Origin of the sequence: Paenibacillus marchantiophytorum, from assembly GCF_014640555.1 — a bacterium.
In the GTDB taxonomy this organism is placed as follows: Bacteria; Bacillota; Bacilli; order Paenibacillales; family NBRC-103111; genus Paenibacillus_E; species Paenibacillus_E marchantiophytorum.
In genome coordinates this window covers 1-57,671 of record NZ_BMHE01000034.1, presented here as the reverse complement: position 1 = coordinate 57,671, position 57,671 = coordinate 1, and the positions used below count along the sequence as shown (strand labels likewise).

Annotated in this window: 45 protein-coding genes and 2 riboswitches (1 of these 47 running past the window's edge); of the genes, 15 read left to right on the top strand and 30 right to left on the bottom strand. The window is 48.2% G+C overall.

The window, feature by feature from the left end; genetic code table 11:
* The 9 genes from IEY34_RS25090 to IEY34_RS25050 all read right to left on the bottom strand — a co-directional run.
* A protein-coding gene (locus IEY34_RS25090; RefSeq protein ID WP_189016601.1) for an ABC transporter ATP-binding protein crosses the window boundary here: on the bottom strand, positions 1-561 show its 5' portion. The gene continues 405 nt to the left of window position 1, outside the view; 561 of the gene's 966 nt are visible here — the first part of the coding sequence; it begins with the start codon at positions 559-561; its stop codon lies beyond the left edge, outside the window.
* Entirely contained in the window at positions 536-1,528 is a 993-nt protein-coding gene (locus IEY34_RS25085; protein WP_229757834.1) for an ABC transporter ATP-binding protein, read from the bottom strand. The genes IEY34_RS25090 and IEY34_RS25085 overlap by 26 nt, the downstream gene beginning before the upstream one ends.
* Positions 1,529-1,545: 17 nt before the next feature.
* A complete protein-coding gene (locus IEY34_RS25080) occupies positions 1,546-2,475 on the bottom strand; it encodes an ABC transporter permease (protein WP_189016581.1) in 930 nt (309 codons plus the stop codon).
* Positions 2,476-2,487: 12 nt separating this feature from the next.
* Positions 2,488-3,444, bottom strand: coding sequence for an ABC transporter permease (locus IEY34_RS25075; RefSeq protein ID WP_189016580.1), 957 nt, complete (start codon positions 3,442-3,444; stop codon positions 2,488-2,490).
* 271 nt (positions 3,445-3,715) lie between these two features.
* On the bottom strand, positions 3,716-5,758 hold the full coding sequence (locus IEY34_RS25070; RefSeq protein WP_189016681.1) for a molybdopterin-containing oxidoreductase family protein: 2,043 nt from the start codon (positions 5,756-5,758) through the stop codon (positions 3,716-3,718).
* Between the two features lie 159 nt (positions 5,759-5,917).
* Positions 5,918-6,685: a C40 family peptidase gene (locus IEY34_RS25065; RefSeq protein ID WP_229757833.1), complete on the bottom strand. Its 768-nt coding sequence runs from the start codon at positions 6,683-6,685 to the stop codon at positions 5,918-5,920.
* Between the two features lie 350 nt (positions 6,686-7,035).
* On the bottom strand, positions 7,036-7,920 hold the full coding sequence (gene sdaAA / locus IEY34_RS25060) for an L-serine ammonia-lyase, iron-sulfur-dependent, subunit alpha (protein ID WP_189016577.1): 885 nt from the start codon (positions 7,918-7,920) through the stop codon (positions 7,036-7,038).
* Positions 7,921-8,598 carry an L-serine ammonia-lyase, iron-sulfur-dependent subunit beta gene (gene sdaAB / locus IEY34_RS25055; RefSeq protein ID WP_189016574.1) on the bottom strand — a complete coding sequence of 226 codons (678 nt, stop codon included), beginning with the start codon at positions 8,596-8,598 and terminating at the stop codon, positions 7,921-7,923.
* A gap of 210 nt (positions 8,599-8,808) precedes the next feature.
* Positions 8,809-10,143, bottom strand: a complete 1,335-nt coding sequence (locus IEY34_RS25050; protein ID WP_189016571.1) for a redoxin domain-containing protein — start codon at positions 10,141-10,143, stop codon at positions 8,809-8,811.
* Positions 10,144-10,430: 287 nt separating this feature from the next.
* On the opposite strand from IEY34_RS25050, the gene IEY34_RS25045 reads away from it, so the two are divergent.
* Entirely contained in the window at positions 10,431-11,168 is a 738-nt protein-coding gene (locus tag IEY34_RS25045) for a spermidine synthase (protein ID WP_189016568.1), read from the top strand.
* Here the strand turns inward: IEY34_RS25045 and IEY34_RS25040 are convergent.
* Positions 11,155-12,105 carry a peptidyl-prolyl cis-trans isomerase gene (locus IEY34_RS25040; protein ID WP_189016564.1) on the bottom strand — a complete coding sequence of 317 codons (951 nt, stop codon included), beginning with the start codon at positions 12,103-12,105 and terminating at the stop codon, positions 11,155-11,157. The genes IEY34_RS25045 and IEY34_RS25040 overlap by 14 nt on opposite strands.
* An 87-nt stretch (positions 12,106-12,192) precedes the next feature.
* A complete protein-coding gene (locus IEY34_RS25035) occupies positions 12,193-14,355 on the bottom strand; it encodes a CBM96 family carbohydrate-binding protein (protein ID WP_189016561.1) in 2,163 nt (720 codons plus the stop codon).
* A gap of 368 nt (positions 14,356-14,723) precedes the next feature.
* On the opposite strand from IEY34_RS25035, the gene IEY34_RS25030 reads away from it, so the two are divergent.
* Complete coding sequence (locus IEY34_RS25030; protein WP_189016558.1) at positions 14,724-15,857, top strand: PepSY-associated TM helix domain-containing protein; 1,134 nt, start codon at positions 14,724-14,726, stop codon at positions 15,855-15,857.
* Positions 15,858-15,865: 8 nt separating this feature from the next.
* Here the strand turns inward: IEY34_RS25030 and IEY34_RS25025 are convergent, their stop codons facing one another.
* The 7 genes from IEY34_RS25025 to gcvH form a co-directional block, all read right to left on the bottom strand.
* Complete coding sequence (locus IEY34_RS25025) at positions 15,866-16,477, bottom strand: DUF2238 domain-containing protein (RefSeq protein WP_189016555.1); 612 nt, start codon at positions 16,475-16,477, stop codon at positions 15,866-15,868.
* A gap of 1,490 nt (positions 16,478-17,967) precedes the next feature.
* Positions 17,968-19,158, bottom strand: coding sequence for a DUF418 domain-containing protein (locus IEY34_RS25020; protein WP_189016552.1), 1,191 nt, complete (start codon positions 19,156-19,158; stop codon positions 17,968-17,970).
* A 17-nt stretch (positions 19,159-19,175) separates the two neighbouring features.
* Positions 19,176-20,531, bottom strand: coding sequence for a sensor histidine kinase (locus IEY34_RS25015; protein WP_229757832.1), 1,356 nt, complete (start codon positions 20,529-20,531; stop codon positions 19,176-19,178).
* Complete coding sequence (locus IEY34_RS25010) at positions 20,528-21,202, bottom strand: response regulator transcription factor (RefSeq protein WP_189016549.1); 675 nt, start codon at positions 21,200-21,202, stop codon at positions 20,528-20,530. The genes IEY34_RS25015 and IEY34_RS25010 overlap by 4 nt, the downstream gene beginning before the upstream one ends.
* A 56-nt stretch (positions 21,203-21,258) precedes the next feature.
* On the bottom strand, positions 21,259-23,187 hold the full coding sequence (locus IEY34_RS25005; protein ID WP_229757831.1) for a serine hydrolase domain-containing protein: 1,929 nt from the start codon (positions 23,185-23,187) through the stop codon (positions 21,259-21,261).
* Between the two features lie 492 nt (positions 23,188-23,679).
* Positions 23,680-24,369 carry a hypothetical protein gene (locus IEY34_RS25000; protein ID WP_189016546.1) on the bottom strand — a complete coding sequence of 230 codons (690 nt, stop codon included), beginning with the start codon at positions 24,367-24,369 and terminating at the stop codon, positions 23,680-23,682.
* Positions 24,370-24,766: 397 nt separating this feature from the next.
* Positions 24,767-25,156, bottom strand: a complete 390-nt coding sequence (gene gcvH / locus IEY34_RS24995; RefSeq protein WP_189016543.1) for a glycine cleavage system protein GcvH — start codon at positions 25,154-25,156, stop codon at positions 24,767-24,769.
* Positions 25,157-25,309: 153 nt separating this feature from the next.
* Positions 25,310-25,406, top strand: a riboswitch (glycine riboswitch).
* Positions 25,407-25,409: 3 nt separating this feature from the next.
* Positions 25,410-25,515: riboswitch (glycine riboswitch) on the top strand.
* Between the two features lie 111 nt (positions 25,516-25,626).
* Between gcvH and gcvT the strand changes: the two genes are divergently transcribed.
* The 3 genes from gcvT to gcvPB are packed head-to-tail and all read left to right on the top strand — an operon-like array spanning position 25,627 to position 29,591.
* Positions 25,627-26,718: a glycine cleavage system aminomethyltransferase GcvT gene (gene gcvT, locus IEY34_RS24990; protein WP_189016540.1), complete on the top strand. Its 1,092-nt coding sequence runs from the start codon at positions 25,627-25,629 to the stop codon at positions 26,716-26,718.
* 36 nt (positions 26,719-26,754) lie between these two features.
* The gene (gcvPA, locus tag IEY34_RS24985; RefSeq protein ID WP_189016537.1) at positions 26,755-28,113 is read left to right on the top strand and encodes an aminomethyl-transferring glycine dehydrogenase subunit GcvPA; all 1,359 of its coding nucleotides are present in this window, start codon (positions 26,755-26,757) and stop codon (positions 28,111-28,113) included.
* On the top strand, positions 28,110-29,591 hold the full coding sequence (gcvPB, locus tag IEY34_RS24980) for an aminomethyl-transferring glycine dehydrogenase subunit GcvPB (protein WP_308423051.1): 1,482 nt from the start codon (positions 28,110-28,112) through the stop codon (positions 29,589-29,591). The genes gcvPA and gcvPB overlap by 4 nt, the downstream gene beginning before the upstream one ends.
* Positions 29,592-29,758: 167 nt before the next feature.
* On the opposite strand, the gene IEY34_RS24975 is transcribed toward gcvPB, so the two are convergent.
* The 6 genes from IEY34_RS24975 to IEY34_RS24950 form a co-directional block, all read right to left on the bottom strand.
* A complete protein-coding gene (locus IEY34_RS24975) occupies positions 29,759-29,917 on the bottom strand; it encodes a hypothetical protein (protein WP_189016534.1) in 159 nt (52 codons plus the stop codon).
* A gap of 32 nt (positions 29,918-29,949) precedes the next feature.
* Complete coding sequence (locus tag IEY34_RS24970; protein WP_189016531.1) at positions 29,950-30,459, bottom strand: DinB family protein; 510 nt, start codon at positions 30,457-30,459, stop codon at positions 29,950-29,952.
* Positions 30,452-30,859 (bottom strand): VOC family protein, encoded by a 408-nt coding sequence (locus IEY34_RS24965; RefSeq protein ID WP_189016528.1) that lies wholly within the window; start codon positions 30,857-30,859, stop codon positions 30,452-30,454. The genes IEY34_RS24970 and IEY34_RS24965 overlap by 8 nt, the downstream gene beginning before the upstream one ends.
* 61 nt (positions 30,860-30,920) lie before the next feature.
* Complete coding sequence (locus tag IEY34_RS24960; RefSeq protein ID WP_189016525.1) at positions 30,921-31,895, bottom strand: helix-turn-helix transcriptional regulator; 975 nt, start codon at positions 31,893-31,895, stop codon at positions 30,921-30,923.
* A gap of 1 nt (position 31,896) precedes the next feature.
* A complete protein-coding gene (locus tag IEY34_RS24955; RefSeq protein WP_189016522.1) occupies positions 31,897-32,820 on the bottom strand; it encodes a Gfo/Idh/MocA family protein in 924 nt (307 codons plus the stop codon).
* Positions 32,821-32,823: 3 nt separating this feature from the next.
* Positions 32,824-34,095 carry an MFS transporter gene (locus IEY34_RS24950; RefSeq protein WP_189016519.1) on the bottom strand — a complete coding sequence of 424 codons (1,272 nt, stop codon included), beginning with the start codon at positions 34,093-34,095 and terminating at the stop codon, positions 32,824-32,826.
* A gap of 130 nt (positions 34,096-34,225) precedes the next feature.
* Between IEY34_RS24950 and IEY34_RS24945 the strand changes: the two genes are divergently transcribed.
* Positions 34,226-34,783 carry a hypothetical protein gene (locus IEY34_RS24945; RefSeq protein WP_189016516.1) on the top strand — a complete coding sequence of 186 codons (558 nt, stop codon included), beginning with the start codon at positions 34,226-34,228 and terminating at the stop codon, positions 34,781-34,783.
* A gap of 875 nt (positions 34,784-35,658) precedes the next feature.
* Here IEY34_RS24945 and IEY34_RS24940 read toward each other — a convergent pair.
* From IEY34_RS24940 to sigI, 4 genes are all read right to left on the bottom strand, one after another.
* Positions 35,659-37,170 (bottom strand): leucyl aminopeptidase, encoded by a 1,512-nt coding sequence (locus IEY34_RS24940; RefSeq protein ID WP_189016513.1) that lies wholly within the window; start codon positions 37,168-37,170, stop codon positions 35,659-35,661.
* Positions 37,171-37,197: 27 nt separating this feature from the next.
* Entirely contained in the window at positions 37,198-38,211 is a 1,014-nt protein-coding gene (locus IEY34_RS24935) for an aldo/keto reductase (RefSeq protein WP_189016511.1), read from the bottom strand.
* Between the two features lie 145 nt (positions 38,212-38,356).
* Positions 38,357-39,817: an anti-sigma-I factor RsgI family protein gene (locus IEY34_RS24930; protein WP_189016508.1), complete on the bottom strand. Its 1,461-nt coding sequence runs from the start codon at positions 39,815-39,817 to the stop codon at positions 38,357-38,359.
* Between the two features lie 29 nt (positions 39,818-39,846).
* A complete protein-coding gene (gene sigI, locus IEY34_RS24925) occupies positions 39,847-40,626 on the bottom strand; it encodes an RNA polymerase sigma factor SigI (RefSeq protein ID WP_189016506.1) in 780 nt (259 codons plus the stop codon).
* Between the two features lie 198 nt (positions 40,627-40,824).
* On the opposite strand from sigI, the gene IEY34_RS24920 reads away from it, so the two are divergent.
* On the top strand, positions 40,825-41,475 hold the full coding sequence (locus tag IEY34_RS24920; protein WP_189016503.1) for a helix-turn-helix domain-containing protein: 651 nt from the start codon (positions 40,825-40,827) through the stop codon (positions 41,473-41,475).
* Here the strand turns inward: IEY34_RS24920 and IEY34_RS24915 are convergent.
* The gene (locus tag IEY34_RS24915; protein ID WP_189016500.1) at positions 41,446-42,075 is read right to left on the bottom strand and encodes a hypothetical protein; all 630 of its coding nucleotides are present in this window, start codon (positions 42,073-42,075) and stop codon (positions 41,446-41,448) included. The genes IEY34_RS24920 and IEY34_RS24915 overlap by 30 nt on opposite strands.
* Positions 42,076-42,254: 179 nt before the next feature.
* Between IEY34_RS24915 and IEY34_RS24910 the strand changes: the two genes are divergently transcribed.
* Entirely contained in the window at positions 42,255-43,028 is a 774-nt protein-coding gene (locus IEY34_RS24910) for a LytR/AlgR family response regulator transcription factor (protein WP_189016497.1), read from the top strand.
* Between the two features lie 981 nt (positions 43,029-44,009).
* Here the strand turns inward: IEY34_RS24910 and IEY34_RS24905 are convergent.
* Positions 44,010-44,432, bottom strand: a complete 423-nt coding sequence (locus IEY34_RS24905; RefSeq protein WP_189016494.1) for a hypothetical protein — start codon at positions 44,430-44,432, stop codon at positions 44,010-44,012.
* 221 nt (positions 44,433-44,653) lie between these two features.
* Between IEY34_RS24905 and IEY34_RS24900 the strand changes: the two genes are divergently transcribed.
* From IEY34_RS24900 to IEY34_RS24870, 7 genes are all read left to right on the top strand, one after another.
* On the top strand, positions 44,654-45,160 hold the full coding sequence (locus IEY34_RS24900) for a DUF4912 domain-containing protein (RefSeq protein ID WP_189016491.1): 507 nt from the start codon (positions 44,654-44,656) through the stop codon (positions 45,158-45,160).
* Positions 45,161-45,169: 9 nt separating this feature from the next.
* Complete coding sequence (locus tag IEY34_RS24895) at positions 45,170-47,857, top strand: 1,4-alpha-glucan branching protein domain-containing protein (protein ID WP_189016488.1); 2,688 nt, start codon at positions 45,170-45,172, stop codon at positions 47,855-47,857.
* A 38-nt stretch (positions 47,858-47,895) separates the two neighbouring features.
* Positions 47,896-50,304: a sugar phosphate nucleotidyltransferase gene (locus tag IEY34_RS24890; protein WP_189016485.1), complete on the top strand. Its 2,409-nt coding sequence runs from the start codon at positions 47,896-47,898 to the stop codon at positions 50,302-50,304.
* 73 nt (positions 50,305-50,377) lie between these two features.
* Positions 50,378-50,590 (top strand): KTSC domain-containing protein, encoded by a 213-nt coding sequence (locus IEY34_RS24885; protein WP_229757836.1) that lies wholly within the window; start codon positions 50,378-50,380, stop codon positions 50,588-50,590.
* Between the two features lie 119 nt (positions 50,591-50,709).
* Positions 50,710-51,270, top strand: a complete 561-nt coding sequence (locus IEY34_RS24880) for a DUF4912 domain-containing protein (protein WP_268240175.1) — start codon at positions 50,710-50,712, stop codon at positions 51,268-51,270.
* Positions 51,267-54,254: a 1,4-alpha-glucan branching protein domain-containing protein gene (locus tag IEY34_RS24875; RefSeq protein ID WP_189016476.1), complete on the top strand. Its 2,988-nt coding sequence runs from the start codon at positions 51,267-51,269 to the stop codon at positions 54,252-54,254. The genes IEY34_RS24880 and IEY34_RS24875 overlap by 4 nt, the downstream gene beginning before the upstream one ends.
* A 219-nt stretch (positions 54,255-54,473) precedes the next feature.
* Positions 54,474-56,435: a glycoside hydrolase family 15 protein gene (locus IEY34_RS24870; protein WP_189016473.1), complete on the top strand. Its 1,962-nt coding sequence runs from the start codon at positions 54,474-54,476 to the stop codon at positions 56,433-56,435.
* Positions 56,436-57,671: the final 1,236 nt, after the last annotated feature.

The window sequence follows — 57,671 nt, the reverse complement described above, 5'->3', positions numbered from 1 at the left end:
GTCCAGCGCCGATACCGGCTCGTCAGCCACAATAAAATCGGGATCGAGCGCAATCGCCCGGGCGATGCCGATACGCTGGCGCTGGCCACCGGAGAATTCATGCGGGAAGCGATCGATATGATGGGCGGCAAGCCCGCATAGATGAAGCACTTCAAGCACACGCTCCCGGACCTCCCCCTTGCCGACGAAGCCGTGTTCGATCAGGGCTTCCCCAATCGCTTCCCCGATGCGAATTCGGGGATTGAGCGAGGAATACGGGTCCTGGAACACCATTTGCATCTGCGGCCGCATCTTTCGCAGTTCTTCTCGCGTCAGGGCATACAAATCAATGCCTTTGTAAAGAATTTCGCCTTCGCTCTTCTCGCCCAGTCTGAGCAGCATGCGGCCGATCGTGCTTTTACCACTGCCGGATTCTCCCACCAGTCCGAACGTTTCGCCTCTGCGGATGGTGAAATCGACGCCGTCGACAGCCTTCACATCGCCGGTCTTTTTGCCGAACAGGTTGCTCCTGACGGGAAAATATTTCTTAAGCTGGCTAACCTGAACGAGCGGTTCTGACATCAGTTTTTTCCTCCTCGTACAGCCAGCATGCGGCCAAATGATCGGGCCCGATCTCTTGGAGCTCCGGCTGGCCTTCCCGGCAAATGTCCTTCCTGTATGCGCAGCGGTCCATGAAATGGCAGGCTTTGCCCAGATGAAGCGGATTCGGCACTTGGCCCGGAATGGCATACAGCCTTTTTTTGCGCTGGCCGAGATCAGGCTTGGCTTTTAATAAACTTATCGTATAGGGATGCTGGGGATTTGCAAATAAAGAAAGCACCGAAGCTTGCTCGATTACTTTGCCTCCATACATGACGACAACATAATCAGCGACTTCCGCAACAACGCCCAAATCATGCGTAATGAGCAGAATGGACATGTCAAGCTGCCTCTTCATCTCCATCAGCAGATCAAGAATTTGCGCCTGAATCGTCACATCCAGCGCCGTTGTAGGTTCATCCGCAATCAGCAGCCGAGGGTTGCAGCTAACCGCAATCGCGATAACCACGCGCTGCAGCATGCCTCCGCTCAGTTCATGCGGGTAAGCTTTGAGAATCTCCTTCGCTCTTGGGATGCCTACGAGCGCAATTAATTCCTCCGCTTTCTGCCATGCTGCTTTCTTCGAAAGATGCAGATGCTCAATCAGCGCTTCGGAGACTTGATCTCCAATCGACAGCACCGGATTAAGTGCCGACATCGGCTCTTGAAAAATCATCGCAATCTCTTTGCCGCGAATCCGCTCCAGCTCTTTGCGTCCTGCTTTGACCAGATTACGGCCGCCGAACAAGATCTCGCCGCTGACAATTTGGCCTGCCGGCTCATCTATCAACCCCATGATCGATAGCGCCGTAACGCTCTTACCGCACCCTGACTCGCCCACAATGGCCACCGTCTGCCCTTCATGAATAAGTAAGCTGACACCGTTCACTGATTTGACTACGCCTTCCTCCGTATGAAAATATGTATGCAGATCTTTCAGTTCCGCCACAACATTGGCCACCTGGCTCACCTTCCCTTCAACTTGGGGTCCAATATATCTCGCAAGCCTTCGCCCAAGAAATTAATCGACAGTACGGTTATGAAAATAGCCGCTCCGGGCGGAATCCACAACCAGGGTCGCAAACGGAAATCAATCAGCGAGTTGGCTGATGTCAGCATATTTCCCCAGGATGGCGTAGGTGGGATGACACCTAGTCCAAGGAAGCTGAGCACCGTTTCGCTCAGAATCGCTTTGGCGACCGTCAATGTCGCAATAACAACGATGGTCGGAGTCACATTCAGCACCAAATGATACAGTTTCCTGCGGTTCCGCAAGCCAAGGGTCTCTGTTGCAAGCATGAAGGCCCGCTCCTTGAAGGAGAGGATCTGCCCCCTGATCAGCAGCGCCAGCGTCGGCCAAGCCATCAGACTGATCAGCAGGATGATGAAATAAATGCGCAAACCGGCCGGGACCTTCAAATCCGAGAAAATCGCCCCAAAAATAATCAGGATGGGAATCCCAGGAAGTGCAAGGAACACGTCTGCCAACCGGGTAATCAGTTGATCGACCCAACCGCCGTAGAAACCGGCTAGAAGGCCAATGACGGTGCCGACCAGAATCGTTGACAGCATGGAAAGAACACCGACCATGATCGAGATGCGTCCGCCCTGGAGCAGCCTCACGAACACATCGCGGCCGACGTTGTCCGTACCCAGCCAATGGGCTAGAGAAGGCGGCTTATTGATCAGCGAAGCCGTTACCCGATTGGCTGTGCTGCTAGCGAACAACGGTCCAGCCAAACAAAGCAAGATGGTAACTAGTAGAATGAAAAGCCCCGAGACAGCAAGCTTATTTTTTCTTAAACGCTTTATCGACTGCCGCCATGGTGAGGAACGGACAATCGCTTTCTTAGGCAGCAGAGGTGAAATTGTGAGGTGATTCCTGTCGATTGACATTGGAGCGCTCCTTTACTTTAATCGAATTCGGGGATCAGCAACCGCATACAGCCATTCAGCCATTAGATTGCCAGCGACGGTCACCACCGTCACAAACAAGGTAAAACCCATCAACAGCGGGTAGTCCCGGACAGAGATCGCCTGCATATGGACGAATCCGATGCCTGGCCACGTAAAAATTTGCTCCGTAATAATCGCTCCTGAGAATAAAAAGGGAATTTCCAAACCCAGCAAGGTGATTGCCGGCAAAATGGCGTTGCGCAATGCATGCTTGTAGACAACCGTCTTCTCTTTAAGCCCCTTGGCACGAGCCATGCGGATGAAATCCTGCTTAATCACGTTGATCACATCTGCCCGCACAATGCGTGTTACCGAGCCGATGCTGGCAATGGTCAACACGGCAACGGGGAGAAACGCATGTTTCGATACATCCCACAAGCGCGCCCAGCCGATGGCATTGGAGTTCGTTGTCTGCATGCCGCTGACAGGAAGCCAGCCCAGATCTACCGCAAAATATTTGATCAGCAGCAAACCGAGAAAAAACGTAGGAAATGACATAGTGGCAAACACGAGCAATGTCAGCACGCCGTCATACCAAGAATAGCGCCGAACCGCAGACAGGACACCCAGCCCGATGGACAGCACCCACGTCAGCAGGAGCGAAGCGCCGGAAATGACGAGGGAATTCAGCATATAAGTCTTCAAAAGCGAAACAACAGGCATTTGATATTTAAGCGAGTAACCCAAATTCCCTTGCAGCGCATTCACCATCCAATGCCAGTATCTTTGGATAATAGGCTGATCCAACCCATAAATCGCCTTTAACTCCGCTGCGCGATCAACCGGCAAGGAAACATCGCTGTCCACGAAATCACCCGGTGTCAAAGCAAAAATAAAAAAAATAAGCACCGTAGCCCCCAGCAAAGTGGGAATGGCAAACAGCATACGTTTAGTCATATAAGCGCGCATTTTAATTCACCTCCCCTTTTGCACACTGATAATAAAAAAAGACATAGATCTCCTTAGCGGATTTCTATATCTCTGAGTATTCAGTCGACGTTATTTGACAGTATTTAAATTAAATTCTGACAATACATATCGGATTTATTGGTTAATTTTGTTTTTACTAATCTATCATGTTCAGGACATGACGTCTAATTAATCTTTTCTATTCTAGCATTCAATAATTCTATTCGCCCTCAAGTTCTGAAAGACCGAGTGCGGCAGCCAGCCCAAAGGTTTAATTCAGTTTGCTTTTCTCGATACGGACACGTCCGGAGAAAAAGGTTGCACCGCCGCCCATATCCGCCACACGATCCGGTGTAAGCGCGTTAACCAGCGCTTTGTTCCCTGGCACATCCGCCCAGAGTCCTTGGCTGACAACGACGCCCGGCAGGACATCCGTACCCGCGGCTACCAGCAATTCGCACTCGCCGCGGTGATTCCAGACACGCGCATAATCACCGCTCACCAGTCCCAGGGAGGCCGCATCGGCTTCATTCATATGCAGCTTTGGCGCTTTTTCCATGCGCTTATGCTTCTCATTGTGGGCAAATGTGGAGTTTAGGAAGTTATGATTCGGCGCTGGAATGAACAGAAACGGCAGATCCTCGCCTTCATCCACAAGTGGCGTATACGTCGGCAGCGGCGGGAAGCCCTTGGCTGCCATTTCCTGCGAATACAGCTCGATTTTCCCGCTTGGTGTCTTGAGTTCACCGGGAAAAAGTGGCTTGACCTCTGCTTTCAGAAACCTTTGGTCCAGCAAGGACTCGTAGGTGATTTTCGCCAGAGCAGGATTGCCCGGATGATCCAACGCTTGTCGCACAAGCTCTTCATCTGTGTCCTGCAGCGCTTCTTCTTCGTAGCCCATGCCCGCGGCCAACAAGCGAAACACATCAACATTCGCTTTGCTTTCGCCATAAGGCGCGATTACAGGGAGCTGCAAGTGCACATATCGATGCCAATAAGAACGATAAAAATCCGTATTCTCGAAGGATGATGTCGCTGGAAGGACAATATCTGCATACTTCGCCGTTTCGGTTAGAAAGAGGTCGTGTACAACCGTGAACAAATCTTCCCGCTTCAGACCTTCCCTCACTTTGTTGGCATGGGGTGCCACCAACGCCGGATTGGAATTGTACACATAGAGCGAATAGATCGGCGTATCCAGTTCCAATAGGGCGCTTCCGAGCAGATTCATATTAATTTGCCGCGCGGGTTCTTTACGCAGATCAGGTCGCTGCAAGGCAGGAATATTGTGTTCCAAATATCCCCCGTTTCCTTTGATTGCCCCGCCGCCTTGATGCAGCCACTCGCCTGTTAACGCCGGCAAACAAGCGATCGTGCGCACACACATACCGCCATTGTCATGGTGCTGAATCCCATTGCCGATTCGAATAAAAGAAGGCGATGTGTCCCCGTACATGCGGGCCAACTGATAAAGATCGGGGACAGGTACACCTGTCTCCGCTGAAACCATGGAAGGATTATAGGACTTCACATGCTCCCTGAGCTCTTCATGCCCAATCGTATACTGCTGCAGAAACGCTTCATCGACTTTATTTTCAGCGAATAAAATATGCATAATCCCTAGCGCGAGCAAGGCATCAGTCCCAGGCAAGACGGGAATAAACCAGTCCGCCCAGCGGCCTGTTTGGTTTTTGTGAGCGTCGATCACGATGATTTTGGCGCCATTTTTGCGTGCTTGCTCAGCCAGCATGACCTGATGCATGTTCGTGCTGACCGCATTGATGCCCCACATGATGATCAGTTTAGCGTGAACCGTCTCCTGCGGATCTGTTCCGAAGCTGCCGCCCATCGTATACTTGTAGCCTTCCGATCCGGCAGATTCACAAATGGCATACAGCAGCCGACTCGCCCCCATTCGGTTGAAGAAACGGCGATCCATCCCTTCGGTCCCGATACGGCCCATATTGCCATAAAAGCTGTAAGGCATTATGGACTCAGGCCCTTTGTCCGCAATTAAGCCCTTCCAGCGGCTCGTAATCGTCTCCAGCGCCTCTTCCCACGTAATTCGCTCAAATTGACTGCCTTCCCCTTTGGGACCTATCCGTTTCATCGGATATTGCAGTCTCTTATCATCATAAATTCTTGCTGCCATATGACGAACTTTGTTGCAAATAGCCCCTTTGGTAACCGGGTGATCGGGATCACCCTCTATTTTAACGATCTTCCCTGCTTCTTTGTGAAGCAGCAAGCCGCATTGATCCGGACAATCCAGCGAGCATACAGCTGGAAAAACACCATTTGGTTCATCGCGCATTGTCGTTATTGTCACTTCAGCCACTCCTTTTCACACGCCTAAATCTTCTGCTATGTACCGATTATAACCCGAATTAAGCTTGATGTAATAATAAACAAGCAAATAAAAAAGGCTGCTCGCTAGGTATACAACCCTGTGAGTCAGCCTCCATTTGTTCGGCTATTCCAGTACGCTTCCACCGACAACAAAGCGGTATTGCAGATGATTGTCAAAAATCTGATCAATCCGTACCCCGCCTGTTTTCTGCGAAGCCGTATGAATGATTTTACCATCCCCCAAATAAATACCTGTATGGGTAATGACTTTCTGCGAGGCATCTAAGCCTGCATAATCAGCGGCAGTATTACCTCTGTAGCTTATAAAAAACAATAAATCCCCCCGCTGTGCAAGTTGAACATCCGTATACTTTCGCCCGGAAAAGGTTTCTACATAAGCCGCTTGGCCTCTTGAATCTGTCGGTAAATCCATGCCAAGCGCATATAGATATGCCCAGTGCGTGAAGTCCGAACAATCAAACGTGCTTGGATCAGCCCGATTCGAACCATACTCATACGCTGTTCCCAAATAAGTCATCGCCGTATCGATCACGTTCTCCACTATGCCTCCGGATTTGGGGACAACGGAAGTATCCGGAAACACCTGCATCATTGTCGCACTATTGGATGTAATTGATGAAGGCTGGCCTCCGACCTCCTGGCTTTTAGTCTGAGGGGCCTTAGCCGGCAGGCCGATCCCCAAATCGCCCGTATAAAGTTCAGCATCCTTAATTGTTAGATTCCAATTGGACATTCTATTGTCGGTTTGACGTTCTGTTGTAAGTTTGGCTGGCTCTTGCACGCTTTGCTGATGAACTCTTGACGGATGTGAGCATCCGGCAACAATCGCGAGTAGGCAGGATAACCCTAAACAAATCATTATTTTTGGCATCTAAACGCTCCTTCACATGTGATACGTTTAGGATGCCAATTTTTCGGAAAACTAACACGAAAAACGGCTTTGCCGCCCTGAGAGATGAGCCTCTTCTTAGCGACAAAACCGATTAAGGGAACTTGAGGACGCTATTTAGACAAATAGTTGGGATACGAGGGTCATAGCGGAACTACAGGGTCTTATTTCCACGAAAAGAGCTGAATTTCCCATGAAACAGCAAAATAGCGAACTGTAGTTCCCTCAACCTCGCGATAAGGACACTTCTTGCTAGAATAGCGCCCTGTAGTTCCCTCCCTCCGCGCGAGGCAGTCCGGGTAACTCAGCGATCACCCCGAATGGCAGACTCTTTATCGCTTCTTCCCCAGATTAAGCTCCTTCATAATCTGTTGACCGGTTGGCGTCTGCGCAAGGCCGCCCTTCGCGGTCTCCCGGTGCTTCTCCGGCATCGCCGTGCCCACTTCGTACATCACTTGGACGACTTCGTCCGATGGGATGACCGATCTAACGCCGGCCAAAGCCATATCGGCCGCAGCCATCGCATTCACCGCCCCGAATCCGTTGCGCACGATGCAAGGAATCTCAACCAACCCGCCGACCGGGTCGCAGATGAGGCCCAGTGTGTTCTTGAGCGCCAGTCCAACCGCATGCATCGCTTGCTCCGGCGTGCCGCCGCGCAGCTCCACGAGTGCTCCCGCTGCCATGCCAATGGCAGAACCGACCTCAGCTTGGCAGCCGCCTTCGGCCCCTGATACAAAGGAATTATTGGCAATGACGTAGCCGATAGCGCCCGCGCTTAACAAGCCGTTCACCATATGATCGTCATCCCAACCGAATCGCTGCTGACTGCTGATGAATACGCCCGGAATAATCCCGCATGAACCGGCCGTTGGCGTAGCAATAATGCGCCCCATCGAAGCGTTCACTTCGGATACGGCCAGCGCATATGCCATGGCTTTGCAAGCTTCTTCTCCCAACGATGCTTCCGTGGTGGTTAAATAGCTGGCCACACGCTGCGCATCCTTCCCCGTTAGTCCGCTTCGGGATGTCGTATCTTCCGTGAGCCCTTTGGTCACAGCGTCTTTCATAATCTGATAGTAAGCCCGCATTTTCTCAAATACATAGTCCGCCGATTTGCCTGATTCCTGGCTTTGATCGGCCAGCATGATTTCGGCAATCGTTTTTCCTTCTGCGTTACATAGCTCAGCTAGCTGCTTCAAGGTACGGAACCTCATTTAATCGCCTCTTTCTGCGAGATCCACTTTGCGAATAGTAGTGATCATGCTTAATTGCAGCAGCTCTTGAACTAGCGTATCTGACAGGGCTGCATCCGTTTCTATGACAGTCATGGCCTCACGATCGCGGCCTTTGCGGTCTAAATCCATGAATCCGATATTAATCTGGTTACGCCCCAGCAAGGTGGTGATGTCTGCAATCATCCCAGGCCGATCATGATGGGAAATGACGAGTGTCGGGTAAACCGCAGTAAACTTCACATCAAAATCATTGACGTTCACAATCTCCACATTGCCGCCTCCGATCGACGCGCCCGTCATCACCACTTCTGCGCCTGCCGAGGATATCCGGAATCGAACGGTATTAGGGTGGTCTGCTTTATCCTTGCTCGTACGGAAGGCAATCTCGACACCCAGCGACTCCGCCTCTTCCGCAGCCGTTGGAATGCGCGGATCATCGGTTTCGAAATCCAGCAGTCCCCCAATGAGCGCCAAGTCGGTACCATGCCCTTTATATGTATCAGCGAAAGAACCATATAACGTAATTTCAGCTTTGGACGGCAGCTCGCCTAACAGCTGACGAGCAACGCGTCCCAAGCGAACTGCACCTGCCGTATGAGAACTGGAAGGACCTATCATGGAAGGTCCGATTATTGAAAATACATCTTTAAAACGCATCAAGCAGCGCTCCATTCCTATGATGTTTGACGCTTCTCCAGCATATCCTTATTTTCCTTCGTTGTGCTATGACTTTATTCTCAAAGGCAAGCCTCTTCATATTACCATATTCCCTGCCAGTTAGCCTTTACATTCCTGCGAGAAGCACAAGAGACTGCCCCCAAGGTTCGCAACCTTAAGGACAGCCTCATTTAACTGAGTGTGCTATGTTTATTTCTTCTTTCTAGCTCTCTCATCCAAAGCATTCAACTGATCCACATGATAGTGCATATCATGCAGAATATCATTCACTTCGGAATTAATCGCCGTTTCCACTTCTTGAATTTTACTCAAATCAATCTGCGCGTCATGCTGGCTCTCCTTGATCTGGTTCAGCGCATCGCCTAACAGCAGAGAGTCATCTGCGATGCTCTTAATGCCCTCAGAAATGGCCAGAATCTGCGACGAATTATCGGAAATCCGTTCTCTTACCGTATTCATGGTATCCTCAAATGTGGCAAACGATGAGAAGCTTTGATTGATTTTCTCATCAATCGCTTGCAGCTGCGCCGTAATGTTACCCGCTGACTCTTCCGTGCCATGCGCCAGCTTGCTCACTTCTTGCGCAACTACGGCGAAGCCTTTGCCATGCTCACCTGCGCGGGCTGCTTCAATCGACGCATTCAAGGCAAGAATTTTCGTTTGCCGGGAAATTTGGGAAATCACCGAGCTCATCTCGTTGACGACATTCGTCATGCTGATGAGTTCATCCATCAATCCGCGAGTCGTTTGAATATTAAGACTCAACTGCTCATTCATTTGCTGAATATCAGTGAATTCATGAGACGTCGTGTTCAACTGCTGGCTGAATTCCGTTAACTCGCCAGATTTCTTTTGATAATTATCGACTGCGCCTTCCAAGTGTTCGAAATTTCGCTGAGAAGCTCCCTTTAATCCCTCAATATTATGAAGATTGCCTTCGATGCTTTTCGTTACATAGCCTGCAGACGTATTCACGTGCTCAAGCGTGGACTTCATATTCGCTAGAAAAACTGGAAGCTCCTCTTGAATCGATGCATCTTCCTGAGAGACGATCGCAAGGGTGTCGATCACTTCCAATATTTCCTTTGCCGATGGACGGTCAGCTTGATTCTCACCAATATAGGAATAGCGGATCATTTGGTTTTCATCAATAATATACGTACTTGGAATGGCAATACGGAAGGAATCCCATTTGATCGGCGTGAACACTTCATAGGATTTAATGACTTCTCTGGTTTCATCAGACAGGATCGGAAATTTGATGCGATTGGCATCCACGTAAGGTTTAATATTGATTAGCTTTTGCCCTGCAATCGCAATGAGATTAACGCCTTTATCCAAAAAGCGTTGATAATAGTCATTTAACTCCGGCATCTGTTTCTGACAGTTGTGACACCAGGTTCCGCGCAAGAAAATGATCACCAGCGGTTTGCCCTTGAAATCTTCCAGGCCTTTCATGCCTTGTGTAGAATCTAGTCGAAACGGTGCTGCTTTCTTGCCGATCGATAAACCTTTCTTAGCCATATTGCCACCCCAATTTTGCTTGATATTCGGTCATTTTCATTCTTCAGTGTAGCTGAAAATGGGACTTATATCCACTTAATTCTGTATAAATTAATTGCAAATCCGACAAAAAATGACCCAAACTTAGGCCAATAGCCTTAGCGGGTCATTTCTTATGTTTGCGGACTAATAAATCTCTATCTGCCCTTGCTCCAAGACTGCACGCCTCATTACATCCGTTCTCATAGAAATTACGAGCCTAATTGACTATACTTGAGAAACAACATTCACAACGGGAGATCATCAACTTGCAACTATTGGCTAGAGAAATCAGTAACAACCATGTCATTTCTGTGTATGAGACCTCCGAGCTTTATGGGGACAAAGGGCACTTTCGCGTCCTGCAATTTTCCAATGAGGCCATTCAAGGGGCAATCGATGTAACGAATCCAGCGCGCATTCTATTTGAATATCCAAGGGCTATTATTCACCTGATGGAAGTCAATCATCCCTCTTTCGAGGATGTTTTTGTCATTGGACATGGCATTGGGACCATCGCAAGCCATTTCTCGGACAAGCGATTTGTGATCGCGGAGCTTGATGAGAAAGTCGTGGAATTAAGCAGGCGTTTCTTCGGCTATAGCCGGGACAACGTGCGGGTTGGCGATGGTCGCGACTTGCTTGCCAGTGAACATCCAGGCACGTATGATTGCATCATTGTGGATGCCTTCACTTCCAGTGGCACGCCGCGTCATCTGACCTCATTAGAGTTCTTCCAGGTTGCCCTTGACAAGCTTCACCCCGGTGGAGCCCTCATCATGAACTTGTTCGGCATAGGGATTCAAGACCGGTACATACAAGCCATTCATACGACGCTTCGCGAAGCTTTTGCCTATACCAAAGTGTTCTTGCTGCGCGCCGATGGAGGCAGAGACGTAACTAATATGATCTTCATAGGTCAAGACAACCCCATCGACTATTCAGCTCGCCATCTGGCTGGTTTCACAGAGACGACGCTTGAGCAAGGCTATGTTATTCGGGAATGAGCGCCTTCACCACTTCCGTTGCTGCCGATTGCAGTTTTCGTTCCATCTCTTGCCTATACGACTCTTCTACATAAAAGGACTGGACCAGTCGCTTCACTTGATCAAACGGCTCGAATCCGTTGTCGGTGCGCTGCACGCATTTTATCACAAAGGTTGCGCCATTTTCTTCGAAAACCGGACTTTGTTGTCCCTGCGAGAGCTTCAGTGCATGTTCCAACAAAATAGGCGCTGCCTCTGATGCCTGTTTTTGATTGCTCGCATCAAGGGTTAGTTCCCAGCCGCCTCCTTCCCCCGCCAAGTTTCTGGCCAGCTCAGCGAAACTTTCCCCCTTCGCCAGTTTGTCCATTACCGGGGCCATTTGGGACTTTCCTTGCCCCCCCTGATCTGATATCGCAATCTTCTGGATACGGATAGCGTCAGGCTTCTTAAACTGCTGCTCCTTGATCTCCTCATATTTCTGTTTCAACGCTTCCTCAGATAGCTTAAACTCATCCTTGGACAAAGCCTCCTTCAAGCGAATTCGCAGATTAGACAGTTCATATTCATAAAAACCGCGTTCATCGTATTGCATCGGTCCATAAATCGGTTTCTTTTCCTGAACCGCTTGTTTTCTGCGCGCATTCTCTGCGTTCCAGCGCTTCAACACCTGCCGATAGCTCAAATCATCTACCAGCCCTTTCTCTTTGGCCCAGCTTTGTTCCACTTTGATCGCAGCCAGCATTTGAAGTGTCTGTTCCTGCAGTTTCTCTGGAGGCGTTGTACTTCTCAGCTCTTGCCTAACAAGCTTAAACTCGCGGGCTTCAAGGGGAATGCCATTGATTTGGGCAACTACGGTTTCGTCCTGCATGCTATTGCTCGTATAGCCTAAGGCAGCACCCCCAACCCCAATAATCAGAACGATACTTGTCACCAGCACGATTAGCTTCTTCACTTTCACACAATCACCAGCTTTCTATGGACAAACAAGGGCATGCCGGTCAAGAGCACACCCTTGTTCGAATGATCTGAACTTCGACCCTGTAATTTAAGGCGTGATGTTCAGAGTCGGACGCAAGGCCGCATTGCTGTTCTCACTTGAAGCGTAAGAGACCAAATTCGTGCTTGCCGCAGCGTTCGTGTTATACACGCGAATGGAGATTTTTTTCCCGCTTGCCATTGCAGCTTGCACTTGTGAGGTAACATTGATTTGGATCGGCGTTCCTGCCGTAATCGTATAATTGCCTAGTACCGTCGTTGATGTTGGTTTGTTATTCCAAGTAAGAGCACCCTCGGTCCACGTGTTGTTAGCGACCAACTCCACTCTATTCTGAATGCCTGCAGCGCCGGCAGCTGTCGGCGTCAGGGTAATGACCGCATTGCCAATCGTACCTGAATACGCGCTAAAATTAAATTTAAAATAACCTTCCCGCGCATAGGAAGAAGCATCGGCCTTCACCTCAACCGTGGCCGCTGACGTACCCGCTTGGTTCGTGCCCGCATAGCTGCCGTCCCTGGCGAATGAGTCGTCCACTGCTGTGAATGCAGTTGGATTAACTCCTGCAACGCCCGTTCCTTCATAGATGCCCATACTTGGTGCAAGCGTGCTTGAAACTGGATTGCCAAAGTAATCCTTGCCGCCGTTATTCGCTACAAGCTTGCCTGCCGCAATAGCCGGAGATCCGGTCTGCAATTGGTAAGCTGCAGCCGTTGCCAAACCAATACCGGCACCGCCTGGATTCTGGAATTTAGGATCAACCGTCAGTTTATAGGCATCCGCAGGCTCGCTCGCCGAATGCGTCCCGCTCGCTTCGTAGAACAGATTGTTGCTGAACGTATTCACGCCAAGATTGCTGTTCCAGTTCGTCGTATTCGTTTCACTTGCATTATAGAAAATATTATTATAAAAGGTATATCCTGTTTTCACCGTCGTATCCGCGCTAATTTTATTGGATTGCCCATCGTAGTAAAAGACATTGTTATACATATAGGCGGGATTCGTTTCATTTGAAGCAAAATGTCTGAAAATAAGTCCGTCATTTTGGCTGACGTTATACCTCATCACATCGTTTTTGTTGCCGCCCATTAAAAGCATGAAGCCCATCGGATTATCATGGCTGTAATTGTATTGGTACGTCGTATTTTCCAAATAGTAATCAAAATCGTAAGCGCATCCATCTTGATTCGAGATAGGTCCGCCGTAGGCTTCGTTATACTGTAAAACGGAATTTTTGGCCACCGCCAGCCAAATAGCGGCGATTGCATTGGAGGAGGCAATTCTCGTTCCGAAGCTCGTTGCCACGTTGTACTCTACAACCGCAGCGTCGGTATCCCGCAAAATAATGCCGTCTCCGCCAATGTCCGTCATCGTGTTATTGGCAATGTAAAAATTCGTATTCCAAGCGCCATACGTAGACGTTGCCGTAGTTCCGAACGAATTATCGTTCGTGTACGTTTTGTGCGCGGCTGCGCGAATGGCTACACGATCTACTTTGCGTATCGTATTGCCTACAATATGTACGTCGTTGAACCGGGAAATCGTAGCTTGTGATGTCGTATATGTACCCACGATCGTACCGATGATGCCTCCATTTTCCTTTGCTCCAGCATTTTTGTAGCCATTGACATCGTGAATGTAACAATTTTGGATATAAATATGATTGTAAACCTGATCGCTTTCATTCGCGTCAATGACGAAGAAGATCCCTGCATAAAGCGCATTCGCATTCGAACTATTATCCACGGATGGATTGTAGTTGGTCACTTCCAAATTGTTAATTTCCCAATATTGCTGGTTGCGCAAAAAAACAGTGCCTGTATTATAAGCCGTCGTGGAGTTTGCAATGGTTTGCGCGAAGGTCGAACCGCCCCCATTGATAATCGGCTTGCTGCCTGTGCCATATTGATTAATGACAATAGGCTGCCCTGCTGAACCGGAACCTTTTGGCCACAATTGGCCGTTCCAGATCCCCCCCGCCTTAAATAATACTTGATCGCCCGGTTGAAACGTCGTGCTGTTAATTTTTGCTAAGCTTTGCCAAGCCGCACTCGTGCTTGTTCCGCTGTTGCTGTCGCTTCCGTTGATAGAATCAACATAGTAGCTCGTGCCCGCAGCACTGGCGCGACTTGGCAGCCAAGCGATCATCAGACTTAGCAGCAGCATAATTAGTACAACGGATAGTGGGCGTTTCACATCTGACCGTAAAACCATAACTAAATTCCTCCTTTTGTGTACATCCATGATTCAAGAAATGATTCAAAAAAGTTCTTATAGACTCCTTTCCTGCTCCGAATAAAACGCTTACATTTATGTTCGGTCTAGTTGATACATTCAATTTTGCTGGAAAAAGAAGCAGATAGCTAGGCAGTTTTTTGACCTCTTCGGTGAATTTTTTAACCTTTTATTCCCTTTCATCCTTCTCAAATTCCACCCTGCTGCAAATTCTTATGTAAACTTCCTTGACATCAATACTCATAATGATTATCATTATCATTGCTTCTTTCTCAGTGATAATGATTATCATAAATAAGAGAATAGCCTAGGATTTATTCCATATAGAACATTGGGGGAACCATGTAATGAGAATGAGAAAATTCATACTAACCATCCATCTCTTGCTTAGCCTTACACTAGGTCTGTTTGTAGTCCTGACCTGTACGACAGGCAGCTTGCTGATGATTGAGCCTGAAGTCGAGAGCTGGATGCATCCTGTCAACCATGAACAAACACCTGGTCAAGTGAGTGCGGCAGTGATTAAACAGCATGCCGATGCAGCCAATCCCGGGTTTGTGGCCGACCGTATTGAATATCCGAAAAATGATCCGTTCTATCACGTTCATCTGACTCAAGCGAATAATGGCAAAGAAAACTTCACAGTCTATGCGGATCCAGGCACAGGAGATACTTTTGGCAAAGTACAAACTGATCGCCTTGAACCATTCGCTACGATCTATCAGCTTCATCGTTATTTCCTGCTTACCTCTGTGATTGGCAAAGTGCCAGCAGCCTCCCTCGTTGGAATCTTGGGAATTGCCCTGATGCTGATGTTGGTAAGTGGGATTTACTTATGGTGGCCAGGTCTTCGCAAACTGGCTACAGGCTTCAAAGTCGTACTCCATCGAGGGAAATTGATCAAGAATATGAGCTTACATAAGACGGTAGGTATGATTTCCATTCCCTTCTTGCTTGTGTTAGCTTTAACCGGCACCGTCAATGCCTTCGAGAAATCCATCCCGAACTGGGTAGGTTTCAAAGCCAAAGAAGAAATCCCTGCAACAGCCTTGCAAAGCAAATCCAAAGATGCCGCAGCGCTTCCACTGGACCAAGTTGAACAAATTGTGAAAGAAACATATCCCAAAAGTAAAGTCATCAAAATTCAACTTCCTCAGAAAGCCGGTCAATCTTATCAAATCGGTTTAAAAGAAGGCCTTAGCGGCAACGGCAGCAGCAATAGTACCCTTTATATGGACGCATCCACGGGTTCCGTTTTGTACAAAACAGACCCCAATCTGGCAATTAATTTCTATAATAGCTGGAGGAAAGGCCTCCACTTCGCTACTTGGGGCGGCGAACCGCTGCGAATCATCAGCTTCTTCTTCGGGATGACCCCGCTTGCGCTGATGATTACTGGACTCTTCATCTGGCGCATCAAAGCCAACGCGCGCAAGCGCAGCCGCAACAAATCAGCAGCTGGATCTGCCGCTGCCGCTTAGTTGCTATCTTAACTCCGCGAATCATCCAATAGCGGCATTTTCTTATACTTGGCTTTCACAGCCAAGTATAAACTTGTTGCTATAGCCCCCGACGTTCCGCAAATGATATCCGTCATCGTATCGATCAAGCTGCCATTTTGCGAGTTGAGTCCTAATAAATGATCTGTTGTAAATTCATAAATCTCCCAGACTCCTGCCATCGCTATGGAAAAAAACAAACTCAACCATATAGCCACATGGGCATTATGCGTCTTAGTAGTTTCTCTGTCATTAGCCTTCTTGTAAATCAGCAAACCAACAAAGCATAAGATAACACCTGAGAACAGATGCTCGAATTTATCCAGATAAGGAATAACACCATAGAACCCCAGTTCATTAGCTAGAATCATCGTAATACAAATAAATAGCAATACCGAGAATCTTAGCGCCGCGAACATAGGGGTCTTTGTAATTTTGACCACGATTCTTATTAACAGCAGCACTCCGATAATCAGTGCCGCTTCCATGACCTTGGCAGCCTCACCTTTTATTAAAAAGGAAACCAAGCATATGGCAGCAACCACATACATAACCAGTTCGAAAAGATCATTGCCTCTGTCTGTGTGTTTTTTTATTTGCATGACACTCACCTGCCTTCATTCCAGAAGTGTTAGATTAATACTGGACATTACACATTATGGTTCCTCTTTAAACAGTATATTATCGTTTATTCAATAAAAAAACCTAGCCTGTGGTTAGGTTAAGCCCCTCAGGGTTAGTCAAGGTACCTTGAGGCGTACAAAGCGGGAGTATCAGCCGAATACCAAGAGGAATAACTGCGGAATACAAAGCCTCCTAACGAACTCAATACACTCTATTCGATCAAAATCGCTCATTCTGAACATCTAAAGAATTCCAGATGCTCTATTTCAAGCAAATGATCTCCATTCGGCCAATAAAGTGCCTGGTAGCGCCAACTCTGTTCATTAAATCTCCAAAGTAGCCATTTTCTCGTCTATAAGTATCAGACAGTTCATTAGATGTTCTTTGCGAGCGGAGACCTCCAAAGCAAAGCGGCTAGGCTACCTAGTCAAGGTACCTTGAGGAGAAACAAGCCCCTGCAGGTTCAGCCAGATCCAACCCCGTAAGGTTGAAAAACAACCTTACCGCATGAGAAAAGCATGCCAAATTAGTGAAGCGGTGCAGTTAAAGCTGAAATACAGCGTTAAAGCTGCGGCATCAGCCAGAACCAACCCCGTAAGGTTGAAAAACAACCTTACGGCATAAGAACAGCATGCCAAATCAGCGAATCCGTGCAGTTAACGCTGAAATACAGCGTTAAAGCTGCGGCATCAGCCAGATCCAACCCCGTAAGGTTGAAAAACAACCTTACCGCATGAGAAAAGCATGCCAAATCAGTGAAGCGGTGCAGTTAACGCTGAAATACAGCGTTAAAGCTGCGGCATCAGCCAGATCCAACCCCGTAAGGTTGAAAAACAACCTTACGGCATAAGAACAGCATGCCAAATCAGCGAATCGGTGCAGTTAACGCTGAAATACAGCGTTAAAGCTGCGGCATCAGCCAGAACCAACCCCGTAAGGTTGAAAAACAACCTTACGGCATGAGAAAAGCACGCCAAATCAGTGAAGCGGTGCAGTTAACGCTGAAATACAGCGTTACAGCTGCGGCATCAGCCAGAACCAACCCCGTAAGGTTGAAAAACAACCTTACGGCATGAGAAAAGCACGCCAAATCAGTGAAGCGGTGCAGTTAACGCTGAAATACAGCGTTAAAGCTGCGGCATCAGCCAGAACCAACCCCGTAAGGTTGAAAAACAACCTTACGGCATAAGAACAGCATGCCAAATCAGCGAATCGGTGCAGTTAACGCTGAAATACAGCGTTACGGCTGCAGGTTCAGCCAGAACCTCCCCAGTAAGGTTGAAAAACAACCTTACGGCATGAGAAAAGCACGCCAAATCAGCGAATCGGCAAATGATAGTTCATTAGACTCCCTTTGCGAGCGAAAACCTCTACAGCAAGGAAGTCTGCGGTGGACGCCAATGAAAAAAACCTAGCGTGCGGCTAGGTTTCCTGCAATTTTGTGCACGGAGATGAATTAGGCTTCGAGTTAGTTCTGGGGCTGAACTTTCTTCGTTGCCTTCCCATTGAAAGATAAATAAGTCCACATCCGGAGCACGCGTTCCACCGGTCCATATGTAAAATGTGTCAGGTACCACCGACTGAAAAAAAGTTGACCGAGGTAAATGATCAAAGCAAGTCCGCAACCTGCAAGCACACCCATTTTACCGAACCAGCCAAGACCATAGCCATAGAAAATCGTTGTGCCTATCACGGATTGCAGCAGATAATTCGTCAGCGACAACTTGCCGACCGCTTCGAAGCGCAACAGCCAAGGGGAAGATTTAGCTGACACATAACATAGCGCAAAAGCGAAAATATAGCCAAGCGATAACAGATTCGATCCAATCATCTCGCCCATTTCGCTCCAGCCATAGTCAGGAAACACAGCTTTCGCTGCTTTCAGCAACACGCCAATGGGCAGGAAAATCAGCATTCTTTTCAAATAAACGGCACGTACGTTATCCGGCTCTCGAAACCATTGTTTCTTGGCCGCATACATACCGAATATAAACAGCGGCGCTGTCATAAGAGGGGCGAACAGCATCATGGTAATAATCAAGTATTCATGTAATCCAAGTGGGTCCGCGGTATTTCGGTGATGCTTAATTTCTTCATAGCTGCCCGTTCCATAAATGGTGAACGTATCCTTGACATAAGCTTCCATGCGAACTTTGTCTTCCATTGAAGACAAATGATTCGTGCTTTCAGGAGCTAACCCAAGCAGACCGAATAACCCCAGCAGCAAGGCTCCCACAATGAGCAGCGTCTTGGCTTTGCGATTCATAAAAAGCAGCAGGAAAATCCCCATACCTCCATAGAACCCCAGTATATCGCCTTCCCATAAATAAGTGCCATGTGCAATACCTACTGCAAACAACAACAGAAACCGTCGCCCCAAATATCTTCTTGGCTTTAACCCTTTGGCTGCAAGGCTTTCCTGCATGTTAATCATGCCAAAACCAAATAAAAATGTGAAAATCGGCATAAAACTGCCCTCTACAAAAATATGTAAAAGCGTCCTCGTAATCGAGTCCACTTGTGATAAGGAATAGACCGCCATCTCATCTTTACCCCATATGCCATATTGAAAAATAAGCATATTCGCCAGCAAAATTCCCAGCAAACTAAAACCCCGCATACTGTCAATGATAGACAATCTATTCGGTTGTCCAGCCATTTCAATCCCCCCCCCATTTACCTTGAAGGCAGTTGGACAACCACCGTCGTCCCTTGGCCAATCTGACTGTTCATTGTGATGGTGCCATGATGAAGAGTTACAATTTTCTTTGCAATCGCAAGCCCCAGACCATTGCCGCCAATGCTGCGGTTTCGCGATGGATCTGTTTTATAGAAGCGCTCGAAGACATGTTCGAGGTGCTCCGGCGCTATGCCAATCCCCGAATCGGAAATGGCCACGACAATTTCATCCGCAGCATGGGTAATACGAACTTGGATATGCCCGCCTGCGGGCGTAAATTTGATACTGTTGCCGAGTATATTCATCCATACTTGATTCAGTTGATCGCGGTCTGCTTTTATTTTGAGAGCAACGTCCATGTCTAAATCGATGACAATATCTTTGACCAACCATTGGGGCTCGCAAGTGACCACGATTTGCCTGATTTGCTCGTCGAGATGATACGTAGTCGCGTCGAACGGATGATGCTCCGAATCCAGGGATGCAAGTTTCAGCAAATTATCGCTAAGTCTGGATAGGCGCCCGCTCTCCGCGATAATGATGTCCAGATAATGATTGCGATGACTTTCCGCTACCAAGCTGCTGTTCTTCATGGCCGTAGCGAATCCGGAAATCGACGTTAACGGTGTTTGAATTTCGTGAGAAACGTTCGAAACGAAATCCTGCCTCATCTGCTCCACCTTTTTAAGCGCACTTGCCATTTCGTTAAAGCTTTGCGTCAGAGCGCCCATTTCGTCCAAGCGTTTCGTTTTTATTTCAACGTCGAAATCGCCTTTCGCTAAACGTTTGGTTGCTTGCGTCAACACTTGGAGAGGTTTCACCAAATACCTGGCCGCTACCAAGATGCATAGACTCCCAATCAGCAAAGCGAGAATGAGGACGAAAAAGACCATCCGATTAATCATATTTTCGTTCTGTGGAGAAAATTGCATGAACATGGCGTGCGACTTCCCTGCGAATGAGAAAGGAAGCCCGATGAACGTCTGACTAACGTTGCCAGGAGAACGATACACCTCTCCATTCAGCACATGACGCACCGCTTCCGGCGCTATTTCAACGCTATTCGTATGGTTTAAGTCATAGTACGTAACTTTGTCAGTATCTTCATACATATGGATTGGATAAGAAGATACTTTGACCATACGCTTCAGGAATGCTTCCCGGTCATCGGGTTTAGTCTGCTCATAGAGACGTATAATTTCTTCGCCTACCGCAATCATATCCTCTTGTCCGGCATGGTTGATTTCTTTATTGAATAGAAAATAGCCAATATAGAAAGCAGACAGCAAGCTGAAAATAATGACGGCCAGAAAGGTGCAAATGACCCTGACATATAAGGTTTTGATCATCATGTAATCACTAGCCGGTACCCTAGACTGCGGGCAGTTTCAATTTGAAAATGATGCGAATCGTTGGCAAATCGTTCCCTGAGCCGTTTAATGTGAACATCCACGGTGCGGTCATCGCCTTCATAATTCATTCCCCAGATCTGAGTGATCAACTGCTCCCTGGTAAAAATTTGCCCAGGTTGGTTAGCCAGCTTGAACAGCAGCTCGAATTCTTTTAACGGCAAGGTAAAAATCTCGTCGCCCCGAATCACTTGGAAATTGCGGCGATTCAGCGTAATGCCGCCTAGTTGTGCCGTTTGTGAAGACGCAATCATATATCTTTTCAGCAGCGCTTTTACTCTCATCACAAGCTCCAGCGGATCGAACGGCTTCGTTAAATAATCGTCCGTGCCAAGCTGAAATCCTTTTACTTTCTGCCCAGATTCGCCCTTGACCGTGACCATCAGGAGCGGAATATTCGCATCGATTCGCCTGATCTCCCTGCACAGCTCCCAACCGTCTAATTGAGGCATCATGATGTCGAGGATCACCAGATCTATCCGAGTTTCCTCCATAATCGCCAATGCTTCAACACCGTCTTTTGCCTCCAAGATTTCAAATCCTTCATTCTGCAAAAATAAGGTCATCAGCTCGCGAATATAAACATCGTCGTCGGCGATTAAAATTTTGGCCATGCGCCTTCACATCTCCAATTTCTTTCGAATTAGTCCCTTATGGGCGGAAGGCGGCATCAACCAAACTGCCACCCCAGTAAATTCCAATGATAGTAAAATAAACTCATAACCACTGATGCTAATACAACGAGCGTGTAATGCACGCGCTTGAGCGCCGTCCAGTAGCTGCCTTTCCATGCCATGACTGCAAAAGCCACCATCGTCACCGTCAATCCGACCAGGATGATGGGCATGAATAAATACAGATTCAACTGCTGCGTAATGCGGCTAAGTCGGTCCAGCAAATCCATATTCAACACCACGAGGAACGTGGCCATGAGAGTCGCCAGCGCCCAAACAGCGGTAGCAGTGGACAACCGGATTGCCCATTTTTGCCATTTCGGCATCGCTTTAATGTCGCGTCTGCGATAGGCTGACCCTAGCAATACGCTGATGAACAGAATAACCGAGATGCCGAGCAATACAAACCAGAACTTCGAACGATCGAGCAGCGGTGTCGGTTCGAGCGGCATTCCAGGAAGAATATCAAGCAGCAGGTGAGTGACTTTGCCAGAAGCATCCGTGCGGAATCCGATTTGGTGCGCGCTTTCGACATCCTGGAATAAATTTGGTCCAATCGGAGCGAATACTTGCTGCTCCGCTCCGCTCCCAATCGAGAGTCGGTTATCTGTCACCCCAATGCTGATCTGCGACAGGAAACTGAAAAACTTATCGATATCACTGTGGTTTCGACGCGTGAATTGATAAGAACCGGCATACTTCTGCACGTCCTTCTCAAGTTCGGCTGACACTGGCGGCAGTTTGACTGCTTGGGCTGGATAGTAGCGATCGAAAAAGGCTTTCGCCAACCCTGACGCTGACGCTCCTCCATCGCCTCCGCTTGAAGAAACGAAAATCCCGATTTTCTTGTCAGGGACAAGATATAATTCCGTCGTGAACAGCGTGTCGGCGCCTCCATGAGAAATAACCCGCAATCCGTTCATTCTCTGTTCGATGAAGCCAAGATCCATACCCGGCAATCGCTCATCAAACTGGAAAGCAGGTGATTGCATCAATCTGAGCGTTTCGGGCTTTAGCATTTGTTTGCCGGCATAACGTCCATCCTGTAGATGGGCAATCATGAAATGGGCCATATCAATCGCCGAAACCGCCGCTGATCCTGCAGGTCGGAACCCCCCTTCGAAAGTAGGTGGCTTGGTTACGAATTTGCCGTTTTCTCGCGCATAGCCGAGCATGGCATAGGGCTCTAAAGACACTGAAATCGGCTCCTGCACAGTAGCATATTTCATTTGGAGCAGATCAAAGATATGGGTCTGAATGTAGTCATTGTAAGGCATACCGCTAACTTCTTCGACAATGAGTCCAGCCAGCGCGGCTCCATAGTTGGAATAGGACATCATCTCGCCCGGTGGCCGAACAAGCGCTGGCATATGCTTGGCAAGCGTTTCCGAAATCGATACCGGCAGTTTCCCAGGATCGGTCGTGATTTGATAACCAACGCCCCCTTCCTCAAATCCGGCCGTATGGGTCATGAGATGATGCATCGTAACTGGCTGCGAATAGGTGGACGGTAGTTTCACAGTTTTTAAATACGTATTGACGTCGGTATTAAGATCGATCTTCCCCTGCTCGACCAATTGCATGACCGCGGTCCATGTAAACAGCTTCGTTGTTGAAGCAATCCGGAACAGGCTGGTCTCAGGGTTAACCAGCGTGCCTTCTTCCAGGTTAGCGTGACCATAACCCTTAGCCAGCATGATCTTCCCATCCTTGACGATCGTGACGACCGTCCCTGGAATTTTGAAATTATCCATATTCGCTTTCATAATACCATCAATAAATGCCGTTAACTGGACATCATCGTTCAAATCTGCTGCTCCCGCCGCCGATGCCTGAGTCCCCATAAAACCAGTCCCCACCCCAACGATCAGCAGCATCCATATCAGCATTGTACGAGAGATCTTCTTCATAGACAATGAGTTCATAGAGCCTCCAACATTCTTCCTATTTTTGATAACGAAGTCATGACTTCCTTGAGAAATCATATCAAATTTATATGAACGCAGAGTGAACCTATTGTTCTTGAAAAAGAACAATAGGCTGCTTTGCCAGTTGAACACTGGCGAGCAGCCTATTAGCTTTGAGGACGAATAACCACTTAACCGTCACAGGAAAACAGTTTTCCAGTTGGAAGATAGCAGGAGCACGAGACTGCCTACAGGAAGATCACCTTCTGAATTCCAAATAAACTGGCCCCCCTGCAACAACCAATAACGCGCATAAAACCATTTTGCAAACTAACTTTTTCTTAGACGATAACATGGTAAACCTCCTTTAAAGTAATAATACTAACAGTGTTGGTAGGAACATTTGACTACATCTTTAAAATAAAAAAGAAGCATACAGTTTAACTTGTATGCTTCTCTTACAATATGCTCTTTGAATTGCCAACTATCATTTTTCTTATTTACGAAATCCTATTCAATAGATAACTTGTATTTATCTAAAATTGGTTTTAACTTTGCAACATAATCTCTTTCAGATTTCTGGGCATCTGTAAGGAGTTGATTAGCTTTTGTAATCTTGGACATATCACCTGAATTAATTGCAGCTACTATTTCTGTAAAAGCTTGTTGTTGCTTTTCTGCAGATGAAATGTATAACTCATGAATTAGACGAATTTCTTCTGAAGGTGCTGAAACTTTTTGTATTTTTTCTACTAGAGTAGTTGCAGCCGGAATAAATTTATCTGAAACCAACTTACCAAATGTTGCATTGTCCACTTCCCCACTTGCGGAGGCCTTACGCAATTGATCCCAATTAGTATTAATAGTCAATAGTTGATTAGTTGTTTCTTTAATACTGGTTACATATTTGCTAACTGCATCTTTTTCTTTCTTCTCGGCTTCTTCTTTTGCTTTTTTCTCAGCCTCTTCTTTTGCTTTTATTTCTTCATCTTGTTTTATTTTTGCGTCATCTAACTTTTGTTTGGCTTCAGCATTTTTAGGCTCCTCAGCAACTGCTGTAGAAAATGCTGTAACCGCTTCGGCATATTTCTTATCAACGAGCGCCTTATTTCCTGCTTCAATACTTTGCTTGTATTTTGCAGATGTACACCCAGATAAAACTATCAGTAAAACAATTGAACCTATTAATAGCTTCTTCAAAACTACACTCTCCCTATTTCTCTAATAAAATTCCTGATATTTACATCTATTTTAGCACTTATTTCCTATTTTGTCATGAAAAAGATGGAGTTATTTGTCGATATATAACAATTAACATTTAATGAGCATTAATTATTAGATTAAGAAGTTAATGTAAAAAAGCATTCTTTCCACTCAATTTGTGGGATAGAATGCCTTAGTATTTAAACAGCAAATTCGGGAACTCTCTACAATGCAGCTCCATAAAGTATTTGTAAGAGTTCTTTTATTCTTCGTCAACTACTCCAAAGATACTATACTAATGCTCGGACCTGTTTATCCTAGAGAAAAATAATCATTCGGTTTTTACTGCTTTTGCGCGAAGAATATGAGAGAAGCTCTCCATTCCTTGATCTATCTAGTCATTGCCAATGTACGACGCGTATTCGTCTGCTGTAAGCAAGCCTTCCAAGGCATCAGCACCCGATACTTCCACTTCAACCATCCAGCCTTCGCTGAAAGACGCGCTGTTCACGAGTTCAGGAGAACCTTCCAATGCACTGTTCACAGCCGTCACTTTGCCTGAAATGGGAGAAAAAATATCTGAAACCGTTTTGACGGATTCCACACTCCCGATGCTTTCGTTCGCGGTAATAGCTGTTCCGACCTTAGGAAGTTCCACAAACACAATATCACCCAATTGATCTTGGGCAAAATCGGTAATGCCCACACGTACAACCGTATCCGACAGCTTCTCTACCCACTCATGGTCTTTGGTGTATAACAAATTGGCTTGTACTTCACTCATCGATTAACGCCTCGCTTACCCGCAAATTTTGCTTTTAGCTTAATCTAAGCGGAACATCAAAGTCAAGGCGGGACTCCAAAATATGTTCTTAAAAGTTGCAGTTGACAATTCCCACCAACTTGGGCAAATAATAAAGTAATTAAATATTGGCGAATGATGGTATAGGGAGAGACCGCAACGCAAGTACGCGGCGCCGAAGGAGTAAGCCCGAAGTGGTGAATCTCTCAGGCAAAAGGACCTGTATCGGACGCAACTCTGGAGAGCTTCGATCACCGCAATTGGCGGAGAATCGGACACCCAAGGGGAAACTCGAAGAACGTTAGTTCGCTCGAGGCAACTCTCAGGTACAAAGGACAGGGCAAAAGGTATGTTTGTGTTTCATACTTTTTGCTCTTTTTTGCATGCCCATGACAATGTTTCGGGCAACATAAACAGTATACAAAATGTGGAACGAAGGTGAGGTTGCGAGCATGCTAAAACGAACACCGCTCTTCCCGATTTATGCGGAGCATGGAGCAAGAGTCATTGATTTCGGCGGCTGGGAGCTGCCTGTGCAGTTCGCCGGGATTCAAAAAGAGCACGATGCCGTCAGGCAGCAAGCCGGACTTTTTGATGTGTCCCATATGGGCGAAGTCAACGTGAGCGGGGAGGACGCCCTTGCTTTTATACAACGCATCACGACGAATGACGCCTCGAAGCTTGCAACAGGCCAGTGCCAATATAGCCTCATGTGCTATCCCAGCGGCGGTGTTGTCGACGATCTGCTCGTATACAAGGTGAGTGATAACAGCTATATGCTTGTCATCAATGCGTCCAACATCGACAAGGATCTCGCTTGGATGCAGCAAAATCTCAGTGGCCAGGTAGAGCTTGCCAATATCTCGGACGAAACCGCTATGCTCGCACTGCAAGGACCGCATGCCGAGCACATTTTGGCCAAAGTGACAGATGCCCCTATTCAATCCTTGAAAACGTTTCGCTTCCTGCCTGAGGCAGACGTCAAGGGAATCAAGGCGCTCATATCGCGCACAGGCTATACAGGCGAGGATGGATTTGAACTTTATATTGATCAAAAGGATGCTGTGGCGCTATGGAAGCTCCTTCTTGAGGCAGGGCAGGAACATAGCCTTGTCCCGGCAGGTTTAGGGGCGCGTGACACGCTGCGTTTTGAGGCGCGGCTGCCGCTTTATGGGCAAGAGTTGTCACAGGACATTACGCCGCTGGAAGCCGGACTCTCTTATTTCGTCAAGCTGGATAAAGGTGATTTCATCGGCCGCGAGGTGATCGCAGGACAAAAAGCAAACGGGACTCCCCGCAAGCTAGTCGGTATTGAAATGATCGAACGCGGTATTCCGCGCCCCCATTATCCCGTTTATGCGGAAGGCAAGCAGATCGGTGAAATCACGACTGGCACACAATCCCCAACGTTCAAAACGAATGTGGGGCTGGCGTTAATCGACTCCGCTTACAGTGCTTTGGGCAGCGAGCTAACGGTTGAAATCAGAGGGGCTCAGGTGAAGGCCAACGTCGTTGCGACCCCTTTTTATAAAAGAAAATCATAGGCAGATTAAACGACATGCGAGAGGAGCCTTCCCGTCATGAAACACCGTTACTTACCGATTACTGAGCAGGATCAGAAAGAAATGCTGGACACTATCGGCATCTCCTCCCTGGAAGAGATGTTTCAGGATATTCCGCAACAGGTTCGCTTTCAGGGTGAACTGAACGTCTCCAAGGCGCTCGATGAGCAAGGCCTGCTGCGTTATATGCGCGGCTTGGCGGGCCGCAACGCCGACTTCGACCGCTATGCCAGCTTCCTCGGCGCTGGCATCTACGATCATCACCTTCCCGTGGTAATCAATCACGTCATCTCACGCTCAGAGTTCTACACTGCGTATACGCCTTACCAACCGGAAATCAGCCAGGGGGAGCTGCAGGCGATTTTCGAATTTCAGTCGTACATCTGCGAGCTTACCGGCATGGCCGTGGCGAACGCCTCGATGTACGACGGCGCGACGGCCCTGGCCGAAGCCGGAGCCCTGGCCAGCGGCGCAACGAAGCGCAGCCGGCTGCTCGTCTCCCGCGCTGTGCACCCGGAGGCGCGCGCGATTCTTAGCACGACCGCCCGCGGGCTGAACCTGGAAGTGGTCGAGATCTCCCTCACGCCCGAAGGCGTGACGGACTTCGATGACCTCACTTCCAAGCTCGAGGGCGACAAGGCCGCCGCGGTCATCCTCCAATCGCCGAATTTCTTCGGCTGCTTGGAGGATATCGCGGCCGTGGAGCCCCTCGCGCACGGCGCGGGCGCGCTGCTCGTCGTGAGCGCCAATCCGCTCACGCTCGGGCTGCTGGAAGCGCCGGGCAAGCTCGGCGCTGACATCGTCGTCGGCGACTGCCAGCCGCTCGGCATCCCAGCTTCGCTGGGCGGGCCGACGTGCGGCTACTTCGCCGTCGCCGAAGCCTTGATGCGCCGCATGCCGGGGCGCATCGTGGGCCAAACCGTGGACCGCGCCGGCAAGCGCGGCTTCGTGCTCACGCTGCAAGCGCGGGAGCAGCACATCCGACGTGAGAAAGCCACGTCGAATATCTGCTCCAACCAAGCGCTTCTCGCGCTCTGCGCATCCGTGTACTTGTCCACGATGGGCAAGCAGGGCATTCAGGACGTCGGCAAGCTCAACGTCCAGAAAGCCCATTACGCGGCGAATCGACTCACCGCGTCAAGCAAATTCAAGCTGCCATTCACCGGCAGCTACTTCAATGAATTCGCCGTCCAATTGCCGGACGGCGCGAACGTCCAGGAGCTGAACAGCAAGCTCCTGCAGCATAACATCATCGGCGGCTACGACCTCGGCCGCGACTATCCCGAACTGGCCGGCCATATGCTGATTGCCGTTACCGAGCAAAGAACGCGCGAAGATATCGACGCCTTCGCCACCGTATTGGAGGAACTCGTATGAGCGAAAACAACGTGAATGTGAAAGCCGACGGCAAAGCGCTCATTTTCGAAATGAGCCATCCCGGTCGTGTCGCCTATGCCTTGCCTGAATCTGACGTGCCAGAGCTGAACTTCGATGAAGCGCTGCCTGCGAAGTTCATGCGCAAGCAGGCTCCAGACCTTCCTGAGGTGTACGAAGTAGACGTAATCCGTCACTACACCGCCCTTTCCCGCCGAAACTTCGGTGTCGATAACGGTTTCTATCCACTCGGCTCGTGTACGATGAAATACAACCCCAAAATTAATGAAGACGTAGCCCGCTTCCCAGGCTTCGCCAAAATACATCCGTACCAACCCGAAGAATCGCTGCAAGGCGCATTGGAGCTGCTCTATAATCTCCAGCATGATCTTGAAGCCCTCACCGGCATGGATCGTGTAACCCTTCAGCCTGCGGCCGGCGCTCATGGCGAGTGGACTGGACTCATGATGATTCGTTCCTACCATGAAAGCCGCGGCGAGAAAAGAACCAAAGTCATCTGCCCTGACTCTGCCCATGGCACCAATCCGGCCAGCGCTACAGTCGCCGGCTTCGAAACGGTCACGATCAAGTCGAACGACCGCGGCCTCGTCAACCTCGATGAACTGCGTCGCGCGGTTGGCCCAGATACCGCAGCGCTCATGCTCACGAATCCGAACACACTCGGCTTGTTCGAAGAACAAATCGTCGAAATTGCTGAGATCGTCCACGCCGCGGGCGGACTCCTCTATTACGACGGAGCCAATGCCAACGCGATTATGGGCATCACGCGACCAGGCGACATGGGCTTCGATGTGGTGCATCTCAACTTGCACAAAACGATGAGCACGCCGCACGGGGGAGGCGGTCCTGGCGCTGGTCCCGTCGGTGTCAAGGAAAGGCTGATCCCTTTCCTCCCAACACCGCTGGTTGCCAAACGCGATGACGGCAGCTTCTATTTCGACTACAACTATCCGCAAACGATCGGACGCGTCAAAGGCTACTACGGCAACTTCGGCATTCTTGTTCGGGCGTATACGTACATCCGCACACTCGGTCCTGAAGGCTTGCGCAAAGTTTCCGAATACGCCGTGCTCAATGCCAATTACATGCTTGCCCGGTTAACACCGTATTTCGATGTGCCTCATCCACGTTTCTGCAAACATGAATTCGTGCTTTCCGGCAACAGGCAGAAGAAACTGGGTGTCCGCACGCTGGACATTGCCAAGCGCTTGCTCGACTTTGGCTATCACCCACCAACCATTTATTTCCCGCTCAGCGTGGAAGAATGCATCATGATTGAGCCAACAGAAACGGAAAGCAAACAGACGTTGGATGAATTTATCGATACGATGATTGCCATCTCCAAAGAAGCCGAAGAAAATCCGGAATTGGTCAAAAATGCCCCTTACACCACCGTAGTCAGCCGAATGGACGAAGCACTCGCCGCGCGCAAACCCGTTCTTAACTGTACTTGCGGATAGTCCCTAACTTCACGGCGTTGCCTCAACCATCGTCAAATTAACGGCGCCGTTGTTCCGACGAATCTGAACCTCCCGCCGCTCAGCCTCTGGTTAGGTCAGCATACACTTGAAGTCACAGCAACGGATCTAGCCGGCAACCAGATCATTTGGATGATTTGCTGCGATTATTATGGCAACTCGGTTATTTCCAACATCAAGACACTTACAACAGCTTGTAAAATAAAGTCGCGCAGCTCCAGATGCTGCGGAATGCCATCCAGCAGCTGCAGCAAAAGATAAAAGCGCAGAAATAGCTCGCCCTTATAAACAAATGAGGCTGCCAGCAAGGTTATCAACCTTGTGAAGCAGCCTCATCTCTTTATTTATTCGCCTCATACAAGTAAAGCACATAATCAGTTGGAACACCTGTGTATCCAAGCTGGCGCAGCATCGACGTGATATTGCCACGGTGATACGTGCCATGATTTACCACATGCTGAATCAACTCACTGATGCTGGCTTCCAGAACCCCTAGGGTTGGATGGGTGAAATCCCTCACCAACTGGGGAACACCACCTTCATTCAAAAAATTCCGATAGGACTCAGCAAGCTCCAAAAACAAAGCTTCTAGCTCCTTGATACTTTTCCCCGTCGTCTTTTCCTGGACCTTAGCTCGCAATTCCTTGGCTTCTTCATAACTGCGTCCTTGCACGGCGGCGAGCCAAACCGTATCTACCTGATAGATATGTACTAGTCCTGCATAAAGGCTAGGGAACACATCCTTTAGCTCCTGATGCAGAGTCTCCTCCGACAGCTCCGCTAACCGCGCAAAAACTCGCCCATTTGCCCACGCATGGTATTCGTAGCTCTTCATAGTTGGATTAGACATTAACTCCATCCTCTTTCTTGGCAGCTTGATACAGCTCGATCAACGTGCCATCCAAATCTCTGAAGTATGCAAATTGCCCCTTCCATTGCGCATTGTAATGAGGTTCTTTCACAAATTGAACGTCTTTTTCACGCAGCCGCGCATAGGTAGCATCTAGATCTTCTACTTCAATATTCAGTAAAAAGTTCGTGGCATACGGGTTGTTGGACTCCAATACTTCTCCTAGTGACTGACTCATTGCTTTGCGTGACAACAGTTCGACGCGAGCAGCACCCGTGTGAAACAAGGCATACTCCATTGATTCTTCATACCAATCGACCTTGAGTTCCAATTGATCTCTATAGAAAGCAACACTCTTCTGAAAATCTTCCACCAAAATGCGAACTTGCAATAAATTCATTGTATTTCCTCCTTGGGCTTCACTTAAACCCATTGTAGAACATCTTCACTGACAGAAATGGTCAGTCAAGTTCAGCTGCCGCATAAAATTGATGTAAATTTCTGGATACCTCAATCATTAATCTCTTGAGCAGCTGCGGTTCCTTGATTTGGAGTGTCCCTCCATAAGTCAGAAGGAAATAAGGCAAATGAAATTTGACAGAGCGCTCCTCCATGCGAAAATGCGCCTCGAACTGCGTTCGTTCCACGAGTGTATGAACTAGAAACCAATGACCGCACAAGTCATCCAAGGCTTGTTCCTTCCCCGTTATTTTGACAGAGATCATCTCATCCGGTTTCTCCGTATCTGGCATTACACCGGAAAGAAGAAATTTGCGCGCAGAGAAATCGGCAGGCCGCTCAAATATTTGATCCATTGTCTCCAGCAAGCGAATGCGATCGATGCGAAAGCTGCGAATCGTGCTGCGAAGATGGCAATGACCAACCACGTACCATTTGCTTTTCCAACTAACAATTCCATAGGGATCTAGATCGCGAGACTCAGTGACAGTGCCATACCCTTTCTGGTATTGCATACGAATTGTTTGACTCTTAGCTACAGCAACCTCAACTTCCTGTAAAAGATGGGTTTGCGAAGCATCCGCTTGAGGGTGAATGACATCCAATCCTTGTTCATGCAGGTGGATCTGACGAAGCTGCTCTTGATTGGTGTACATTTTCAACTTGGCAACCGCTTGACTTAGCTTCTCTCCGTAAGGATAGCCAGCCTCCTGAGCGAAAGCGGCAGCTTGAATCAATGCTTTCTGCTCATCGAGATCAAAAACAAGCGGCGCATCCTTAAACTCCCCTAGAAGGCTGTACCCGCCATTATGGCCGGAATCGGCAATAATTGGGACACCGCTAGCGCATAAGGCATCGATATATCGGTATACTGTTCGAATATTAATTTCCAGTTTTTCAGCAAGCTGTTTAGCGGTTACTCTCCTATTCGACTGGAGCAGCCACAGGATTGTAAGCATATGATCTGCTTTGCTCACGTTACACCGACAACCGTTCCACTAAGCGATGTGAGTCCAGTACTAGATCACCACGAATGCTGCAAGCATTCGGATTGTTTAAGCTATCCAAGAAATGCTGAACAACGCTTGCGAAGCCTCTTCTTTCCAGCACGGTGTCCCAACTTCCGAACGTACGCACACGTGGGGCTCCACCTTTCTCATAGAAGACGGCTGACTCCAGATTCGTAACTTCCACAGACCGCCCGCTTCCGTGCAGCTCGACTTTTTCGAGATCTACGCCTGCAAGCCGAACCATGCTGTATGTCCCAACCGCCGAGCCGAATGCCAATGTTCCCGAGGCATGAAGCAGCTTGCCGGCATCATCAACTTGCTGATGATATGTGTTTACTTCATAAGGGCTTTCGCCCAGCCATAATAAAAGGTCCAGCATATGTATCAAATCATCATATAAGGTTTCTTTGGCGCCATGGCCTTGCAGCTTGATCCGATGCTTCACGGCTGAACACCAATCGAAGCCGCCTGCTTCCTGCAGCCATTGCTTGGCCTCCACATAGAGCGGAGCAAATCTGCGATTAAAGCCCGCAGCAAGCAGAATGCCTTTTTGTTCCGCAAAGGATGCCATTTGCACCGACTGATCCCAGTCATAGGACAACGGCTTATCGACATAAACGGCTACACCATGCTCGATACATTTCATTGCAAGCTCATAATGCGTCGAAGTTGGACTATGCACAAATACAGCATCCAATCCCAAAGCTAGCAGCTCATCCAAATTCGTTGTCCCATAAGGGATTCGATATTTAGCCTTCATTCGTTCAACCGTAGTTGGTGTAGAGCTCATTATGCCTGCAATTTCTACCGACTCATTGACCGAAAGCAGCGGCAAATAGACCTTTTGCGCGATATCACCCAAACCAATAAGTCCGATTCTTTTTTTAGTCATAGCCTATTCCCTCCTCAATTCTTTTCCAAGTACCAATCGCCCAACCAATACGCCCAGCACTAGCAAGACAGCTCCTACAATCGTTGAAACGCCATAAATCTGCACCCAGAGTGGGGCATCGATGAGCAAGGCATACACTTTTCCGCCAAAAATAGGTCCTAAAAAAGCTGCAAATCCGGTAATTGCCGAATATGTCGCAATATACATCGGCCGCTCGCTCTTAGGCGTATCACCAATCGTAAATGTAAAAACCATCTGATTAAACCCGCCCAGACCTACGCCAAGCACAATATGAACAGCATACAAAACGGCTATAGCTGGAATGAAAGCAATCGCTCCCCACAATAAACAAGCAAGGGCAATAATCGGCAAGGACCACAACAGCAAAGTTTGCGCGCTGAACCGTGCATTCAGATTTCCCCACACATAATAGCTCGCCATCATGACCAAGGTATGTACCACAGTAATTAATGACACTGTTTCATAGTTAATTTTCATTAACTTGAGCATCACATAAGAGAAAAGTGGGACGGTCACCCCCTGCACGAATAAAAATACGGCCAAGAAGAGAATCGCTTTAAGAAAAGCACGATCTCTGAGCGGCTTGCCGATCATCCCGACCGGGTTGGATTCCGTTGAGGGCTCGAAAGGCGGGTTCGGATATAAAAAGAAAGCGGATATATTCAAAATGACACACACCGCACAAATCATAAATAGAATAGTAAAGCCCTGACCGCCAGGATATCGGTCCAAAATTTGCCCGCCAACAAAAAGCGCGAGCGAACTAACGCCACCCAGGATCGTATTGCGCAGCCCAAAGTATCGCCCGCGAATAGGCCCAGGCACCGCATCGCTGATGAGCGAAGTCCAGACAATACCGCCTGCCGCATTGCCTAAATGCGCAGCCGTGTAAAGCACGATATACATGAATACCCACATATCCTGCGGGAAGACGAATGGAATAACGCCAACAGCGGTCCAAAGGATTCGATGCGAGGAAGCAAAAATAAGCAGCATTCGCTTGCGATTTCTAAATTTTTGCATGATGACAGCCATGCCGATTTGAATAATATTAACAACCGTTGTAACAGCCAAAACAAAACCTATTTCCGTTGAGGTCGCTCCCAAATACAACAAGTATCCCGTTAAAAACGGTCCACCCAGCAGTTGGAAAATAATGACTGCCGGGAACCCTTCCAGCGTAGCTACCAGCAAACTTTTACGGTTGGAAGACATTTTCTTTCTAGGATTTCGCCAACGATCCAGCACATTCATGAGTCTTCCTCGCCTCCATTTGTAATTCTTGGGTGATAAGTAGATCTACTAGTTACAAAAGATAGGGCGCTTATGGTAAAATAGGACTGACTTCCTAATCTATCATGTCAGGCGGGATCATCGAATAGCCATGAAACCAAACCATTTTGGTCTTATCACAAGTTTATTACTCTTTTTGATCTTCATTGTACTCTCTCTTGTGTTCCAGTCAACCACTTATTTGTATATCGCAAGCGTGGGGCCGCTGCTCATTGTTCCCTTTCTTCCTGACATCCGAACCGGTCAATTCATTAAACCGAATCAGGCCAAAGGTGCTGTCCGATTGATCACAATGGAGAACAAAGATCAAGCGGATGCTGATTTTCTGGTCATCTATTTTGATCCAGGTTATGTGAAATGGAACAGCGGGAAACTTTTCTTCCATTTGGATGATATCATGAAAAATGTGTATATCAAACCAGATCCTTTAGCCGCGACGTTGACGGTTTTAAAATATGATCTTTTTCTTCACCGCAGCAAGAAAAACTGGGTCGGCATTTCTTTAGCACAACTCAAACAGCGCACGGAACAGCTATCTTATACAACCAACGAAGTCAATCGCCTCGTCATCCAATTGTCTGATATCATTGAACTCTTGCAGCGTCCACTCTCGCAGCCAGCTGCGACGGGTCAAAGTATTGGCGCATAGATTAACAGAGAAACACCCAGCCATCTAAGATGGCTGGGTGTTTCTTTGTTGCAGCGCCGGCACAGTGGTACTCCCTGTGCGGACTGCGACATAGGCAAGGATAATTGAAGGCTTCTGTCCCAGCTCAGCAACCAAGGCAGACACACACTTGCGAATATGGCAAGCAGACGGCGGGGAACACGTCAAACCAGTTGAATTGGCAGAGGCTCTTCAAGCCGACCTGAGCCAGCGACAATGAAGCGATGCTCGCTGGCAAAACCTCGTGGACATCTCCAATCCATTCACCGAGGATTTCAATGATTTCACACTGCCTTGGGGAACCTCAGTCGGTAAAAGACCTGCAGCTTTAACGCTGTATTTCAGCGTTAACTGCGCCGATTCGCTGATTTGGCGTACTTTTTTCATGCTGTAAGGTTGTTTTTCAACCTTATGGGCTTGGTTCTGGCTGATCCTGCAGCTTTAACGCTGTATTTCAGCGTTAACTGCGCCGATTCGCTGATTTGGCGGGCTTTTCTCATGCGGTAAGGTTGTTTTGCAACCTTACCGGCTTGGTTCTGGCTGATCCTACAGCTTTAACGCTGTATTTCAGCGTTAACTGCGCCGATTCGCTGATTTGGCGTACTTTTTTCATACTGTAAGGTTGTTTTGCAACCTTACGGGCTTGGTCCCGGCTGATCCTGCAGCTTTAACGCTGTATTTCAGCGTTAACTGCGCCGATTCGCTGATTTGGCGGGTTTTTCTTATGCGGTAAGGTTGTTTTTCAACCTTACGGGCTCGATGGGGATCGTGTGGGAACGCGAGAGATTGCTTGAGATTAATGGAAATAGAGATCGTGAGGATATGGAAAAAGAGCCCGTGAGGGCTCTTTCGTTGGTTCATCTATTCAGTTGCTCTCCGCACAGATAGGCGGCAAGTGTGCGTACCATGACACCTGTTGCCCCTTTGGGTTCGATGCCTTTGGCCGACCATAACCAAGCTGTCCCGCCGGTATCCAGGTGGATCCAAGGCGTTTCTTCAGCGAAGAAGCCGATGAATAATCCCGCGGTAATGGCTCCCGCCCAGCGATCTGACGATGTGGAGTTCTTGATATCAGCCACATCGCTTTTGAGCATGGCGCGGTATTCCGGATAGTTGGGCAGCTGCCACACTTTCTCGCCTGCTGCGGAAGCAGCTTGGAGCAGCGGCTTCAGGAACAAGTCGTCATTCGTCACAGCCCCTGTCGCGATATCGGCAAAGCAAATCAGAATGGCGCCTGTTAAGGTAGCAACATCAATGAGGCGTGTCGCGCCTTTCTGCTTGGCGTATGTAATTCCTTCAGCCAGAATAATGCGGCCTTCGGCATCTGTATTCAGCACTTCAACGGAATGCCCGCTGAGCAGCGTGACGATGTCACCCGGACGATAGGCTGCGCCTGATGTCATGTTCTCCGCCGTTGGGATCACGACAACCAAGTTCACCTTGGGCTTGAGTTGACCGACGATGTGCAGGGCTCCGAGCAGTGTGGCCGCTCCGCCCATATCACTGATCATCTCTTCCATGCCATCGGGCCGTTTCATCGAGATTCCGCCAGTATCGAAGGTCACGCCCTTGCCGACGAGGCCCAGCACGTCGGCGGAGTCCGGATCACCCTGATACTGCAGGGTGATCATGCGCGGCGGGTTGACGCTGCCTGCGCCAACCGCGATGAGGCCGCCCATCCCGCGCGCGGCAATCTCTTGCTCGTCCAGCACTTCGCAGGCGAAGCCGTAGTGCTGGGCGAGCCGAACGGCTTCCTCTGCGAGGGAAGCCGGAACGAGCTTATTGCCCGGGAGGTTCGTCAGATCCCGGGCATAGTTCGTGCCCTCCGCAACCGCCGAGGCGGTTGCGATGGCCACCTCCAGAAGCGCTGCATCCGCAGCCGCTTCTGTGAGCAGTACCGCCCGGCGCAGCTCAGCGCGCGCCGGGTCGCTCTTGCGGTACGCCGCGATGCGGTACGTACCGAGAAGCAGCCCTTCGGTCAGCGCCGAGGCGGCGGACCGGCTGTCGAACCCGCTTGGCAGCTTCAGCGCCAAGCTCTCTACCCCAAGCGCAAGCGCCTTGCGGCTTGCGAACACCGCGGCTGCACGCAGCGTATCGCGTGATGCTGCGGGGCCGAGCCCCGCAACCAGCACGTACGCGTACGGCAGCAGCCCATAAGTGGGCAGCGCCTCAAGCTCGCCGGAGGCGCCAGTGATTTGGCCCTTTGCCAGCATGCGCGCAAGGGCCTCATCGAGCTGCGGCTGTCCGAGAATAATCTCCTGGCGCAGCTCAGCCTCACTCAGGCAGACTAGGATAGCGTCTGCCCCTGTTGCGTTATCCAATAATGACGTATACCCACTTGTTGTAATCGTCGTAATTTTAGCAAACATCGCTTCGATCTCCCTGCTTCGTTCAATTTAATAAAAAGAGGCGGCCTTCTGTACGACCGATTGCATCGGCAAATGATAAGGACATTTATCCTCGCAAAGCGGTTTTTCTTTGCATGGATCATGGTCTGCGCAGCCTGTTATTCTTTCCTTCTGCCGTTCAAAAAATCCATGACCTTTGGGCAGCAGACCAAATTTTTCCCTGAATTTACTCGCGATCATCACATCTGGTATAGAAATTTCTAATGGACATGAACAGTAGTTGCAGCGTCTGCAATCATGCTGCCCGAGTTCAGCAGCCAGTTGTTCAAGTTCCTGACGCTCCTTGGTCCCAACCGCTTCCTCTTGGGCAGCCAAGTTCTCCTGAACTTCCTTCACGCTCACCATACCGGATATCGTCACATGCACATCTTGGCTATACGGATAACGAATCGCACGATCTACCGGTTGAATGAATCCACCTGACAAAGGCTTCATCGCTACCTTCATTAAATCCATCTCCGTTGCCTTGGGAATCAACTCATCCAAAGCAAACGGCTGAGCCAAATTCAGATGAAATAAAATCTGGGCGAACTGCCCTTTGGCAATCCACTTGGTCAACAAATCCGGGCGATGCCCCGAGATGCCAATAAAGCGAACTTTCCCTTCCCGCTGTGCTTCCAGGGCTGCTTTATAGGCTCCTTCCACATCCATAGCCTTCTTAAATTCACTCACATAATTGACGTAGTGAATCTGGAGCAAATCGACATGGTCCGTCTTCATCCGTACCAGACTTCGTTCGATTTCCGCTTTGGCTGTTTCATAATCACGCGCCCCGGTTTTCGTCGCCAGGAAGTACTCTCCCCTGCGATGGGAAATGCATTCCCCAATAATTTCCTCACTATTGCGATAGGCCGCCGCCGTATCGATATAATTAATGCCGTGGTCCAAGGCATAATTCAATGCTTCTCTTGCTTGTTCTAAGGGCACACTTGGCAGATTCATAGCACCAAAGCCAAGTGATGATACATTGAAGCCAGACTTACCGAATCTTGAATACCGCAAGCTTCTATCTCCCTTCCCCTACAACTACAAATTTATTCGTTCTTAGTAAACACAACTATTATTGTAATACAACTCCGATAACGCAACAAGCACTCTAGCCCCTCCGCATCGCAGAGTTCCTAAAGTGCTTGTTAGTCTAATTCAACTAATCCCGAGAACCGTTACCGTTACCGTTATCCTTCGCGTCTGTTCCCCGATCTTTCCAGTTCCATTGGAAATTCGAATTTCTATCGTTCCCCTTAGGCGTCGCCGTTGGTTTAGCCGTAGGCTTTAAGGTCGGCTTACTGGAACTGGTCGGTTTGGCCGTAGGTTTTGCGCTAGGCGTTGCTGTAGGTTTCGGCTTGCTGGATGACCCATTCTTGGGATCATCATCATCGTCATCATCCGAACGTCCCGGCTTTGGGGTCGGTTTACGATCATCATTTTTATTGTCATTTCTATTATCATTATTATTCTTGTTGTCATTATTATTCTTGTTGTCATTATCATTCTTATTGTCATTCCGACCGTTCTTGCCATCGTTCTTAGTCTCATTTTTGTCATTCTTGCTGTCATTTCGGTCATTCTTATCATTTTTATTGTTGTTATTGCTATTGTTACTATTGTTGCGATCACCCTTAGGTGTCGCTGTCGGCTTAGGTGTAGCTTTGCCGTTATTTCCGTTATTTCCGTTATTTCCGTTCTTTGTATTGCTTGTCGGGCTGTTTTTAGCATTCTTGTCGTTGTTTGTCTCTCTGTCCGACTTTTCATTTTGGATTTGCTGAATTCGCTCACTCAGCTTACCTGACTTCTCTTCGGCAACTAACCGCTGCAAAGATGATTTATCAATCGGTTTATCCGGTTTGACCAACTTATCAAGTCCGCCATTATCCTTCGCCAACTGATGAATGGATACCGTTTTGATATCGTCGAGCGATACTTTGGCCCCATTATCAACCGCATTCAGATAAACCGCATACTTCCCGGCCGAAACCCCGCTGGCTTTGGCTTCCTGTCTTATTTCCTGCGGTGCTGCAAAGGCAGTGACGCCATAGTTATTGACCTGATTCGGATGCGCCTCTTCAATATGCTTGCTGACCTGCGCCTTGAGCTTCGTTGCGATGGCTTCGTCGTTCACGACCGTCTTCTGCTCGACAACCGTTGAGCTGATAATGATGTCGCCTTCTCCCCTAGCCAGCGCACCTTGCTCCGCTTTATCGAGAATATCTGAAGTCACAGCTGCAAGAGATTTGCCCTTGAACTCCAGCGTGCTAATTAAATCATCACCATCTGAGTTCAGGCCATGCAAATCTTGCACGACTTCGTCATTATCGATGCCAATCTCGACACTTGGATTTATATCGATCGTTACGTAGGCAACGACTTGGCCACTTGGCACATTTCCGGTCAATGTTGATATTAATACAAAGCATACAAGAATAGCAGCTGCCATACCTGATATAATCGCCAATTGCGGGATCTGCAAACGCCGTGCAGCAGGCGTAAATATAATTTCTTCCCCAACCTCACAATTGCGTGTTCCCCTTGGAAGCTTTTCAAATCGACCCTCTGGATTCATGACAATAATGGAGTTTTCGCTTAATTCCATTACGATTCCCTTGTTCATGCGCTGTTCTTCCCTTCTTTATGCTGTCCTCATTCTCTAATATGCAAATAATCCCGCAAGTAAGGAAAGGGTCCGTTGAAGATGAGAGCGATGGCTATCAAATATTTGCGGTTTCGCTCCAACGTTTTTCTGGAAACCTGTACTTGCTCGAGCAGTTCTTTAATGGGCAGCTGCCTTTTGGTTAGAAGAGTACGCATAAGTTCTGCATCCTGTGCTAGTGTGCGTCCGATACCGAACAGCATCTGTCTGGAATCATCGTGTTTGGGAGACGCGTCTGTCAGCTCAGAAAATTCAATATCGAAATCACGCAAGATTTGGCTAAAATCAATAATTTCATGCCGTCGTTCTTCAAGACCTTTCTGCTTCTCATAAGCTTCAATAGCTTGATGAACCTCAATTGGATTCAGCAGATTATCTTCCTCATCCTCTTGATCGAATGAGCTGTAGGGAATCTGGCCTTTGAAACGCTGCTCTTTACGCAAGAAATCAATAAGTCTTCTCCGCATCACGGTTTCAGCAAATCCTAGAAAGGATCTGCCCATCACAGAAGAGTATTGATTAATCGCTTCGTTAAATGCCCCTAGAGCAATACTAAATTCATCATCGCGCGCCGGATCAATATATCGTTTACAGAACCTGCTCGTCACCTTGGCTACGTAGGGCTGGTAGTCCGAAATAAATTGGTTCCTTAGTCGTAGGTCTCCTGCTTGAATTTGATGGATTGTAACCTCAAGGGAAGAGGCATGGGGTTCACTTTGTCCCTGGGACTGCTTCTTCCCAAGGAACTTTTTGAATAGTACCAGTAGCACCTTTCCACCTCACAGTATAGTAGTTTCGTCCTTATGTATAATAATTAGGGGGGTATGATGTTTGAAAAACTTAAATAAAAAGTAGATTTATTATAACATAGATGTACAAAACAGCACCTAATGGCAAATAAAACCTTTGATGGCGATTTCATTTTCGCTCATAATCCATTACAATCAAGGGAAGGAGGTGTGTTTCCAATGGAACAAAGCAATCAATTTGGTAAGTTTCTTGAGACCCTACGAGGTAAAATGTCCTTGCGTAAAGTTGCCAATAAATGTGGATTATCCCACGCTTATATCAGAGATTTGGAGCTTGGACGTAATCGTACCACGAATGATGTGATCAAGCCATCCCCGGACACGCTAAGGAAATTAGCCCAAGCCTATCAATATCCCTATACGGATTTGTTAATAAAAGCAGGTTATTTGGAAGAAGCGTCAACTATGCAAATACCTCAAAGCGCACACTCCGTTCAACTGGATGCCGTTTGGTATGTTGAGTTTGGTATCAAAACGATTACCTATGTATCAGGAGATGCTGTCGTAGAAGAGAATGTAGAATCACTCGTTGCCTTCACCACTTTTATCGACACACTAATCGAACATGATTTTGTTAAATTAGATATGCATCTGTTCGTAAATCTGCACAAAATAAAAAAGTATGCCCCCTCTGAAGGCAAACTTTTTTTTGATTCTGCGGAAGATGCCTCTGGCGTGACCATTGCCGCTTTGCCGCAAAAGAAATATCATCAGATCCTGCTTGATTATGCCGCCCTAAATACTGGACAATTTACCGAAACTAATCCTGGCGCATACCTCTCATCGTTGAAAGCGAAGCTCTTTACTTAGCATAACATAGATGAAAAGCACGGTAGCCACGCTTAACATTTGGATAGGCATCAGAGCGCTCAGCACACTATCCGGATAAGAGTGGCGATAAGTGATGCCAACGATAACGACGATGATGAACAAATAAAATCCCGCATTCTCATGCGTGAACGGTATTCTTGTATAGTGGGTCAAAAAAGTGAACCCCAACCGCAGTTTCAAGAGCGCAAACAGCATGGTGAATTTGGTTATCAGTGCGATCAACAGAACCATCGTGGAAGTGTTCAGATCTGTTTCCAGCTCAGCGTAAGAAATCCAATCCATCATATCACACCCAATAAGCACACCTGTGGATACGATGACAGATAAAAAGTAACCCGATAAAGCAATAATCAAAGAAGGCACCAGACTAAATTTCCAGACGATCATGAGTGCTGCACAAATAATACTGACATAAAATAAAGGCCAGTTATCGAAAAAAGTGACAAGCGTTCCTGCAAGCGCAGCGAGCGATATTTGTATCCGGAACGGTTTTATTCTTTGGCGGAAAAGCACCAATGAAAGCAGGATCATCGGCACAAAATCAAGACAAGTTAGGATCAGTTTCACCCATATAAACAATGCCAAACCCCTCATTTCCAAGCATACTCTTAGGTTGTCTACTGAACTTATATGTACATCTAGAACTATACAAGATTACAGTTCTTTTGCGTTCAAAGTGGACTAAGTTGGCTGTTTCTGAGTGTAAGTTGACCGTGTGCAGGGAGCCATTGGTGAGAGAATTGGAGTGCGATAAGCGTATGAGCCACCGTTTTACAGTTGCAATCGTGGAAGATAATTACTGGGTAGGCAAGCTGCTCGAAAGCTATAGTGAGCAATGCGGATTGAAAGTCATCTGCATCGTCTCCGATGGCGAACAATTTATTGGCATGTACAATGAGCTGCAGCCTGATATTTTGCTGGTCGATATTGGCTTGGAGGGGAATCTAGATGGGATCACCATGGTGCAGTCCTTGCGAGGAGCCGGGTACCGGCAAAAAGTGATTATGGTCAGCGGCACCACGAATATTGAACATGTGTTGACGAGTTTCCATGACTTAGGATCCGTCTACTTCCTATCAAAGCCCGTTATGCTACCCAAGTTTCAAGCGGCTATCCGCAAAGCTATAGATGAAATCCAACTGGAACGAAGTCAGTTTATCGAAGTTCCTAAACCTAAATCCGCCACTTGGATTACGGTCAAAAATCAGAAATCAACACTCCCGATCTCCGAGAATTCCATTCTTTTCATAGAGAAAGAAGACAAGCGCTTAACCCGAATTCACTTGATGAATGGGGCCCAAATGGCCTCCAGTACCAACCTGTCAGATATCCTGGCCCAGAGTTCGCCATTCATGTTCAGTCCGTTTAAAGGCTTTCTCGTGAACATGCGGCACGTTGTTTCATATGTCAAAGAGAGCGGATTCCCCACCTCGCGTCGCTTCCTTATTCACTTGAATCACACGGCAGTTAAGGTGCCATTGAGCAGAAATTTGCAAAAAGAGTTTGCTAGATTGCTGCTTGAGACGCAGTAGTCTCGTAAACAAATCGAGAAAACAACTTCTCCGCTTTTAAGAGATGTGCCTCTTGAAAGCGGCAAATCCTGCTAAGGGAACTGTAGGACGCTATTTAGACAAATAGTAGGGATTCTTGGGCAATGGCGGAACTACAGGGTCTTATTTCCACGAAAAGCGCTGAATTTCTCATGAAACAGTAAAATAGCGCCCTATAGTTCCCACAACCTGGCGATAATGACACTTTTGGCTAAAATAGCGGACTGTAGTTCCCTCCCTCCACGTTCACTCCAAAACCTACAAATTTCTTATTAGAAGCTTTTAGCTGCTTTTCAAGTGAAAGACGGGCAAGATGCACAAGATATTACGGTGCCCATTGCACAAGTTGAAAAGCTAAAGCTCGTGTTTACAATGGAAAAAGGGAAGGGCAGCGTGGCTACCATTGACTTCGGTAATGCAATCTTTTCTAAATTAAAACAAGGAGCAGATGCCTCTCGGCAAACTGCTCCCCCCTGTTCATTTTAAAGTGAATTACAACCTACAGCACTTGCCCAGCTTTCCTTCTACTCTATAAAAGCCACGTATAATCATTCCTGCAATCTATAATAAAATCAACATAAACCGTACTCTTTTTTATTTGGTATACGATGAGGTATCGCTTGTTGAATAATAGCTTTCGATATTTATTAATCTGTAATGAAGGGTCAGATAACCACGGATTGCAATCTGGCAATGTCTCCAGCGTTTTCGCTGAACTTGTAAATTTTTGCATAAGCTTCTTAGCGGCTTCTACATTACTCTCAGTTTAAACATACTTTCACGTCTCGCAAATGCAGCGATATCCATGACTACTAAATCACCTTCACCATTTTTGGTTAGATATACGGGGCGCCCGTTTCTTTGCACATCTCTGCGGCTGAAGGCTTTATATTCATAAACAAAAAACCGCTGCGACTCAAAAAAGAGTGCCAGCGGTTTTCGTTCTTTATATCTTCCAAACCCCTACATATTCTTAGAGGTTTTCTTATTCTTTAGCCTGTCCCGGCGTGCGCTCAGCATTTTCAATCGCTTCTTGAGCTGCTCTTCCCACTCGGTATCGTCGATACTCTTGGCAACACCCAACAAATCGAGCGCCATATCAATCTGGCTGCGAACAATATCCAAAGGCTCTTCGCCCTCATGATTGACGCAATTGTCGTGAAGCAAGTGGTCCTTGCCATCCACGTATTCCAGAAAATCAACCTCTGCCGCCCCGTCGCCATGGGCATATTCCGCTAAGATCTCATATTCGTTCTCTACCAAATAGTGAACTTCAATACGGTGACATACCGGGCAGAAGAGAATCGGCACATTGTGTATTTGCGTACGAATATGCTTTAGTGTACCTTTTGTTCCAATCATACTGGCTCCACAACAAAAACTCATGGATATCCCTCCCTTAGAGCTCTCCGCAAGGAAAGCTAGCTTCGTAAGCACAAATTTGTTTACCCGGATTACTCAATATATTCGCCTTAAAAGGTGGAAATTCCTTTTTTAGAAGACAGCTAGATTTTAGCAATCTGCGCATATTTTTCTGTGGAAAGGCGAATGCTTGTAGAGTCAAAAGATCGTGTTGAAAAGCATTTTTCATGAAACGAGGAATCGCCTTGAAAACTTTGCCAATCGCGGGGTTCGAGGTTCCGGACCGCTACAACAAGGACTTACTCCATCTTATGGTAGTAAACGCGAATTCGCTCTATGTATATTGGGAAATAAGTGACAGGCGCAGATGGCTCTTGTCTCAGCATTTTGAATGTGATTATGGCGTTATGCCCAAAGTCCTTCGCTTGTACGATGTGACTCATCAATACTTCGATGGCAATAATGCGCATGCTTCCTGGGATGTGGTCACGACGCCTGAAGCTGCGAATTGGTACTTTCATCAACTAGCTGCGAATCGCACGTATCTCGTTGATATCGGCACCTATACTTGGGAACATGACTTCATTCCCCTGCTTCGCTCCAATTGTGTGGCGACACCGAGGGACTCCGAAGCCCCATGGGGAGAACCGCTGCAAATCGTTGTGCCTGAAGCGCAAACAGCTCAGCATTCTCATCGGCTTACACCAAGTTTTTTTGAAAATATTCAAACTTATTCTCCCTATGCGAGGTGAATGTCTCCCTTGATCAACCGCATCAAACAGAAGCCTGAGCTCAAGGGAAATCTCACCCTTGTATGGAATGCTCACCTTCCTTTCATTCGTCATCAGGACCAAGACGATTGTCTGGAGGAATGCTGGTTCTACGAAGCTATGACTGAAACCTATTTACCCTTATTAGAAGTTATGAATCATCTTCATGATGATCAGATTGATTTCCGCCTTACCTTTGCGATGACGCCTACGCTCATATCCTTGTTTAGCGATCCGCTTATGCAGGAAAGATATCGTGTCTACCTCCAGAAACAGATCCAACTTGCAGCTGCTGAACAGCTGCGTTTAGCTAACGCTACAGCCCTCTTGCCGCTTGCCCGGCGCTGCTCAGAGCGTTTCCGGGAGCTGCAGATGATGTACGAGAGCTGTCAGGGTGATGTGGTTGCGGCCTTTAAAGTATTTCAGGATCTAGGTCTTATCGAAATCGTAACTTCTGCCGCTACCCATGGTTATCTGCCTCTCATGAAAACCGAGGAAGCGATCCGAGCGCAGATCATGACCGCCGTTCGTACATATGAGGGGCATTTTGGCCGAAAGCCCCGCGGCTTTTGGCTGCCGGAATGCGGTTATACGCCAGGCATAGATCGTATTTTGAAGCAAGCGGGCGTTGATTATTTCTTTACCGATTCTTCGGCGGTGGCCTTCGCCGCTCCCCAACCTAATCGAGAACTGATGGCCCCGCTCCTGACACCTTACGGAGTGACTGCTTTTCCGTGCGATCCAGAATCGGTGAGTCAGGTGTGGAGCGCCAAGCATGCGGAAGATTTCCTCGCCAACCGTCACAAGCAAGCCCAGCACTGGCTTCATTGGCTTGATCGCAAGCCTATCATCGTTTCTTCCTTTGATGCCGAATTATTCGGTCACTGTTGGTATGAAGGTCCTGCTTTCCTTGAGCAGCTATGCCGTAAAATTCATCTCGACCAGCATGCCATCAAGATGATTACACCCAGTGAATATCTGGACGAATACCCCATAGCCGATGTCGGCAAATTAAACGAATCCAGTTGGGGCCGCAACCATTCAGCCGAAATGTGGCTGCAGGGGCATAACGACTGGATCTATCGGCATCTTCATCAGGCTGAAGAGCGCATGATTCGGTTGGCGACCAAGCATGAACATCTGGCACGCCATGGGAAATTGAGCGCTCAAGTGCTGAAACGGACTTTGAATCAAGCAGCCCGCGAACTTATGCTGGCCCAAAGCAGCGACTGGGCGTTCATCATGGATTCGCAAACCGACGTCGACTATGCCGTTCGCCGAACGAAAGATCACCTTGGAAACTTTCATCATCTCTGTGATCAAATAGACCGGGAACTCGTCGAGGAAGATCATCTAACTGCGCTTGAGGAAAGAAATCCTATTTTCGCCGATATCCGCTATCAGGATTACATTAGCATCCACAAGCTCTCCCCTATCCCTATTATTCCAAGTTTAGCTGATTGGGAAACATTGCTTGCAGAAACAAGTCACCGCACCAATGTGTTCATGCTCGCTTGGGAATATCCACCCAAACAAGTCGGCGGCTTATCCAGAGCCGTTCACGAACTTTCTGAAGCGTTGGCAGCTCGCGGGGAAATCATTCACGTCATTACCACTTCGGTTCAAGGCGCACCGGCTTTTGAAATGATGAACGGTGTTTATGTACATAGACTTCCAATTGATCATTCTGGGAATACCCACTTCTATCACTGGGCATTCGAAATGAATCTGGCGATGATCGATCATTTGGTGCGTTGGCGGGAGAACGGGGGGAGGATTGATCTTCTTCATGCGCATGATTGGATGGTTTTTCATACCGCCAGGGAAATCAAGGCCAGTTACGGCATCCCCTTGATTGCCACCATCCACGCAACGGAATGGGGCAGAAATCAAGGAAATCTCTACGCCGACCTGCAAAATAAGATTCATCAACTGGAATGGAAGCTAACTTACGAAGCAAGCCGAGTTTTTGTATGCAGCGCCTACATGAAAGAGGAAGTGGAACGTATCTTCCACCTCCCGCCTGATAAGGTGAGCGTTCATCCGAACGGCATTGAAACCCAAGTGAGTTTGGCGCCAGTCCATCGACCTGTCATTGCGGGTCAGCAAGATAAAGTGATTTTTTACATTGGCAGATTGGTTTATGAAAAAGGGATTCAAATCCTGATTGCGGCGATGCCCGCCATCCTTTCCCACGTCCCGCAAGCGAAGCTCGTTATCGCCGGGTCTGGGCCTATGGAAGCTGAGCTTCGCGCGAATTCAGCTCATTTGGGGGATCGTGTCGCCTTTGCCGGTTTTGTAAGTGATGACTATCGAACGCAGCTGTATCAAGCTGCTGAAGTTTGTGTGATCCCTAGCTTGTATGAACCATTCGGTATTGTCGCGCTGGAAGCTATAGCGCATAAAAGGCCCCTTATCCTCTCCGATACCGGCGGATTAGCTGAGATCATTCGACATGGGGTCGATGGCTTCAAAGCGCTGCCTGGACATGTGGACTCATTGGCATGGCACGTATCCGAAATGCTGCTGCAACCGCAGCTAGCGCTGCAGATGGCCGATAGTGCTTATCAGCTGCTGCAGCAGCACTACCAATGGGCGCATATTGCCGAGCAAATTCAAGATGAGTACAGGAGGCTGACTCATGGTCAGCTTGCCATTGAAGCAATCGCCAAGCATTAAGCCTGAGCAAGTAAAGAATAGCGAAGGAGGTCATCCCCATGAAGGCTGTTATTATGGCCGGAGGCAAAGGAACGCGGCTTCGTCCCCTGACTTGTCATCTGCCCAAGCCTATGGTGCCTCTTCTTGGAAGGCCCTGTATGGCTTATATTATTGAACTGCTTCGCAAACATGGCATTCAAGATATCGCCGTGACTATGCAGTACAAGCCAGATGTCATTCGCGATTATTTTGGCGACGGGCAGGCTTACGATGTGAATCTTCATTATTTTGAAGAAACGAGTCCACTAGGTACAGCCGGAAGCGTCAAACAGGCGCAGGCCTTTCTAGACGAAACTTTCTTGGTCATTAGCGGAGACGCGCTGACGGATTTCGATCTGCAGCATGCTCTTGCTTTTCACAAAGAAAAACAAGCCAAAGCTACACTCGTCTTGACTCGCGTCAGCCATCCCTTGGAATATGGAGTCGTCATGACCAATTCGCAAGGGCAGATTACACGATTTTTGGAAAAACCGAGCTGGGGAGAAGTATTCAGCGATACGGTCAATACCGGGATTTATATTCTGGAGCCTGAAATGCTTGAACGTGTTCCACAGGGACAGGAGTTCGACTTCAGCCAGCAGCTTTTTCCTGATTTGCTGCAAGAGCAGAACAGCCTTTATGGGTATATCAGCCCTGGCTACTGGATGGACATAGGCAATCTGCAGCAATACCGTCAAACGCAGTTCGATATGTTGGACGGCAAGGTGCAGCTAACTATCCACGGGAAACAAATACGTCCTCGCGTTTATCTGGCAGATGACGTTGATATTCATTCAGCGTCTCAGGTAACCGGACCCGCTTATATTGGCTCAGGGACGATTATCGAAGCCGGAACCGAACTTGGCGAGTACTGCATTATTGGTCAAAACAATCGACTCTCCCGAGGCAGCAAAGTAACTCGCAGCATTTTGTGGGACCATAATCATCTCGCGCCTTACAACGAATTAGCCGGCTCCACACTGACCAGTCGAATCATTTCCAAAGAAGCCTCTTACTTCGGAGACGGTTCTGTGATTGGCAATCATGTGGTCATTGGCGCGAACAGTCGGATTGAGCCCAACGTGAAGATTTGGCCCTATAAGCAAATTCGCGAAAAAACCCGTATTCATTCTTCTTATATTTGGGGAGACCACGCGGCGAAGACATTATTCAAGACGAATGGGGTCAGTGGCATTCCCAATCTGGATTTAACACCGGAAATGGTTGCCAGATTCGCTACAGCCTACGGAGCAACCTTAGCCTACGGCAAGACGCTTACCGTTAGCTGCGCTCCCCATCCTTTCACTCGCTTATTAAAGCGTACATTGACGTCTGGTTTACAATCGGTCGGTACCCATGTTGTGGATTTAGGCGATGGTTTTGCGCCTGCCGCTTGCTTCGCTATTCGCCATTTGGGCGCTGCGGGCGGAATTCATCTTGCTTGGCCCGGGAATGACATGGAGGCCATCTGTCTATCTTGCCTGGATGCGGAAGGACTTCCGATCCCTAAGTCCATCGAACGGAAAGTGGAAAACAGCTTCTGGCAGGAAGACTATGCCCGGGCTTCCATACAAGCCATAGGCAGCTACAGAGACGAAACTCATTGGTTCCAGACCTACATCAATGCCTTGTCCCAAGAAATTAGCGAGGAAAGAACGCATTCGACTCTCCCTCCTATGCGCATTGTGATTGAAGCAAGTTCCTGGCTTCAGCCTTTTATCGTCCCCTTTTTCAAACAGTTAGGCAGCGATGCTATCCATATTACTTCCGCCAGTACACTGGAGCCCCTTCACCAATTCATTCCTCTATCCGGCGCGAATCTTGGGCTGCGTATGAATGACGATGGCCGCAGCTTTCAGCTGTGGACGGAAACAGGCACACAGGTGGATAGCGACTTGCAGACGGTCTTTCTGTATCTGTGTTATCTGCACAGCCGTCCAGGCGGCACCATTGGCGCCCCGGTCAGTGCCCCGACACTGCTCGAAAGCATCGCCGAGGGACTAGGGACCAAGATCATTCGAACCAAGGAAGATCAGCGTGCGATTCAGGAAGTAACACATGAATCAAGGATGCACCCGTTGTTTGATGCTCTGTTCGCCATCGGACTGGTTGTCCTCCATTTGGATCGAACAGGCCTACCGCTCACGACGCTGCTGAATTTATTCCCTCGCCTGCATCTTCACCGGGAGCGCATTGATTGCCCTTGGGACTCGAAAGGGGAAGTGATGCGGAGAATGATGGAGCGAACGAAGGATACCCCTGTAGATCTGGTCGACGGGATTAAGTTTTATCACGATGACAGTTGGATTCTGCTGCTGCCCGATAGCGATGACCCTGTTTTCCAACTCGTTGCGCAGTCTACGGCACCGGAGCTGGCCGAGCAGCTTGTCCAATCCTACCGTGAGCACATTCTAAACGTTCTCCAATAAGCATACCTATAGTACAGATAGATCCAATTCGTGTTGGCCTAAGTCTCAAGATGAAGGGGAGAGCGGCGTGAATATGATTCCGAGCGTTTCCAGACAGATTGCTTTTGTGCAATATGACGATCAATCCTCGAGCATGACAGTGCAATATCATACCGGTTTTAAAGCCTCGTATACCAATGTAAAGCAGGATGAATATCAACTCATATTTACATCGGCAAATCGATATGACTCCTTAATGAGACTAACGGAAACCCGGTACATGGAAGGTCAAAGCCCTACCAAGTGAAGGTTAACTCGTGATCTCCCCCTTTTCCATAAGGAGGAGATTTTTCGTTTCTATCCTGCATATGCTACAATATTGCTCAAAGCTTAACGCTGCATCATCCCACTATTTCCCTAGAAAAGGTGAGTCCGATTTCTATCCAAGCTCTCTCCACGCATCGTTTCGATCAGGACACACTGCATATGCTTGTACAGTCCCCGACTGTTCTGTTTGTGTATTGGCAGCTTTCCGCAAGAACAAGCAGACTGGTACAAGAACACTTCCAAGCGGAGTGGCGGGATCTTCAGCCCACACTTCTCCTGCGCGAAAGATCTGATCATCCAGCCATCGACGGACAGCTGACAGAAACGATGTCGGAGCTTCCTCTGCCTTCAGGAGATTCTTGCTTTATCGGCGGTTGCCTGCCCGGTCGCCAATATGTCAGCGACCTCGGTATTCGGAATGAGTCGGGCCCGTTTATCATGCTGCTGCGTTCCAATACGCTTCACATTTCGCACCGTCTTATCGACGGTACCGATCCTAATCCATCTACAATCAATGAACAAATCCTCCTATACCGGCCTATGGCCCTTTCCTTAGAACGAATGAACCCCATACCTTTTGAACATTTCTCTGCCTATTCGGTTTATGCGCCTAAGAACGCATACCCTGCAGATACAGAATCCGGAGGCGATATGGATTGAGCAGCTCACATGTACACGGCTATGTTGCTTTGCTTCTGCATGCCCATATTCCTTATGTACGTCATGACAAGGACGAGATCACGTTGGAAGAACGTTGGTTTTTCGAAGCGGTAGTGGACAGCTATCTGCCGCTGATTGAAATGATGGACCGGCTTCAGGAGGAGCGTGTTTCATTCCAACTCACCCTCTCGCTGTCTCCTCCGCTCCTCGCCATGTTGGCGGATTCGCACTTGCAAATGAGGCTTCGCCAGCATTTGGTTGCCTTGTGCGAACTGTCTCAGCGCGAAGTGATTCGTCTGTGGGGGCATCAGGACTTCAGCCCCACTGCCCGACTATACGCCGATCATTATCATCGGCTGCTTGTTATATACGATCGCCTGCGAGGCGATCTCATCGGGAAGTTCCGCAGCCTCAGAAGCGCAGGCTGCTTGGAATTAATCACCTGCGCAGCGACACATGCGTTCTTGCCCTTGGTCAAGAACGATGTGGTGCTGCGCGCGCAGTTGGAAGCCGCCGTGCAGGAATTCCGGCGGCATCTCGGATCTGCTCCGGCTGGCATCTGGCTGCCGGAGTGTGGGTACACGCCTGCGCTGGAGCCGCATTTGCAGGCGCTGGGTCTGCGCTATTTCGTCGTTGACGCGCATGCGCATAATGCGGCGGATCGCGGATTGCCGCTGCGCACGTCAAGCGGCGCCTGCGCCTTCGCTCGGGATCTCGAAGCCGGCGCTCACGTGTGGAGCGCCGAAGTCGGCTACCCGAGCGACGCCGACTATCGCGAATATTATCGCGATATCGGCTATGATCTCGGCCAGGGCGGCGGGGCCGAGTGGGAATACTTGAAGCCCTATGTGCTGCCGGACGGCGCACGCATTCATACGGGCTTCAAGTACTATCGCGTCACCGGCGCTGGTGACGCCAAAGAGCCCTACCACCCGGCGCGCGCGGCTCAGAAAGCTCAGCAGCATGCTGAGCATTTCGTCGCCAGCCGGGTGGCGCAGCTTGAGCGCCTCGCTCGCTCGCGCGAGGCGCTGGCGGAAGCAGGCCGCGAAGCGGAGCCTGCGCAGCCCCCAGTCATCGTATGCCCATACGATGCCGAGCTGTTCGGACACTGGTGGTACGAAGGCCACCAGTGGTTGGAAGCTGTGCTGCGCGGCTTCGCCGCAGCTAGGGCCTTGGGCGTAGTCGTGGACACGACTACGTTAGGCGCCTACGCCGCCGCCCATGCGCCGACCACGGAAGCAGAGCTTCCCGTGTCCAGCTGGGGCCGTGGCGGCTATGCCGAGGTCTGGCTGCAGCCGCGCAGCCAGTGGGTCCATCCGCAGCTGCACGCAGCGGAGGATCGGCTCGTGCTTGCTGCGCAGAAGCACGCGGACCCGCAGCTGCTGTCGAAGATGCAGCAGCGGGCGCTCAACCAAGCAGCGCGAGAACTGATGCTCGCGCAAAGCAGCGACTGGACGTTCATTCTCGACGCCCAGACCGTAACCGATTACGCCATCCATCGGATCGAAAGCCATTGCGCCAATCTACATCACTTGCTGCACGCATTGGACTCAGCAGTTGCAGATAGAGAGCTTGCTGAGCTCGTCATTCCTTTAGAAAAAAAATCACCCTTTTTACCCGAGCTTCACTATCGTCTATTCCAACCCACTGCCTCCATTTATGCTAAGAATAGTACGCTTGGCAGCCCTTTTAGCGCTTCATTATCCCAACCGAAACTTAATTCTTTAGCCAATAAAGCGGCCAACCCTCCTTTACGCATCCTTATGCTGGCGTGGGAATATCCTCCCCATGTCATCGGTGGCTTGGCTAGAGCAGTTTGCGATTTATCCAAGCAACTGGCCGCTTCCGGCCATGAGATACATGTTATTACATGCCTAACTGACAGTTGTCTGCCCTATGAAAGATCCGAAGGCGTACATATCCATCGCGCAAACATCCTGCAATCTGGTGAAGCCATCCCGTTTCTCGACTGGGTTTTTCAAATGAACCTGGCTTTCACGCAAACGATCGCGCACCTATCCGAGCAAGGACTGCGATTTGATATTCTGCATGCGCATGATTGGCTCGTTTATTATGCGGCAAATGAGAGCAAGCAAAGTTTGCAAATCCCGCTTCTTGCAACCATCCATGCCACAGAATATGGCCGTAATCAAGGAAACCTGGATACGCCGGTCCAACAACGCATTCATATTCTGGAACGCAAGCTGACTGCTGTGGCAGACCACTTAATTGTATGCAGTTTATTTATGCAGCAGGAAATACAGAAACTTTTTGAGGTCCCTGAGCATAAGATAAGCGTTATTCCGAATGGGGTTATGCCCTTTCTTATTCCGGTTGACTCGCCCAAGACAGCGAACTCGCTGCTCGCTTCCGCCTTATTTGATGGTCATTCACCTAATAAAATCATCGCATTCCTGGGCAGACTTGTGTACGAAAAAGGCGTACACATCCTGATTGCCGCGATGCGTCTCGTGCTCAAACATTTTCCCCAAGCCAAATTAGTGGTCGCAGGTGCTGGACCAGAACTTGAAAGACTTCAACAACTTGCCGCTCCGCTGGGAGATCGCGTCTGTTTTGTTGGTTTCCTGGATGAATCGGATAAGAACCTGCTGCTGCATCAGGCCGAGCTCTGTGTGTTCCCGAGTCTGTACGAACCATTCGGTCTCGTCGCCTTGGAAGCCATGGCAAGCGGAACCCCGCTGATCGTTTCAGATACAGGAGGTCTAGCCGAAATTGTCGACCATGAAGTCAACGGTTTACAAGTTCCTCCAGATGACATACATGCGCTTGCCAGGCAAATCGATAAGCTTTTCCAGGAACCTTTATTTTCATCCCAACTAACGAAGGAAGCCTTATCCAAAGTCAGCGCTATTTTTAGCTGGGCACCTATCGGCACATTGACAATTGAAGCTTACAATAAATTGATTTTCCAGCAAAATCGTGAATCAGGTATAATCCTGCATCAGAAGGAAATAATCAAATAATATGGAGAACTATGCCAATTGTAAGCGTACCCAGTCGAAATTTTCAGAATTTTTTCAAAGAATCATTGATTCCTTGGTAATAATTAGGTAACCTATTGGCAAGCCCTGTGCTGCTAAGTCCTGCAATAGCATTGCGAGAAACGCGATATCCCGATGTGGATACCTCAAGGACGGGTTCTGAATTCGCGATCAAACAAACGAGTGGGGGAAGTGATTTTAATGCCTAGACATCTGGTCATCGGAAACGGTAAATTCCTTATTAACCTCGATCAGCATTCCTACATGCGAGATCTGTATTATCCTTTCGTAGGCCAGCTTAACCATATTGGCGGTTACCAATGCCGCGTAGGTATTTGGGTAGATGGTGAATTCGCTTGGTTGAATGCCCCCGAATGGCAATTCAAGCTCGGTTATGTAGAAGATTCACTCGTCACCGAAGTGACAGCCACGCATCCCGGTCTCGGTGTTACCTTGCTTATGAATGATGGCGTACACCAGCGCGAGGACATTTACTTGAAACGGATTCAAATCACCAATCACAAAAGCACCGTCCGCGAAGTACGGATGTTCTTCAATCAGGATTTGCTCATCAATGAAACCGAAGTTGGAGATACAGCCGCTTACTATCCCTTAACCAATACAGTATTCCATTATAAAAAAGACCGTTATTTTATGTTTAATGGCAGCACAGGCACAGAAGGCATTTATCAATATTCTACCGGTGTCAAAAGGTTCTATAACGCCGAAGGCACATGGCGCGATGCGGAAGATGGCCACCTCATGGGGAATGCCATCGCCCAAGGTTCTGTCGACAGCACGATCTCCTTCCGCTTGTTCGTACCACCTAACGCCAACCAGACGCTCTACTACTGGATGGGTGCAGGCAAGAACTTGGAAGAAGTGAAGAAGCTAGATGCTTATGTCAAAGATAGCCATCCTGGCAAACTGCTGGATCGTGTAACGGTCTACTGGCAGCGGTGGGCCAATAAAATTGATCGCGATTATTTTGATCTGAATACGGACGTTCAGCGCCTCTTCAAACAAAGTCTACTGCTTGTCCGTACTCAAACGGATGTGAATGGAGCAATCATCGCGGCGAATGATTCGGACATTATGCAGAGCAACCGTGATCATTACAGCTATATGTGGCCGCGGGACGGCGCTTTAATCGCCTACTCCATGTCGATGGCTGGCTACCAAGGCATGATTATTCCCTTCTTTAATTTCTGCGCTAACGTGCTGTCGCCTGAAGGGTATTTGCATCATAAATACAATCCTGACGGCACCGTCGGCTCCAGCTGGCATCCGTATATCCATTCCGGACGTGTGCAGCTTCCGATTCAAGAGGATGAAACCGCGCTAGTCTTGTTTGCCCTTTGGCAAGATTTTCAGAAAAATGGAAGCCTTGAATTTGCGCAATCCCTGTATCGCAACCTCATTCGCCGAGCAGCTCGATTCATGTCCACGTACATTGATCAGGAGCTGAACTTGCCGAAACCGAGTTACGATTTATGGGAAGAGCGCTATGGTATTTATACGTTCACCGCTTCTGCCGTGTATGGCGGATTGATCGCGGCTTCCAACTTCAGCAACTTGTTTGGTGACGAAGAGCGAAGCAATCGCTACAAGCATACCGCGGAGAAAATCAAATCCGGTATCCTCAAGCATCTGTGGGACGAAAATGAAGGACGTTTCGTTCGCGGCTTGTATATGGAGGATGGCGAATGGGTCAAAGATATGACGCTCGAGAGCTCTGTCTACGGTATCTTCGAATTCGGCGTTCTGCCTGCTGACGACGAGCGGGTTGTGGGCACGATGCGAGCGAATAAAGCCGGTCTCACGATCAAAACCGAAGTTGGAGGCTCTGCCCGCTATCATCATGATTATTACTTCCAACGCTCAACGGATATTGAGAATGTCCCAGGAAACCCATGGATCATCTGTACATTATGGATTGCCGAATGGGAAATCGAATACGCCAAAACGTTGGCTGAACTCGAAGCCCCGCGTCAAACGCTTGAATGGGTCGTCAAACATGCGATGGAAAGTGGCGTGCTCTCGGAGCAGCTCGATCCTTTCACTGGTGATCCGGTTTCCGTTGCTCCACTCACTTGGTCTCACGCGACTTACGTGCTTACCGTTGTGAAGTATTTGAATAAATACAAACAGTTGTCGAAGTAAGTATGAACCTCTACCTCTGCGGAATTGAACATTTGTTCATTCCGGGAGGTTTTTTTTACGCAACTGCACAATTAAATTACTTTCTGACATGCACCTTTTTACCACGACCTAAATGGTAGCTAGTCGGTTCTCGTTGTGAATAGCCATTACATCAGAATCATTTTGCATAAACAATCCTTAAACAAATCTAAAGACGAATTTCCTACTCTCCCATATGTTGACTGCTGTAATCATTACCCCCAACGCATCTGCAATCACCTGCTGGCTATTGTTTCGTATTTTCCGATTGCTTTAATATTATTCTTCATCTTCATTCTCCAAATCAAAAAAGAAGAACCACCTTACGATGTTTACTCGCAAGGTGGTTGATTTGATTTAAACGCTAATCATAGCAGATAATACAATTTTAATAGCTCTAATGAAAATAAGAACTATTAGCACAATATATAATACATTTAAGGTGAAACCGATTATAAAATACTTTAAATGTTTATGCTTAAAATAACCAATAAATGCAAGTAAAACTCCAACTATTGGCAAGAAGGATATTACTACAGTTAATAATGTTAGGAATATTATAATTATCTGAACTGGCTTAGTAACTGAATTATGAACTATACCCTCCAAATTAAATAAACTTATAGATGTTGTTAACAGAAGTGCAACCCATGCAATTACACCTATAATTATTGCCTTTTTGAAAAGATGATTCATAGTATTTCGCTCACCTTTATTTTGTTATTTTTTTCCATACCCAACCCCACCCCGCTTTAACGTTAGCCCAAACTGTTCTATCTGCAATGGTTGTTGTATCTTCTGAGGAATTACCCCAAATATAGTAAGGTATTACATCCAAATTCGTATGGACAGAAGGGGGGAAGCGAAGTTATAAGTTCCTTCATTTACTGGATCGGTAACAATATCACCATTAGAGTTGTAAATCCCCTCCATTTTCCCATGATATAAAGGACTTGCATTGTGGCGCTTCTTCGTTTTTAATAATTTCCATTGCAAGTGTTTCAAGAACTAAAGCTGGTTTATATGCTCCTTACATTAAAAATGGTATCAATTTCGATTGTCATCATCTTATTGCCTTCCAATTTTTATTTTATTGAATGAATTTCATAATTCAAAAGCCTTACCCCATCTGAGTATTTAAGGCGCAAAAAAGGGAGTACCTCCCCAAATCTCGAAGTGTTTAGTACCACTACCACACACTTGAGAGAGGGTTGAACT

Excerpts from the sequence above, each read along its gene's own strand:
- IEY34_RS24890 (WP_189016485.1), top strand. The coding sequence starts at position 47,896 with ATGAAGGCTGTTATTATGGCCGGAGGCAAAGGAACGCGGCTTCGTCCC.
- IEY34_RS24950 (WP_189016519.1), bottom strand. The coding sequence starts at position 34,095 with ATGAATGTGCTGGATCGTTGGCGAAATCCTAGAAAGAAAATGTCTTCC.
- gcvT (WP_189016540.1), top strand. The coding sequence starts at position 25,627 with ATGCTAAAACGAACACCGCTCTTCCCGATTTATGCGGAGCATGGAGCA.
- gcvPA (WP_189016537.1), top strand. The coding sequence starts at position 26,755 with ATGAAACACCGTTACTTACCGATTACTGAGCAGGATCAGAAAGAAATG.
- IEY34_RS25035 (WP_189016561.1), bottom strand. The coding sequence starts at position 14,355 with ATGGTTTTACGGTCAGATGTGAAACGCCCACTATCCGTTGTACTAATT.
- gcvH (WP_189016543.1), bottom strand. The coding sequence starts at position 25,156 with ATGAGTGAAGTACAAGCCAATTTGTTATACACCAAAGACCATGAGTGG.
- IEY34_RS24910 (WP_189016497.1), top strand. The coding sequence starts at position 42,255 with ATGAGCCACCGTTTTACAGTTGCAATCGTGGAAGATAATTACTGGGTA.
- IEY34_RS24885 (WP_229757836.1), top strand. The coding sequence starts at position 50,378 with ATGATTCCGAGCGTTTCCAGACAGATTGCTTTTGTGCAATATGACGAT.
- IEY34_RS25075 (WP_189016580.1), bottom strand. The coding sequence starts at position 3,444 with ATGCGCGCTTATATGACTAAACGTATGCTGTTTGCCATTCCCACTTTG.
- IEY34_RS25030 (WP_189016558.1), top strand. The coding sequence starts at position 14,724 with ATGAGAATGAGAAAATTCATACTAACCATCCATCTCTTGCTTAGCCTT.
- IEY34_RS24930 (WP_189016508.1), bottom strand. The coding sequence starts at position 39,817 with ATGAACAAGGGAATCGTAATGGAATTAAGCGAAAACTCCATTATTGTC.
- IEY34_RS25020 (WP_189016552.1), bottom strand. The coding sequence starts at position 19,158 with ATGGCTGGACAACCGAATAGATTGTCTATCATTGACAGTATGCGGGGT.
- sdaAB (WP_189016574.1), bottom strand. The coding sequence starts at position 8,598 with ATGCGTTTTAAAGATGTATTTTCAATAATCGGACCTTCCATGATAGGT.
- IEY34_RS25070 (WP_189016681.1), bottom strand. The coding sequence starts at position 5,758 with ATGCGCGATGAACCAAATGGTGTTTTTCCAGCTGTATGCTCGCTGGAT.
- IEY34_RS24870 (WP_189016473.1), top strand. The coding sequence starts at position 54,474 with ATGCCTAGACATCTGGTCATCGGAAACGGTAAATTCCTTATTAACCTC.
- IEY34_RS25025 (WP_189016555.1), bottom strand. The coding sequence starts at position 16,477 with ATGCAAATAAAAAAACACACAGACAGAGGCAATGATCTTTTCGAACTG.
- IEY34_RS24905 (WP_189016494.1), bottom strand. The coding sequence starts at position 44,432 with ATGAGTTTTTGTTGTGGAGCCAGTATGATTGGAACAAAAGGTACACTA.
- IEY34_RS25065 (WP_229757833.1), bottom strand. The coding sequence starts at position 6,685 with ATGCCAAAAATAATGATTTGTTTAGGGTTATCCTGCCTACTCGCGATT.
- sdaAA (WP_189016577.1), bottom strand. The coding sequence starts at position 7,920 with ATGAGGTTCCGTACCTTGAAGCAGCTAGCTGAGCTATGTAACGCAGAA.
- IEY34_RS25050 (WP_189016571.1), bottom strand. The coding sequence starts at position 10,143 with ATGGCTAAGAAAGGTTTATCGATCGGCAAGAAAGCAGCACCGTTTCGA.
- IEY34_RS24965 (WP_189016528.1), bottom strand. The coding sequence starts at position 30,859 with ATGAATTTATTGCAAGTTCGCATTTTGGTGGAAGATTTTCAGAAGAGT.
- IEY34_RS24940 (WP_189016513.1), bottom strand. The coding sequence starts at position 37,170 with ATGTTTGCTAAAATTACGACGATTACAACAAGTGGGTATACGTCATTA.
- IEY34_RS25010 (WP_189016549.1), bottom strand. The coding sequence starts at position 21,202 with ATGGCCAAAATTTTAATCGCCGACGACGATGTTTATATTCGCGAGCTG.
- IEY34_RS25080 (WP_189016581.1), bottom strand. The coding sequence starts at position 2,475 with ATGTCAATCGACAGGAATCACCTCACAATTTCACCTCTGCTGCCTAAG.
- IEY34_RS24955 (WP_189016522.1), bottom strand. The coding sequence starts at position 32,820 with ATGACTAAAAAAAGAATCGGACTTATTGGTTTGGGTGATATCGCGCAA.
- gcvPB (WP_308423051.1), top strand. The coding sequence starts at position 28,110 with ATGAGCGAAAACAACGTGAATGTGAAAGCCGACGGCAAAGCGCTCATT.
- IEY34_RS24970 (WP_189016531.1), bottom strand. The coding sequence starts at position 30,459 with ATGTCTAATCCAACTATGAAGAGCTACGAATACCATGCGTGGGCAAAT.
- IEY34_RS24920 (WP_189016503.1), top strand. The coding sequence starts at position 40,825 with ATGGAACAAAGCAATCAATTTGGTAAGTTTCTTGAGACCCTACGAGGT.
- IEY34_RS25005 (WP_229757831.1), bottom strand. The coding sequence starts at position 23,187 with ATGAACTCATTGTCTATGAAGAAGATCTCTCGTACAATGCTGATATGG.
- IEY34_RS24945 (WP_189016516.1), top strand. The coding sequence starts at position 34,226 with ATGAAACCAAACCATTTTGGTCTTATCACAAGTTTATTACTCTTTTTG.
- IEY34_RS25015 (WP_229757832.1), bottom strand. The coding sequence starts at position 20,531 with ATGATGATCAAAACCTTATATGTCAGGGTCATTTGCACCTTTCTGGCC.